54 protein-coding genes, 2 tRNA genes, 2 rRNA genes and 2 pseudogenes (2 of these 60 running past the window's edge) are annotated in these 56,724 nt (G+C 58.7%); 34 read left to right on the plus strand and 26 right to left on the minus strand.

Annotation, left to right across the window (positions count from 1 at the left end; translation table 11 throughout):
* From ACA061_RS22225 to ACA061_RS22275, 11 genes are all read left to right on the plus strand, one after another.
* A protein-coding gene (locus tag ACA061_RS22225; RefSeq protein ID WP_497300053.1) for a YbgA family protein crosses the window boundary here: on the plus strand, positions 1-173 show its final stretch. The gene continues 790 nt to the left of window position 1, outside the view; the window shows 173 of its 963 coding nt (coding positions 791-963); its start codon lies off the left edge, out of view; its stop codon occupies positions 171-173.
* A complete protein-coding gene (locus ACA061_RS22230; protein WP_497300054.1) occupies positions 173-1,114 on the plus strand; it encodes a MerR family transcriptional regulator in 942 nt (313 codons plus the stop codon). Before ACA061_RS22225 ends, ACA061_RS22230 begins: the two co-directional genes overlap by 1 nt.
* 17 nt (positions 1,115-1,131) lie before the next feature.
* Positions 1,132-2,577 carry a deoxyribodipyrimidine photo-lyase gene (gene phrB / locus ACA061_RS22235; protein ID WP_497301982.1) on the plus strand — a complete coding sequence of 482 codons (1,446 nt, stop codon included), beginning with the start codon at positions 1,132-1,134 and terminating at the stop codon, positions 2,575-2,577.
* Entirely contained in the window at positions 2,570-2,992 is a 423-nt protein-coding gene (locus ACA061_RS22240) for a nuclear transport factor 2 family protein (protein WP_150605288.1), read from the plus strand. Before phrB ends, ACA061_RS22240 begins: the two co-directional genes overlap by 8 nt.
* On the plus strand, positions 2,989-3,771 hold the full coding sequence (locus ACA061_RS22245) for an SDR family NAD(P)-dependent oxidoreductase (RefSeq protein WP_150616373.1): 783 nt from the start codon (positions 2,989-2,991) through the stop codon (positions 3,769-3,771). The genes ACA061_RS22240 and ACA061_RS22245 overlap by 4 nt, the downstream gene beginning before the upstream one ends.
* Positions 3,768-5,015, plus strand: coding sequence for an NAD(P)/FAD-dependent oxidoreductase (locus ACA061_RS22250; protein ID WP_210702118.1), 1,248 nt, complete (start codon positions 3,768-3,770; stop codon positions 5,013-5,015). Before ACA061_RS22245 ends, ACA061_RS22250 begins: the two co-directional genes overlap by 4 nt.
* Positions 5,012-5,827, plus strand: coding sequence for a DUF1365 domain-containing protein (locus ACA061_RS22255; RefSeq protein WP_497300055.1), 816 nt, complete (start codon positions 5,012-5,014; stop codon positions 5,825-5,827). Before ACA061_RS22250 ends, ACA061_RS22255 begins: the two co-directional genes overlap by 4 nt.
* Positions 5,814-7,079 (plus strand): class I SAM-dependent methyltransferase, encoded by a 1,266-nt coding sequence (locus ACA061_RS22260; RefSeq protein WP_497300056.1) that lies wholly within the window; start codon positions 5,814-5,816, stop codon positions 7,077-7,079. The genes ACA061_RS22255 and ACA061_RS22260 overlap by 14 nt, the downstream gene beginning before the upstream one ends.
* Positions 7,072-7,563 carry a DUF2878 domain-containing protein gene (locus ACA061_RS22265; RefSeq protein ID WP_497300057.1) on the plus strand — a complete coding sequence of 164 codons (492 nt, stop codon included), beginning with the start codon at positions 7,072-7,074 and terminating at the stop codon, positions 7,561-7,563. Before ACA061_RS22260 ends, ACA061_RS22265 begins: the two co-directional genes overlap by 8 nt.
* 53 nt (positions 7,564-7,616) lie before the next feature.
* The gene (locus ACA061_RS22270; RefSeq protein ID WP_150605282.1) at positions 7,617-7,922 is read left to right on the plus strand and encodes a YkgJ family cysteine cluster protein; all 306 of its coding nucleotides are present in this window, start codon (positions 7,617-7,619) and stop codon (positions 7,920-7,922) included.
* Positions 7,923-8,346: 424 nt separating this feature from the next.
* Complete coding sequence (locus tag ACA061_RS22275) at positions 8,347-10,941, plus strand: leucine-rich repeat domain-containing protein (RefSeq protein WP_497300058.1); 2,595 nt, start codon at positions 8,347-8,349, stop codon at positions 10,939-10,941.
* Between the two features lie 226 nt (positions 10,942-11,167).
* Here the strand turns inward: ACA061_RS22275 and ACA061_RS22280 are convergent, their stop codons facing one another.
* The 6 genes from ACA061_RS22280 to hemA form a co-directional block, all read right to left on the minus strand.
* Positions 11,168-11,686, minus strand: a complete 519-nt coding sequence (locus tag ACA061_RS22280) for an acyloxyacyl hydrolase (RefSeq protein WP_497300059.1) — start codon at positions 11,684-11,686, stop codon at positions 11,168-11,170.
* 112 nt (positions 11,687-11,798) lie between these two features.
* Complete coding sequence (murI, locus tag ACA061_RS22285; RefSeq protein ID WP_210555686.1) at positions 11,799-12,590, minus strand: glutamate racemase; 792 nt, start codon at positions 12,588-12,590, stop codon at positions 11,799-11,801.
* Entirely contained in the window at positions 12,583-13,338 is a 756-nt protein-coding gene (locus tag ACA061_RS22290; RefSeq protein WP_497300060.1) for a molybdopterin-synthase adenylyltransferase MoeB, read from the minus strand. The genes murI and ACA061_RS22290 overlap by 8 nt, the downstream gene beginning before the upstream one ends.
* A complete protein-coding gene (prmC, locus tag ACA061_RS22295) occupies positions 13,332-14,162 on the minus strand; it encodes a peptide chain release factor N(5)-glutamine methyltransferase (RefSeq protein WP_150605277.1) in 831 nt (276 codons plus the stop codon). Before prmC ends, ACA061_RS22290 begins: the two co-directional genes overlap by 7 nt.
* Positions 14,163-15,245, minus strand: coding sequence for a peptide chain release factor 1 (gene prfA / locus ACA061_RS22300; protein WP_497300061.1), 1,083 nt, complete (start codon positions 15,243-15,245; stop codon positions 14,163-14,165). It abuts the gene before it with no gap.
* Positions 15,242-16,528, minus strand: a complete 1,287-nt coding sequence (hemA, locus tag ACA061_RS22305; RefSeq protein WP_150605275.1) for a glutamyl-tRNA reductase — start codon at positions 16,526-16,528, stop codon at positions 15,242-15,244. The genes prfA and hemA overlap by 4 nt, the downstream gene beginning before the upstream one ends.
* A 330-nt stretch (positions 16,529-16,858) precedes the next feature.
* Here hemA and ACA061_RS22310 point away from each other — a divergent pair, with 330 nt between their 5' ends.
* The 8 genes from ACA061_RS22310 (at position 16,859) to ychF (ending at position 23,778) form a co-directional block, all read left to right on the plus strand.
* On the plus strand, positions 16,859-18,583 hold the full coding sequence (locus ACA061_RS22310; protein WP_150616380.1) for a tetratricopeptide repeat protein: 1,725 nt from the start codon (positions 16,859-16,861) through the stop codon (positions 18,581-18,583).
* A 3-nt stretch (positions 18,584-18,586) separates the two neighbouring features.
* Positions 18,587-19,204 (plus strand): lipoprotein insertase outer membrane protein LolB, encoded by a 618-nt coding sequence (gene lolB / locus ACA061_RS22315; protein ID WP_042561055.1) that lies wholly within the window; start codon positions 18,587-18,589, stop codon positions 19,202-19,204.
* A 3-nt stretch (positions 19,205-19,207) separates the two neighbouring features.
* Positions 19,208-20,059 (plus strand): 4-(cytidine 5'-diphospho)-2-C-methyl-D-erythritol kinase, encoded by an 852-nt coding sequence (gene ispE / locus ACA061_RS22320; protein WP_210702113.1) that lies wholly within the window; start codon positions 19,208-19,210, stop codon positions 20,057-20,059.
* 37 nt (positions 20,060-20,096) lie between these two features.
* A tRNA-Gln gene (locus ACA061_RS22325) sits at positions 20,097-20,171 on the plus strand.
* 45 nt (positions 20,172-20,216) lie between these two features.
* Complete coding sequence (locus tag ACA061_RS22330; protein ID WP_003171603.1) at positions 20,217-21,158, plus strand: ribose-phosphate pyrophosphokinase; 942 nt, start codon at positions 20,217-20,219, stop codon at positions 21,156-21,158.
* A gap of 141 nt (positions 21,159-21,299) precedes the next feature.
* Positions 21,300-21,899 carry a 50S ribosomal protein L25/general stress protein Ctc gene (locus ACA061_RS22335; RefSeq protein WP_150605272.1) on the plus strand — a complete coding sequence of 200 codons (600 nt, stop codon included), beginning with the start codon at positions 21,300-21,302 and terminating at the stop codon, positions 21,897-21,899.
* Between the two features lie 171 nt (positions 21,900-22,070).
* Positions 22,071-22,655 (plus strand): aminoacyl-tRNA hydrolase, encoded by a 585-nt coding sequence (gene pth / locus ACA061_RS22340; RefSeq protein WP_003228164.1) that lies wholly within the window; start codon positions 22,071-22,073, stop codon positions 22,653-22,655.
* A 22-nt stretch (positions 22,656-22,677) separates the two neighbouring features.
* Positions 22,678-23,778: a redox-regulated ATPase YchF gene (gene ychF, locus ACA061_RS22345; RefSeq protein ID WP_150605271.1), complete on the plus strand. Its 1,101-nt coding sequence runs from the start codon at positions 22,678-22,680 to the stop codon at positions 23,776-23,778.
* A gap of 157 nt (positions 23,779-23,935) precedes the next feature.
* Here ychF and ACA061_RS22350 read toward each other — a convergent pair whose 3' ends face one another.
* Positions 23,936-25,153 (minus strand): MFS transporter, encoded by a 1,218-nt coding sequence (locus ACA061_RS22350; protein ID WP_150605270.1) that lies wholly within the window; start codon positions 25,151-25,153, stop codon positions 23,936-23,938.
* 445 nt (positions 25,154-25,598) lie between these two features.
* On the opposite strand from ACA061_RS22350, the gene ACA061_RS22355 reads away from it, so the two are divergent.
* The 3 genes from ACA061_RS22355 (at position 25,599) to ACA061_RS22365 (ending at position 28,695) form a co-directional block, all read left to right on the plus strand.
* Positions 25,599-27,656, plus strand: a complete 2,058-nt coding sequence (locus ACA061_RS22355; protein ID WP_497300062.1) for a methyl-accepting chemotaxis protein — start codon at positions 25,599-25,601, stop codon at positions 27,654-27,656.
* 114 nt (positions 27,657-27,770) lie between these two features.
* A tRNA-Met gene (locus ACA061_RS22360) sits at positions 27,771-27,847 on the plus strand.
* A 695-nt stretch (positions 27,848-28,542) separates the two neighbouring features.
* Positions 28,543-28,695, plus strand: a complete 153-nt coding sequence (locus tag ACA061_RS22365) for a helix-turn-helix transcriptional regulator (RefSeq protein WP_497301984.1) — start codon at positions 28,543-28,545, stop codon at positions 28,693-28,695.
* Positions 28,696-28,788: 93 nt separating this feature from the next.
* Here ACA061_RS22365 and ACA061_RS22370 read toward each other — a convergent pair whose 3' ends face one another.
* The 4 genes from ACA061_RS22370 to ACA061_RS22385 form a co-directional block, all read right to left on the minus strand.
* Complete coding sequence (locus tag ACA061_RS22370; protein WP_030129686.1) at positions 28,789-29,127, minus strand: helix-turn-helix domain-containing transcriptional regulator; 339 nt, start codon at positions 29,125-29,127, stop codon at positions 28,789-28,791.
* A 4-nt stretch (positions 29,128-29,131) separates the two neighbouring features.
* Positions 29,132-29,446 (minus strand): type II toxin-antitoxin system RelE/ParE family toxin, encoded by a 315-nt coding sequence (locus tag ACA061_RS22375; RefSeq protein WP_030129685.1) that lies wholly within the window; start codon positions 29,444-29,446, stop codon positions 29,132-29,134.
* 724 nt (positions 29,447-30,170) lie between these two features.
* Positions 30,171-30,395, minus strand: a complete 225-nt coding sequence (locus ACA061_RS22380; RefSeq protein WP_497300063.1) for a SymE family type I addiction module toxin — start codon at positions 30,393-30,395, stop codon at positions 30,171-30,173.
* Between the two features lie 81 nt (positions 30,396-30,476).
* On the minus strand, positions 30,477-30,872 hold the full coding sequence (locus tag ACA061_RS22385) for a helix-turn-helix domain-containing protein (RefSeq protein ID WP_497300064.1): 396 nt from the start codon (positions 30,870-30,872) through the stop codon (positions 30,477-30,479).
* 333 nt (positions 30,873-31,205) lie between these two features.
* Here ACA061_RS22385 and ACA061_RS22390 point away from each other — a divergent pair, with 333 nt between their 5' ends.
* From ACA061_RS22390 to ACA061_RS22405, 4 genes are read left to right on the plus strand one after another with little or no spacing between them, the layout of a single operon-like run.
* Complete coding sequence (locus ACA061_RS22390) at positions 31,206-32,453, plus strand: pyocin-S2/colicin E7-DNase domain-containing protein (RefSeq protein ID WP_497300065.1); 1,248 nt, start codon at positions 31,206-31,208, stop codon at positions 32,451-32,453.
* Between the two features lie 4 nt (positions 32,454-32,457).
* A complete protein-coding gene (locus ACA061_RS22395) occupies positions 32,458-32,715 on the plus strand; it encodes a bacteriocin immunity protein (protein WP_497300066.1) in 258 nt (85 codons plus the stop codon).
* 31 nt (positions 32,716-32,746) lie between these two features.
* Positions 32,747-33,007, plus strand: a complete 261-nt coding sequence (locus tag ACA061_RS22400; protein WP_497300067.1) for a bacteriocin immunity protein — start codon at positions 32,747-32,749, stop codon at positions 33,005-33,007.
* Positions 32,959-33,354 carry a bacteriocin immunity protein gene (locus ACA061_RS22405; RefSeq protein ID WP_497300068.1) on the plus strand — a complete coding sequence of 132 codons (396 nt, stop codon included), beginning with the start codon at positions 32,959-32,961 and terminating at the stop codon, positions 33,352-33,354. Before ACA061_RS22400 ends, ACA061_RS22405 begins: the two co-directional genes overlap by 49 nt.
* A 152-nt stretch (positions 33,355-33,506) precedes the next feature.
* Here ACA061_RS22405 and ACA061_RS22410 read toward each other — a convergent pair whose 3' ends face one another.
* Positions 33,507-34,619 carry a DUF2817 domain-containing protein gene (locus ACA061_RS22410; RefSeq protein WP_497300069.1) on the minus strand — a complete coding sequence of 371 codons (1,113 nt, stop codon included), beginning with the start codon at positions 34,617-34,619 and terminating at the stop codon, positions 33,507-33,509.
* Between the two features lie 269 nt (positions 34,620-34,888).
* Here ACA061_RS22410 and ggt point away from each other — a divergent pair, with 269 nt between their 5' ends.
* Positions 34,889-36,721 carry a gamma-glutamyltransferase gene (gene ggt, locus ACA061_RS22415; RefSeq protein WP_497300070.1) on the plus strand — a complete coding sequence of 611 codons (1,833 nt, stop codon included), beginning with the start codon at positions 34,889-34,891 and terminating at the stop codon, positions 36,719-36,721.
* 72 nt (positions 36,722-36,793) lie between these two features.
* Here the strand turns inward: ggt and ACA061_RS22420 are convergent, their stop codons facing one another.
* From ACA061_RS22420 to ACA061_RS22435, 4 genes and pseudogenes are all read right to left on the minus strand, one after another.
* The gene (locus ACA061_RS22420) at positions 36,794-37,393 is read right to left on the minus strand and encodes a flavin reductase family protein (RefSeq protein ID WP_150616386.1); all 600 of its coding nucleotides are present in this window, start codon (positions 37,391-37,393) and stop codon (positions 36,794-36,796) included.
* 160 nt (positions 37,394-37,553) lie between these two features.
* Positions 37,554-38,114 carry a methyl-accepting chemotaxis protein gene (locus ACA061_RS22425; RefSeq protein WP_412071369.1) on the minus strand — a complete coding sequence of 187 codons (561 nt, stop codon included), beginning with the start codon at positions 38,112-38,114 and terminating at the stop codon, positions 37,554-37,556.
* A pseudogene (locus ACA061_RS22430) lies at positions 38,094-38,918 on the minus strand (PAS domain-containing protein); the annotation flags it as partial. The pseudogene ACA061_RS22430 and the gene ACA061_RS22425, both read right to left, overlap by 21 nt.
* Positions 38,919-38,986: 68 nt before the next feature.
* Entirely contained in the window at positions 38,987-40,300 is a 1,314-nt protein-coding gene (locus tag ACA061_RS22435; RefSeq protein ID WP_150616388.1) for an MFS transporter, read from the minus strand.
* Between the two features lie 333 nt (positions 40,301-40,633).
* Between ACA061_RS22435 and ACA061_RS22440 the strand changes: the two genes are divergently transcribed.
* On the plus strand, positions 40,634-42,052 hold the full coding sequence (locus ACA061_RS22440; protein ID WP_150605262.1) for a short-chain fatty acid transporter: 1,419 nt from the start codon (positions 40,634-40,636) through the stop codon (positions 42,050-42,052).
* Between the two features lie 36 nt (positions 42,053-42,088).
* Here ACA061_RS22440 and ACA061_RS22445 read toward each other — a convergent pair.
* A pseudogene (locus ACA061_RS22445) lies at positions 42,089-42,331 on the minus strand (HepT-like ribonuclease domain-containing protein); the annotation flags it as partial.
* A gap of 98 nt (positions 42,332-42,429) precedes the next feature.
* Positions 42,430-42,720, minus strand: a complete 291-nt coding sequence (locus tag ACA061_RS22450) for a nucleotidyltransferase family protein (protein ID WP_150616390.1) — start codon at positions 42,718-42,720, stop codon at positions 42,430-42,432.
* A gap of 253 nt (positions 42,721-42,973) precedes the next feature.
* Here ACA061_RS22450 and ACA061_RS22455 point away from each other — a divergent pair, with 253 nt between their 5' ends.
* Together ACA061_RS22455 and ACA061_RS22460 are read left to right on the plus strand one after the other, a co-directional pair.
* Positions 42,974-44,146, plus strand: a complete 1,173-nt coding sequence (locus ACA061_RS22455; protein WP_150605261.1) for a hypothetical protein — start codon at positions 42,974-42,976, stop codon at positions 44,144-44,146.
* A 181-nt stretch (positions 44,147-44,327) separates the two neighbouring features.
* Positions 44,328-44,852, plus strand: a complete 525-nt coding sequence (locus ACA061_RS22460; RefSeq protein ID WP_150616392.1) for an SET domain-containing protein-lysine N-methyltransferase — start codon at positions 44,328-44,330, stop codon at positions 44,850-44,852.
* Positions 44,853-44,874: 22 nt separating this feature from the next.
* Here ACA061_RS22460 and can read toward each other — a convergent pair whose 3' ends face one another.
* Complete coding sequence (gene can / locus ACA061_RS22465; protein ID WP_042561069.1) at positions 44,875-45,519, minus strand: carbonate dehydratase; 645 nt, start codon at positions 45,517-45,519, stop codon at positions 44,875-44,877.
* A gap of 141 nt (positions 45,520-45,660) precedes the next feature.
* Between can and ACA061_RS22470 the strand changes: the two genes are divergently transcribed.
* Positions 45,661-46,065, plus strand: a complete 405-nt coding sequence (locus ACA061_RS22470; protein WP_150605259.1) for a serine kinase/phosphatase — start codon at positions 45,661-45,663, stop codon at positions 46,063-46,065.
* Positions 46,066-46,231: 166 nt separating this feature from the next.
* Here the strand turns inward: ACA061_RS22470 and rimI are convergent, their stop codons facing one another.
* On the minus strand, positions 46,232-46,684 hold the full coding sequence (rimI, locus tag ACA061_RS22475) for a ribosomal protein S18-alanine N-acetyltransferase (protein WP_042561071.1): 453 nt from the start codon (positions 46,682-46,684) through the stop codon (positions 46,232-46,234).
* A complete protein-coding gene (locus tag ACA061_RS22480; RefSeq protein WP_210555701.1) occupies positions 46,677-47,423 on the minus strand; it encodes an energy transducer TonB in 747 nt (248 codons plus the stop codon). Before ACA061_RS22480 ends, rimI begins: the two co-directional genes overlap by 8 nt.
* Positions 47,424-47,653: 230 nt before the next feature.
* On the opposite strand from ACA061_RS22480, the gene mksB reads away from it, so the two are divergent.
* From mksB to mksF, 3 genes are read left to right on the plus strand one after another with little or no spacing between them, the layout of a single operon-like run.
* Complete coding sequence (gene mksB / locus ACA061_RS22485) at positions 47,654-48,934, plus strand: Mks condensin complex protein MksB (protein ID WP_497300071.1); 1,281 nt, start codon at positions 47,654-47,656, stop codon at positions 48,932-48,934.
* Positions 48,924-49,625 (plus strand): Mks condensin complex protein MksE, encoded by a 702-nt coding sequence (gene mksE, locus ACA061_RS22490; protein WP_150605257.1) that lies wholly within the window; start codon positions 48,924-48,926, stop codon positions 49,623-49,625. Before mksB ends, mksE begins: the two co-directional genes overlap by 11 nt.
* Positions 49,622-52,462 carry an Mks condensin complex protein MksF gene (mksF, locus tag ACA061_RS22495; protein WP_150605256.1) on the plus strand — a complete coding sequence of 947 codons (2,841 nt, stop codon included), beginning with the start codon at positions 49,622-49,624 and terminating at the stop codon, positions 52,460-52,462. The genes mksE and mksF overlap by 4 nt, the downstream gene beginning before the upstream one ends.
* Before the next feature lie 232 nt (positions 52,463-52,694).
* On the opposite strand, the gene ACA061_RS22500 is transcribed toward mksF, so the two are convergent.
* The 5 genes from ACA061_RS22500 to ACA061_RS22520 form a co-directional block, all read right to left on the minus strand.
* Entirely contained in the window at positions 52,695-54,998 is a 2,304-nt protein-coding gene (locus ACA061_RS22500) for a PqiB family protein (RefSeq protein WP_210555672.1), read from the minus strand.
* The gene (locus ACA061_RS22505) at positions 54,991-55,614 is read right to left on the minus strand and encodes a paraquat-inducible protein A (protein ID WP_150616395.1); all 624 of its coding nucleotides are present in this window, start codon (positions 55,612-55,614) and stop codon (positions 54,991-54,993) included. The genes ACA061_RS22500 and ACA061_RS22505 overlap by 8 nt, the downstream gene beginning before the upstream one ends.
* A complete protein-coding gene (locus tag ACA061_RS22510) occupies positions 55,601-56,260 on the minus strand; it encodes a paraquat-inducible protein A (RefSeq protein ID WP_497300072.1) in 660 nt (219 codons plus the stop codon). The genes ACA061_RS22505 and ACA061_RS22510 overlap by 14 nt, the downstream gene beginning before the upstream one ends.
* A gap of 149 nt (positions 56,261-56,409) precedes the next feature.
* Positions 56,410-56,525, minus strand: a 5S ribosomal RNA gene (gene rrf / locus ACA061_RS22515).
* Between the two features lie 157 nt (positions 56,526-56,682).
* Positions 56,683-56,724 (minus strand): 23S ribosomal RNA (locus ACA061_RS22520) (it continues 2,852 nt past the right edge of the window).

Below are 56,724 nucleotides of genomic sequence, written 5' to 3' on the forward strand. Positions count from 1 at the left end.
ACAAGCAGGAGATGGTGCATGTGATTGGCCAATATCGTTTGGGCATCGTTCCGCTCGTGGTACCGCTGACGCTGCTCAAACACCACTTTCGCCTTCATCCGGATCCGTACATTGCGCAACAGGTTTACCTGCAACCGCACCCGGAAAATCTCAGCCTGCGAAACGCTATCTAATGAATGACAAACCCGATTCCAGCGCTCAGGAAGACCTTGGCGCCGACTTCAAGAAAGCCCTCGATGAAGGCTGGTTGCCGATCCGCGAAGTGGCGCGGCAGACCGGTGTCAATGCGATCACGCTGCGTGCGTGGGAACGACGCTATGGTCTGATTGTCCCGCAACGCACGCCCAAGGGTCATCGGCTGTATTCGGCCGAGCATGTCCAACGCATTTTGACCATCCTTACCTGGCTCAACCGGGGCGTCGCGGTCAGCCAGGTCAAGCCGCTGCTCGACACTGCGCAGGACCTCAGCGAGTCGGTGGAAAACGATTGGCAACGGTTGCGCCAGACCCTGCTCATGGCCGTCACGCAACTCAATGAACGCAGCATCGACGACAGCATCAATCAGGTCATGGCGCTGTATCCGCCGCGCACCCTGTGTGAGCAATTGCTGCTGCCGCTGCTGGCCGAACTTGAACAGCGCTGGCAGGGCCAGTTCGGCGCGCAGATGGAGCGGGTATTTTTTTATTCGTGGTTACGCAGCAAATTTGGCGCGCGCATCTACCATAACAATCGTCAATTGCACGCCGCGCCACTGTTGCTGATCAATCATTCCGACCTGTCACTGGAACCTCATCTGTGGCTGTGCGCGTGGCTGATCAGCAGCGCTGATTGCCCGGTGCAAGTGTTTGACTGGCCACTGCCGGCCGGGGAGCTGGCATTGGCCGTCGAACATCTGCAAGCCCGTGGTGTGCTGCTGTATTCCAGCAAAGCCATGCAGCATGCGCAGTTGCCGAAACTTTTTGCTGGCGTCGCTTGCCCGAAAATGATCGTCGGACCAACGGTGTGCATCCACCACGCCGAGTTGTCCGCAAGAACTTCCGAGATTGCTGATTTGTACCTGGCCGAAGATCCGCTTTCAGCACACCAGGCACTCGTTCAGCGTGGGCTGATTTAATGAACGCGACTACCGATATGCAATTGATCTGGCTGCGCAGCGACCTGCGCCAACATGACAACACCGCCCTCGCGGCTGCCGCAGCCCGCGGCCCGACGGTCGCCGTGTACCTGTTGAGCCCACAGCAATGGCAAGAACATGACGATGCGCCCTGCAAGGTCGACTTCTGGCTGCGCAATCTGCAAGGGCTGAGCAAAAGCCTCGGTCAACTGAACATTCCGTTGCTGATTCGCACGGCGGCGCATTGGGACCAGGCGCCGGCGGAACTGGGCAAACTCTGTCGCCAACTGAACATCGAAGCGGTGCACGTCAACGAAGAATATGGCGTGAACGAAAGCCGTCGTGATGCGGCGGTGGCCAAGGCATTGCAGGCCGAGGGCATCGAATTTCACAGTTATCTCGATCAATTGCTGTTCAAGCCCGGCACCGTGCTGACCAAAACCGGGACGTACTTCCAGGTGTTCAGCCAGTTTCGCAAGGTCTGCTACGAACGCCTGCATCGCTCAATGCCGGCGCTGGTGCCTGCACCCGGCAAACAGTCGCCGCAGGACATCGACAGCGATCCGGTTCCGGCATCCGTCAGCGGGTTCGCCACACCGACCGAAACCCTGCGCGATCTGTGGCCTGCCGGTGAGAAAGAAGCCCGGCGTCGTCTCGATACCTTCGCCGACGCCCAAATCGATTACTACAAAAGCGAACGCGACTTCCCGGCCAAGCCCGGCACCAGTCAGCTTTCAGCGTATCTGGCCGCTGGCGTCGTTTCGCCACGCCAATGCCTGCACGCCGCTCTGCAAAGCAATCAGGGTGAATTCGAAAGCGGCAAGGTCGGCGCTGTCACCTGGATCAATGAGCTGCTGTGGCGCGAGTTCTACAAACACATTCTGGTCGGTTATCCACGGGTTTCGCGCCACCGCGCGTTCCGTCCGGAGACCGAAGCCCTGGCCTGGCGCGACGCCCCGGACGAACTCGCGGCGTGGCAAGAGGCGCGCACCGGGCTGCCGATCATCGATGCGGCGATGCGCCAACTGCTCGAAACCGGCTGGATGCACAATCGCCTGCGCATGGTCGTGGCGATGTTCCTGACCAAAAACCTGCTGATCGACTGGCGCGAAGGCGAGCGGTTTTTCATGCGCCATTTGATCGATGGTGATCTGGCGGCGAACAACGGCGGCTGGCAATGGAGCTCCTCCACAGGTACCGATTCGGCGCCGTACTTCCGCATTTTCAACCCGTTGAGCCAGTCGGAAAAATTCGACAGCGAGGGCCTGTTCATCAAGCACTGGCTACCGGAACTGGCCGACCTCGACAAAAAACAGGTGCATAACCCGGCCAGTGCCGGCGGCTTGTTCGGCGTTGCGGATTACCCAACGCCGATCGTCAACCTGAGTGCATCGCGCGAACGCGCGCTGACGGCGTTCAAGAACCTGCCTTCCCGCCAACCAGTCGGGGTCGATCATGAGTGAATTCCTGCGCAGCTTCGCCCGGCAATTTTCAGCGTTGAACAAAGACAACCTGCAACGCCTTGGCGAGCTGTACAGCGATGACATTCACTTCACCGACCCGTTGCACGAAGTTCAGGGGCTGGCGCAGTTGCGCGATTACTTCGGTGAGCTGTACGCCAACGTCAGCGAGCTGCGTTTCGATTTTCACGGCTACGACCAGATTGGCGAGGGTGAAGGCTACCTGCGCTGGGTCATGAGTTATCGCCACCCGCGTCTGGCCAATGGTCGGGAGATCCGCGTCGGCGGCTGCTCGCACTTGCTGTGGCGCGACAAGGTTTATCGCCACCGGGATTATTTCGATGCCGGGGCGCTGCTGTATGAACACTTGCCAATATTGGGCCGGGTGATCGCCTGGCTGAAAAGGAGAATGGGATGAGTCGTACACCTCCACGGCGTTACTGGTTGACGGGTGCCAGCAGTGGCATTGGCGCCGCATTGGCGCAAAGCATCCTCGCCACCGGCGCGCACCTGGCTGTCAGCTCGCGCCAGGTCGCCCCACTCAAAGTGCTGTCGCAACGCTATCCGGGACAAGTGCTGGTGGTGCCGGGCGATCTGACCAACAGCCAGACCGTGCGTGAAATCGGTGAGCAGATCGCTGAGGACTGGGGGTCGCTGGACACAGTGATCCTCAATGCCGGCACCTGTGAATATGTCGATGCCCGGCAATTCGACTCCTCGATCGTCGAGCACGTGGTGCGTACCAATCTGCTCGCCAGCGCCTACTGCATCGAAGCCGCCCTGCCGCTACTGCGCAAAGGCACCGCGCCGCATCTGGTCGGGATGGCCAGCTCGGTCACTTACTTGCCGCTGCCTCGGGCAGAAGCCTATGGCGCATCGAAGGCCGGGCTGCGCTATCTGTTCGAGTCGTTGCGCATCGACCTGGCGGATGAGGGCATCGAAGTCACGGTAATCAGCCCAGGCTTTGTCGAAACTCCGCTGACCGCCAAGAACGATTTCCCGATGCCGCTCAGTTGGCCTGTGGATAAAGCTGCGCGGCATATCTTCGCCAAACTCAATGATCGGCCACTGGAAATCGCCTTCCCGGCGCTGTTCATGGCCGCGCTGTGGCCCTTGTCGAAACTGCCGACGGGCCTGCAATTGGCCATCGGCAAACGCATGGTGCGCAAACCGCCGCCGCTGCGAGACCCAGCATGAAAATCGCCATTATCGGCAGCGGCATCGCAGGACTCACCTGCGCGCACCTGCTCAATCGCCGACATGACGTCACGGTGTTCGAGGCCGGCGACTGGGTCGGTGGCCACACGCACACGGTGCAGGTCGACGTCGAAGGTCGCCAATATGCCGTGGACACCGGTTTCATTGTGTTCAACGACTGGACCTACCCGAATTTCATCCGCTTGCTCGGCCAGCTCGGCGTGGGCTTCAAGCCGACCGAAATGAGCTTCTCGGTCAACGATCCGGACAGCGGCCTGGAATACAACGGCAACAACCTCAACAGCCTGTTTGCCCAGCGGCGCAATCTGCTGTCGCCGGGTTTCTGGGGCATGCTGCGCGACATTCTGCGATTCAATAAAGAAGCCCAGCGCGACCTCATCGAGCTGCGCATCGATGCCGACATGACCCTGGATGATTACCTCAAGGCCGGCGGCTACGGCGAGCGGTTCATCCTGCATTACATCGTGCCGATGGGCGCTGCGATCTGGTCGATGCCGATGGCCGAGATGCTCAATTTTCCGCTGCAGTTCTTTGTGCGCTTCTTCAAGAATCATGGCTTGTTGTCAGTCAGTGATCGGCCGCAATGGCAAGTGGTCGAGGGCGGTTCCAGCGCTTACATCGCGCCACTGACCGCCGCGTTCAAGGACAGGATTCGTCTGAACTGCCCGGTGAAGCGAGTGGATCGCGACGAACACGGCGTGGTTATCCACAGCCCCGCGGGGATCGAGCACTTCGACAAAGTGGTGTTCGCCTGTCACAGCGATCAGGCCCTGCAAATTCTGGCCAGCCCGAGCGAGGCCGAACGCGCGATCCTCGGTGCCCTGCCCTATGCCGACAACGAAGTGGTGCTGCACACCGACACGCAACTGTTGCCCACGCGCAAACTGGCGTGGGCCAGCTGGAACTATCGCCTGAGCGGTACCGGTCACACTCACGCGGCCGTCACCTACGACATGAACATTCTCCAGGGCATCGAGAGCGACACCACGTTCTGCGTCAGCCTCAACCAGAGCGCCGGCATCAACCCCGACAAAGTGCTGGCCCGCTTCACTTATGCCCATCCGCAGTTCAGCCTCGCGGCGGTGGCGGCGCAGAACCGCTGGGCCGAACTGGATGGTGCGCAACACACCCATTACTGCGGCGCTTATTGGGCCAACGGTTTTCATGAAGACGGGGTGGTCAGCGCATTGCGCGTGGCGGCCGCGTTTGGGGAAACCCTGTGAACAGCGCCCTCTACAGCGGCTGGATCGGCCATCGGCGCTTCTCCCCGCGCCGGCATGAATTTCGTTACCGGATCGGTTTGCTGTACCTCGATCTGGCCGAACAGGACGCGTTGTTTGGTCTGTCGGCGCTGGCCAGCCGCAGTCGCTTTGCGCCGTTTTCATTTCGCGAGAGCGACTACCTCAAGGCCTTCACCGGCACCGGCATGCGTTTGATCGATGCCGTGCGCCAGCAGGTCGGCATCGCCATCGGACATGAACCGCAAGGCTCGGTGTGCCTGCTTACGCAACCGCGCAGCTGGGGACTGGCGTTCAATCCGGTGAGTTTCTTTTATTGCCATGAGGCCGACGGGCAACTGGCGGCGATTGTCTGCGAAGTCACCAACACACCGTGGCGCGAGCGCTATCACTATGTGTTGCCAGCGCGCGCGCCAATCAATCCGCAGAGCGCTCATCAGCATTTTGCGGTGGCCAAGGCCTTTCATGTTTCGCCGTTTCTGCCGCGTGATCTCGAATACCGCATGAGCTTCAGCCCCGCCGCGCAAACCCTCGGCGTACACATGGCCGACTGGCAGGGCGAGCACAAACTGTTCGACGCCACGCTCAACCTGCAACGCGAAACGCTCGACCGCCACAGCCTGCACCGCTACTTGCGTCGCTTCCCGTGGATGACCGCGAAAACCGCGCTGGCGATTTATTGGCAGGCCGTACGACTGCTGTTCAAGCGCGCACCGATCTTTGCTCATCAGGCTGCCGATGGCAGCTTTCAAACCGCTACCGTGCCTCCCAAGGAACACCGCCATGAAATCCTCTAGTCTGTCGGTCAGTCGGCTCAGCACCAATGGCTTGACCGGTTCGCTGCTGCGTCGTGGCGTGTTGCGGCAAATGGCCCGGCTCAAACACGGCCAGCTTGTGGTGGTCGAGGATGGCGAACGGATGCTGTTCGGCGCACCCGGCAGTGCCTTGGTAGGCGAAATCCACATACTCGACGCCGCAGTCTGGGGCCTGGTCGCCAGCAACGGCTCGATCGGCGCAGGCGAGGCGTTTATCCACGGCTACTGGAGCTCGCCGGACTTGACCGCCGTGGTGCGAGTGTTCGTCAGCAACCTCGAAGTTCTTGATGCGATGGAAGGTGGTTTGGCGCGCCTCGGCCGACCCATGGTGCAAGGCCTGCACTGGCTCAATCGCAACACGCGCAAAGGCTCGCAGAAAAACATCGCCGCGCATTACGACCTCGGCAACGACCTGTTCGAACAGTTTCTCGACCCGACCATGATGTACTCGGCGGCGCAGTTTCTGACCCCCGAAGACAACCTGGAACAGGCGCAACTGAACAAACTGGAGCGCATCTGCCAGAAACTCGCGCTCAAACCCAGCGATCACCTGCTGGAAATCGGCACCGGCTGGGGCAGCATGGCGCTTTACGCGGCGCAAAATTACGGCTGTCGCGTGACCACCACCACGCTGTCGAAAGAGCAGTACGCGTTTACCGCAAAACGCATCGAACAACTGGGCCTGCAGGATCAAGTGACGTTGTTGCTCAAGGATTACCGTGACCTCACCGGCGAGTACGACAAACTGGTGTCGATCGAGATGATCGAAGCGGTCGGCCACCGCTTCCTGCCGACCTACTTCAAACAATGCGCGCAGTTGCTCAAGAGCAACGGCCTGATGCTGCTACAGGCGATCACCATCCGCGAGCAGCGTTATGAGCAAGCCAAGCGCGGCGTGGACTTCATCCAGCGCTACATCTTCCCCGGCGGCGCCCTGCCCTGCGTGCAGAAGATGCTCGAAATCGTCAGCCGCGACACCGACATGAACCTGCTGCACATGGAAGATTTCGGCTTGCACTACGCCAAAACCCTGCGCCTGTGGCACGAGAATTTTCGCCGCGCCCACGGCCGCTTGAGCGAACTGGGCTACGACGATTATTTCCTCAGGCTGTGGGAGTTTTACCTGTGCTACTGCGAGGGTGGCTTCCTGGAGCGCACCATCGGCACCGCGCAATTGTTGCTGGCCAAACCGGCCGCCATGCCCGCGCCGCTGCTCGGACGCTTCGATGCTTGAGCGGATCGCCAATGCCGTGCTGTTCCAGATCGGCTGGCTGGCCTGTGTGCTCGGCGGCAACAGTTTGTGGCTGTTGCTGGCGTTGGCGGTGCTGGTGATTCATCTGCGCTGGGTCAGCAGTTGGGCTGCGGAGGGACGTTTGATCCTCAGCGTGGTGATTGTCGGTACGGCGGTGGACAGCGCTTTGCGCGGCCTCGGTGTGTTCGCGTTTGAGGATTCGTCGCCGCTGATTCCGCTGTGGCTGATGTTGCTGTGGGCATTACTGGCGACTACGTTGCGGCACTGCCTGCAATGGACCGCCCGGCCATGGTGGCTGGCCAGCGTGCTGGGGGCCGTCGGTGGTGCGCTGTCGTATTACGGCGGCGGACGCTTGGCCGGCGTGCAATTTCCCTACGGCGAATTACCCAGCCTGATCGGCATCGGCCTGCTCTGGGCGTTGCTGTTTCCGCTGCTGCATCTGATGGCTCGACGCCTGGCTCATTGAGCGTCTGTCAGAGCGTTCACACACGCGGCATCCACTGCCTTACACTGCCGCCCATGAAGACCATCCCCCACCAACAAATCGCTGAACCGGCGGTCACCTGTTCGACCTGCGCAGCCTGCTGCTGCCAGCTCGAAGTGATGCTGATCACCGACACCGGCGTGCCTGATCGCTTTATCGATACCGATGAATGGGGCGGCGAAGTGATGCTGCGTCTGGACGACGGCTGGTGTGCGGCGCTGGATCGCGACACGATGATGTGCACGATCTATGAGAAGCGTCCGTTGATCTGCCGCGAGTTCGAAATGGGCGCGCCGGAGTGCATTGAAGAACGACAGGGCATCGCCACGGTGTATCGCTGATCGTTCGAACAAGCGCGGTTAGCATCGCGCCAGCAGCTGCTTCGGCCGATGACCGCTGGTGGCTGGAGATCCGTTTGCAAACGGCCCGAGCACAAACAAACCCTCCGTGGTGTATGCGCTCCTACGCGCCTTGACGTCATTTCCTGCTGCGGCAGTCTGCCTTTCTGATCTCATTCAGCTTCGCCAGACGATATCGTTCAGCTCTTGGTTCGACGGGGTTGACCCCATGAACTATCCAACAGGCGACGCCAATATTCGATGGATTCATCCCGGCCTCGGGATGCACTGGCCGGTCGAATGCGTGTGCCTTTGCGGGGCGAAATGATCGACAGTGGAATAGCTCGCGCAACTTGTAAATCGGCAGGATGCCGACCCACCGACCCTCGGGTGAATGCCGAGGGGAAACGTTCAAGGATGAAGAAATATGGCAGCAAAACCACCTCGCGGTGGCAGCACCCAAGTAGATGTCCACGTCACTGCGAACCGCCAACCGGAAGTGGACTCATCGCGGCCAGAAACTGTCGGCCACAAGAGCCTCGAGTCCAGGATTCCCGGCGCAAATGCGACCACGCGAGTCAAGCCGCCTGGCAATCCAGACCTTGATGCAATCCTGCCGGCCCAGACTATCACTGTGAGCCAGGTTCCCGACGCCACTGAAGTCCGCGCCGTCATGCCGCCGACGCTCGAGAATTACCGCATCACTGTGGCGCCACCGTTACCGGCTGCCGACAGCGAAGGCTTCAGGGTGCACAACCAACGCCGGTATGTCGACTTGACCGGTGGCGGCATCGCTCTTGTCGCCGTCGACCAGAATACAGGCCTGTATAGAGCCCGACGTTCAAGCGAGTTGAATCCCTCCGGCCCGGTATTGCTGCGCAGTCCCGATACCGGTCTTTGGCATCCGCACAATGACCTCGCCCCAGCCACCGCGCCATTGACCGAAACACGCCTGCAGGCATTTCGCACCGAGCTGGATTTCAGCGCTGTCGAACCCGGTAGCGACGGTTTGTATCGCCACAACGGCAAGCTTTACGCCGTGATCTTCAACCACGCGTATCAGGCCCTGCATGATCTTGATGCGTCCACCCCCACCCACAAGGTGTGGCGCATTGTTAACCCCAAGGATCCCGTGGCCAGCGACATTGCCAACGTCTATCGCGCCAGTCGTAGCGGCGAAAGCCTGGCCATCACTCGCAACGAGGAGAACGCCTGGATTTCCATCTTCGTGGGGTTGAGGGGCGGCATGAACCGCAATGAGCCCGCGCCGGCCGGCCTTTTCCGTCCTTGGCTCAGCAATACAGCCGGCCCGTCAGGACGGCCGCCGCCGGCCGTCGCCACTCGAGCGCAGGTCAAACGCTATTTTCCGGAAGCGACTGATCAACATGCGGATGATTTCATCGCCCGATTTGGCGATGCCGCGGCTGCAGAGGTGGAGCTTGATCGGCTTCGCCTTGGACTGCCTAAATTGAATCAAGAGCTCAGCGTCTGGGAAGGTTTTTACAGAGGCGATGATATCGACGAACGCGCTCGACGGCTGGCGATTTGTGACACGCTACAGCGACTGTACAAATGGCAGGGTGACCCATCGGAACGGGTCTATCGCGACGGTCATCTGGTGGGCTTCAGGCTGGAACTGGACTTGGGCAATCGCGTAAATCTAAAGCCGCCGACCCTTTCGACTCGAATCGACTCCATCGTTTCTATGAGTTTGAGCGGATATGCTGTCCAGAAATTGGATGATCTGTTTTCGACTTTTTCTCATATTGAAACACTCGAAGTGCGGAACCTGGGTGGGACCGGCAAAGAGCTTCTAGGCGCAATGAAAAAACTCACAAAGTTGCGGGTACTGGAGATTCACAACACCAGCATCGCGCCGGAGCCTTTGGGCTATACGAGCTTCTCCGGATTGCCCCGCTTGCGAGAGTTGATTCTGAAAAACTGTATTTTTTACCAGCATATGTCAGTGACGGGCTTGACCGAATTACAGGTATTGAGGGTCCGGCAGAGCTACTTGCAGTGGCCACCTTCGGGACTTACCGAGACACGGGGACCTTCTCGCTTACAGGTGCTTGATCTGAGCAACAATAAAGATTTGGCAACTCTGCCTGACCTTGCCAACCTGCCGTTTTTGCGGGAGTTGAATCTGTCATCTACCAGAATTGGAGAACAACTTGCCGGATTGGATGTAGCTCCCTGGGGGGCGCGGCTTGAGGTATTAAACCTCGAAAATACTTCGGTGCCGGATGGGATCTCGCTCAGAGGAATGACAGTCTTGCGTGAGTTGAATCTGGCAGGTACCGGAATAACCCAGTTGCCTCCCTCAATAGGTATGCAGAACGAGCCGCTGCGTCTGGAGATACTGAAACTCGCAAGAAATCCGCTCGAGAACGCGCCGTCGCTCAGGGGGATGACAGCCTTACGGGAAGTCGATCTTAGCTCAACGCTTATCAGAAATTTTCCGGAAGGAGTCACGCTCGAAAACCCCAAAACATCATTGAATCTTGCCGACAACAATATTTCGGTCATTCCTGAATCGCTCGAGCTCAGAACTGGTTTTGATCTGACTGGAAACCCGATTTCCAATCCGGCTTCCCTACGACGGTTAATTGCCGCGCGTCGACAGACAGGCACCGATATCTGGCTGGGACAACTGGATCCTGACACGTCAGCGAATCTATGGTTGCACAATGTGCCAGAGGCAGACGCTCGCGAAAAACGGGAGCTTTGGGACAGATCAAAAGAACGTCAAAGCTCGCACGTGTCCATGGCAATTCGTCGACTGAGTATGACGCCGGAGTTCCGAATCGAGCGCCAGCAGTTGCAGCACCGCTTGTGGGCGTTTCTTAAAACCTACGAGAACGCAGACCCCATCGAGCGCAGCCAGCTGATATCGATTCTGGAAAATGAGCGCAGTCCCGGACAAATGCTCGACAGGCTGGAAGAGGTAATGAAGAAATTTGACCCTACATGGCAAAACCAGCCCCCGCATCACTTACCCAAACCGCGGGGTTTTGACTAGTCGAGGGAACGGTTACAAGGTCTGAATGGGGAAGCCCTGATCTGCCAGGGTGCCGAAACGGATGGCGAATCGAATCATCTGCCAGGTTCAAAGCACAGACGGCTAACTGTATGCGGGCTTGCTCGCGAATGCGGTGTGTCAGCCAACAACAATATTGACTGATCATCCGCTTTCGCGAGCAGGCTCGCTCCCACAGGGTTTTATGCAGGCTGTTGAAACGTAGTTCTTACAACGGCATCGTGTAATGCAGTGCGTAACTTTCTACACCGTCGTTGTCGCTGGAAAGGCCCGCGTTGGAATAGTGCGTCGCACGAATCCCGACTTCATGCCCGCCATTGAAACGCAGGCCAAAACCCAAACGGTCTTCGAACTGGAAAGAACCGCCGAGGTTGTTGGATTCGTACTTGGTATTAGAGAACGCTGCCACACCAATCCCCGCTTCAACGTAAGGCTTCACCGACTCACCGGCAAATTCGTAAACGAACACTGGCGAGAACGACAAGCTGTTGTTGCTGGAGGTCTTGTCACCGTCCCAATAGGTATAAGCACCGCTCCAGTAACCGGTCAGGCGACCGACGTCGCTCTGCAGCCAGCTCTTGTCCCAGTCGAAATTCATCCCCAGGCGATACGTCATGGTCGAATCGCTGGTAGCGCCAACGGCGAATTCAACGCCGGCAGCTTGTGCGGAAATACTTTGCCCCATCAATGCGGCCGCAATCGCGGCCAAGCAGAATAGTCGCTTCACTTTGAAACTTCCTTTTACGGAACGATCGTTCGGTTTTCTGGATAACTCATCGCTATAGAAGCTAGCGCTCACTCAGAAGTTCAGCTGATTTTTCTGTTATTTCACATTTTTTTTACAAACTGAATTTTTGCACGTCACCCGGCGTTTGCCCCAACAGGGGCAGGATGTTGCGCAAGTGCTGCGGCTCGGCGGTCGTCCAGAATCTGACCGATCGGTCCGGTCCCGCAGCGAGCAGATCGCGCTCTGCGAGAAGGCGCTGAAGTTGCCGCGCCACGGCGGCGCCGGTATCGATCAGGCTGATGTTCTGGGGGATCATCGAGCTGAGCATCGGCTTGAGGAAGGGATAGTGGGTGCAGCCGAGGATGATCGTGTCGCAACCGTTGGCCAGCAGCGGATCGACATAACTTTGCAGCAAGGTGCGCAACTCGGCACTGTGCAGATCGCCGCTTTCAATCAAGTCAACCAGACCGGGGCACGGTTGGGTGATCACGCGCACATCCGTGGCGAAGCGGTCGAGCAAGGCTGCGAACTTGGCACTCTGCAAGGTGCCAGTAGTGGCAAGTACACCGACCACACCGCTGCGGGTAGCGGCAGCGGCCGGTTTGACCGCAGGCTCCATGCCGACAATCGGCCAGTCGGGAAAGTCGCGGCGCAGATCGGCAACAGCCGCCACCGTTGCGGTATTGCAAGCGACCACCAACGCCTTGGCGCCCTGCTCGCGGAAAAAACCGGCCATCACATTGCAACGCTGACGGATGAATTCCGGGGTTTTCTCGCCATACGGAATGTGCCCGCAATCGGCGAAGTACAGCAACGACTCATTGGGCAACAAGCGCTGAATTTCAGCCAGTACCGACAAACCGCCGACACCGGAATCGAACACGCCGATCGGCGCCTCACGCATGCTGTGACCCACAGACGCTGCACCCCGGATCGCGTTTGACGCGCAATTCACGAAAGCGCGAACCCAGCGCATCGATCAACAGCAAGCGGCCCACCAGCGGTTCACCAAAACCGACCAGCACCTTCAATGCCTCAAGCGCCTGAAGACTGCCGACCAAGCCCACCAGCGGCCCGACCACGCCCGCCTCGCTGCAAGTCAGTTCGGCTTCGCTACCGTGCCCGTATAAACAGTGGTAGCACGGGCTCTCGGCGCGACGCGGGTCGAACACGGAAAGTTGCCCTTCGAGGCGAATCGCCGCGCCGCTGACCAACGGTTTGCGCGCCGCCACACACGCGGCGTTGACGGCTTCACGAGTAGAAAAATTATCCGAACAGTCGAGCACCAGGTCCACCGCAGAAACGGCTGCGGCGAGGGAATCCTCGTCCAGCGCCTGACGATGGGCGATCAGTTGAATCTCAGGATTGATCGCGCCCAGACGCTTGAGCGCCGAGTCGACTTTGCTCATGCCGACGCTGTCGGTGTCGTGGATGATCTGGCGCTGCAGGTTGGTCAGATCGACCGTGTCGAAGTCCACCAGATGCAGTTCACCGACACCCGCCGCTGCCAGATACAAGGCAACCGGTGCGCCGAGACCACCGAGGCCGACAATCAGGACGCGACTGTCCTTGAGCTTCAACTGGCCGTCGATGTCGATGTGTTGCAGCAGAATCTGCCGGCTGTAGCGCAGCAATTCCTGATCGTTCAGCACGGCAGGCGCCCCAGGCTGATGCGTTGATGGCCGCCCAGATCGGTGCGGCTGTGGACTTCTTCGAAACCGCGACCGAGCAGCAAATCGCGCACGGCTTCGGCTTGATCATAGCCGTGTTCGAGCATCAGCCAGCCACCGGCCTCCAGATGCGCCGGGGCCTGGGCGACGATCAGCCGCAGATCGTCGAGCCCGTCCTCACCGGCCACCAAGGCACTGGCGGGTTCGAAGCGCACATCGCCTTCGATCAGATGCGGATCGGTCGCGGCAATGTACGGCGGGTTGCTGATGATCAGCTGAAAACGCTGACCTTCAAGAGCACTGAACCAATGACTGCTCAGCACCTTGGCATTGTTCAAATGCAGGCGTTGGCGATTACGCTCGGCCAGCGCCACGGCTTCGAGTACGCGATCCACAGCAGTGACCTGCCACGCCGGACGCTCGCTGGCCAGGGCCAAGGCAATCGCGCCGCTGCCAGTGCCGAGGTCGAGGACTTTGGCCGGAGTCGCCGGCAGCAATTCCAGCGCTGCCTCCACCAACAACTCAGTGTCCGGGCGCGGAATCAGCGTGTGCGGTGCGACTTCCAGATCAAGTTTCCAGAAACCCTGCTGGCCGAGAATGTAGGCCACCGGCTCGCCCCCGCGGCGGCGTTGCAGATACTCGGCAAACTTCAGCGCGGCGTCAGTCGGCACGATGCGCTCGGGCCAGGTGTGGAGAAAGCTGCGCGATTTGCCCAGAGCCGCGGCCAGAAGCAATTCGGCGTCCAGACGTGCGGTCGGTGAATCCGGCAAGTCGGCGGCGCGCAACAGGCTGGCAATGATGGTCATTTATTCACCTATCGCCGCGAGTTGGTCGGCCTGGTATTCGGCCAGCAGCGGCTCGATTACCGCCTCTACGCCACCGGCGAGAATTTCATCGAGCGAATACAGAGTCAGGTTGACGCGATGGTCGGTCACCCGGCCCTGAGCAAAGTTGTAGGTGCGAATGCGCTCGGAACGATCACCGGAACCGACGAGCAATTTACGCTCGCTGGCGATTGCATTGGCCGCCGCGGCGGTTTGCTGATCGTTGAGTTTGGCCGACAACCACGCCATCGCCCGTGCACGGTTCTTGTGCTGGGAACGCTCTTCCTGACACTCGACGACGGTGCCGGTCGGAATGTGCGTGATGCGGATCGCCGAGTCGGTGGTGTTGACGTGCTGACCACCGGCCCCGGAGGAGCGGAACGTGTCGACGCGCAAATCCGCCGGGTTGATCTCGATGGCTTCGCGCTCGTCCGGCTCGGGCAACACCGCCACGGTGCAGGCCGAGGTGTGGATACGACCCTGGGATTCGGTGGCGGGCACGCGCTGTACGCGGTGCGCGCCGGACTCGAATTTCAGCTTGCCGTAAACGTTGTCGCCTTCAATGCGCGCGATGACTTCTTTATAGCCACCGTGTTCGCCTTCGTTTTCCGACAGGATCTCCACACGCCAGCCACGTCGCTCGGCGTAACGCGAGTACATGCGGAACAAATCGCCGGAGAAGATCGCCGCCTCGTCGCCGCCGGTGCCGGCGCGAATTTCGAGGAACACGTTACGCCCGTCGTTGGGATCCTTGGGCAGCAACATGCGTTGCAGATCGCCTTCCAGCGTGATCAGCATTTCTTTGGCTTCGCGGACTTCTTCCACAGCCATTTCACGCATGTCCGGGTCGCTGTCCTTGAGCAGCGCCTGCGCGCCTTCAAGATCGCCTTGTACGCTGAGCAGTTTTTTATAGGCGTGTACGACCGGCTCAAGTTCGGCGTATTCCTTGGAATAGGCGCGGAATTTAGTCTGATCGGAAATGACTTCGCCGTCGCCGAGCAGCGCGGTCAGTTCCTCGAAACGGTCCTGGAGGATGTCCAGCTTATTGAGCAGTGACGCTTTCATTGCGGTTTTTTATCCGAAAAGCTATCCGGTGAGCCCTCGAGGGCAAAGAGTTCCTGAGCCATGGCCAGCGCATCGAGGCGGCCTTCGGCAGAAAGCTTTTTCAGTTGCACGCTGGGCGCGTGCAACAGTTTATTGGTCAGGCCACGGGCCAGTTGCCCCAGCACATCTTCGGCGTTGCCGCCGTTGGCCAGCAGACGCAGGGCTTTTTGCAGCTCCTCGTCGCGCAGACGTTCGCTCTGTTGACGATAAGCCTTGAGCACATCGACCGCCGCCAGCTCACGCAGGCGCACCATGAAATCGTCGGCACCGACCGAGACCATCTCTTCGGCCGCTTGTGCTGCACCTTGGCGGCTCTTGAGGTTTTCGGCGACCACTTCGTGCAGATCGTCGACGCTATAGAGGTAAACGTCGTCCAGTTCGCCGACTTCCGGTTCGATGTCCCGGGGAACGGCAATGTCGACCATGAAGATCGGTTTGTGCTTGCGCAGCTTCAATGCGCTCTCGACCGCGCCTTTACCGAGAATCGGCAACTGACTGGCGGTCGAACTGATGACGATATCGCTGCGCACCAGCTCCGCCGGGATGTCCGACAGCAACACCGCGTGGGCACCGAACTGCTCAGCCAGAAGGCTTGCGCGCTCCAGCGTACGGTTGGCGACAACGATGCGCTTGACCCCCAGCTCATGCAAATGGCGGGCGACCAGGGTGATGGTCTCGCCGGCGCCGATCAGCAAAGCCTGGCTGCGTTGCAGGTCACTGAAAATCTGTTTCGCCAGACTGACCGCGGCAAACGCCACAGACACCGGGTTTTCCCCGATGGCGGTGTCGGTACGCACCTGTTTGGCGGCATTGAAGGTTGCCTGGAACAAACGCCCGAGCAGCGGCCCGATGGTGCCAGCCTCGCGGGCCACGGCGTAGGCCGATTTCATCTGGCCTAGAATCTGCGGCTCGCCCAGCACAAGCGAATCGAGCCCGGAGGCGACGCGCATCATGTGACGAACTGCCGCATCATCTTCATGCACATAAGCACTCGCGCGCAGCTCTTCGAGGCTTAAATGGTGATAGTCGGCCAGCCAGCGCAGCACGATATCCGCCGACAGCTGATCCTGTTCTATATAGAGCTCACTCCGATTGCAGGTGGAGAGGATCGCAGCTTCGCGGCTGTCGGTAAGTCGGCAGAGCTGCTGCAACGCCTCAACCAGCTGCTCAGGGGTAAAGGCCACGCGCTCGCGGACGTCTACTGAAGCAGTCTTGTGGTTGATACCGAGTGCAAGGAAGGCCATTCAAGGTCGCTGATAGTGACGTGAAGCCGGCAATTGTCCACCTTCGTCAGATTCAGAACAACTATTGGATATCTATTGACCTGATCAGTGAGTCAACAACTGAGAGCCGTTCTCGTTCACACAACACCGCGCCCTTGCAGGAGCTGCCGAAGGCTGCGATCTTCTGATCCTGTTTTTTTACAATCCAAAGATCGAAGCCTTCGGCAGCTCCTACATTGGTACGTAGACACATTGGGGTATGGGCATCAGCGTAAATTGCCTCACCGGTTATGTTTGGCTGAAGGCTTGTGTCATGATGATCCGACCGCAGGTTAGTCGTCCTCTTCCTATATGAATAGATCCTCCGCGTTGCTCCTCGCTTTTGTCTTCCTCAGCGGCTGCCAGGCCTTGGCCCCCGTGTCGCCGGACGGTACGCCGCCGGTTGAAGACACCACCCCTGCGCCTGAAAAACCCAAGGTTTACAGTTCGTTCAGTGAAGAAACCGTGTTCAGCCTGCTGAGCGCCGAGCTCGCCGGCCAGCGCAATCGTTTCGACATTGCCCTGGACAACTACGTGACTCAGGCCATCAACACCCAGGATCCGGGCGTCTCCGAGCGCGCGTTCCGCATCGCCGAATACCTCGGTGCGGATCAGCCTGCGCTGGATACCGCGTTGATCTGGGCGAAAAACGCCCCGGACGATCTCGAAGCGCAACGCGCCGCCGCCGTGCAACTGGCGCGTGCCGGGCGTTATGACGACTCGATGGTCTATATGGAGAAAGTCCTGCAAGGCAAGGGCGACACCCATTTCGACTTCCTCGCGCTGTCGGCGGCGGATACCGATCAGGAAACCCGCAACGGTCTGATGAAAAGTTTTGACCGCTTGTTGCAGCGTCACCCGAACAACAGTCAGCTGATTTTCGGCAAGGCCCTGCTCCTGCAACAGGATGGCGACAACAAAGCGGCACTGGCACTGCTCGAAGACAATCCGCCGGAAGACGGCGAAATCGCCCCGATTCTGCTGCGCGCCCGTCTGCTCCAGCTATTGAACCGTGGCGACGAAGCCCTGCCACTGCTGCAAAAAAGCATCAAGAAATATCCGGACGACAAACGTCTGCGCCTGACGTACGCGCGGATGCTGGTCGAGCAGGATCGGATGGACGACGCCAAGGCCGAGTTCTCCAGCCTCGTTCAGCAATACCCGGAGGACGACGAACTGCGTTATTCGCTGGCGCTGGTCTGCCTTGAAGCCAAAGCCTGGGATGAGGCCAAAGGTTATCTGGAAGACCTTATCGCTCGGGAAAGCCATGTCGATTCGGCGCACCTGAACCTGGGGCGCATCGCCGAAGAACGCAACGACCCGCAGGGCGCATTGATCGAGTACGCCCAGGTCGGCCCGGGCAACGACTATCTGCCGGCACAGCTGCGTCAGGCCGATATCCTGATGAACAACGGCAAGACCGCCGAAGCCCAAAGCAAACTGGCGGCCGAACGCGATGAACAACCGGATTACGCGATTCAGCTGTACCTGATCGAGTCGGAAACCCTGTCGGCCAACAAGCAGGACGACAAGGCCTGGAAGGTATTGCAAAACGCCTTGCTGCAATATCCAGACGATCTGAATCTGCTGTACACCCGCGCCATGCTCGCGGAAAAACGCAACGATCTGGCGCAGATGGAAAAAGACCTGCGCCTGATCATCAAGCGCGACCCGGACAACGCCATGGCGCTGAACGCTTTGGGCTACACCCTGTCTGATCGCACGACCCGTTACGCTGAAGCCAAGACGCTGATTGAGCAGGCACACCAGATCAACCCGGAAGACCCGGCGGTACTCGACAGCCTCGGCTGGGTGAATTTCCGCCTGGGCAATCTGGACGACGCCGAGAAATATCTGCGTCAGGCGCTGGAGCGTTTCCCTGACCACGAAGTCGCCGCACACCTGGGCGAAGTATTGTGGGTCAAGGGCAACCAGCGTGAAGCCAAACAAGTCTGGGGCAAATTCCTCAAGGATCAGCCCGACAGCACCATTCTGCGCAGCACCATCAAGCGCCTGACCGGATCCGAGACTCTTTAACTCATGTTTTTGCGCCACGTTATTGTTTTCAGCTTCATCGCCCTGCTCGCCGGTTGCGCGGGTTTCGGTGCTCGCGAATCGGTCGAGGGCCACGGCAGTCCGGCCCAATGGGCGGCGAACAAACAACAGCTGACCGGCCTCGACGGCTGGCAGATCGACGGCAAGATCGGCATCCGCGCACCAAAAGATTCCGGTAGCGGCACGCTGTTCTGGCTGCAGCGTCAGGATTACTACGACATTCGCCTGTCCGGCCCGCTGGGTCGTGGCGCGGCACGCCTGACCGGGCGTCCGGGCAAAGTTTCGCTGGAAGTCGCCAATCAGGGCCGCTACGAATCGCAATCGCCGGAAACCTTGCTCGAAGAGCAGTTGGGCTGGAAATTGCCGGTGTCGAATCTGGCCTGGTGGGTCCGTGGCCTGCCCGCGCCGAACAGCAAAAGCCGCCTGAATCTGGATGCCAACAGCCGTCTGGCCAACCTTGAACAGGATGGCTGGAAAGTCGAATACACCGCTTACACCGAACAAAACGGTTACTGGCTGCCCGAGCGCATCAAGCTGCACGGCACCGACCTCGATGTGACGCTGGTGATCAAGACCTGGCAACCGCGCAAGTTGGGGCAATAACGCATGACCGCTGCACGCCTGACCCTGCCCTCGCCGGCCAAACTCAATCTGATGCTGCACATTCTGGGTCGCCGTGAAGACGGCTATCACGAGTTGCAGACATTGTTTCAGTTTGTCGATTACGGCGATGAAATCACTTTTGCCGTGCGCGATGACGGCGTGATTCAACTGCATACCGAATTTGCCGGCGTGCCGCATGACAGCAATCTGATCGTGCGTGCGGCGAAAATGCTTCAGCAACAGTCCGGCTGTGCGCTGGGCATCGACATCTGGATCGACAAGGTTCTACCCATGGGCGGCGGCATTGGTGGCGGCAGCTCAAATGCGGCAACCACTTTGTTGGGTCTCAATCATCTGTGGCAACTGGGCTGGGATGAAAATCGGCTCGCGACACTAGGCTTGTCGCTTGGCGCCGATGTTCCGGTTTTCGTCCGTGGTCACGCGGCGTTTGCCGAGGGTGTGGGCGAGAAACTGACCCCCGTCGACCCTGAAGAACCGTGGTATCTGGTGCTCGTGCCGCAAGTCTCTGTAAGTACGGCAGAAATTTTTTCCGATCCTTTGTTGACACGTAACACGCCGCCCATTAAAGTGCGCCCCGTTCCCGAGGGAAACAGTCGAAATGACTGCTTGCCGGTGGTTGCAAGGCGTTATCCAGAAGTACGTAACGCATTGGATTTGTTAGGTAAATTTACCGAAGCAAAGCTCACCGGAACTGGAAGTTGTGTGTTTGGGGGCTTCCCAAGCAAAGCTGAAGCTGATAAAGTCTCGGCCCTTCTGACAGAGACCCTTACAGGGTTTGTAGCGAAAGGAAGCAACATTTCGATGTTGCATCGCAAGCTGCAAAGTCTGCTCTAAAAGGAACCAGGTGCTCGGCACTTGATGCAACAGATACAGGGGCGTCGCCAAGCGGTAAGGCAGCAGGTTTTGATCCTGCCATGCGTTGGTTCGAATCCAGCCGCCCCTGCCATTTTCCATACTCATCCAGGTTACCCTCAGCCTCTAGGTACTGCGCGTGTCCAAGATGATGGTCTTTACGGGGAACGCTAACCCCGATCTGGCTCGGCGTGTTGTACGTCAGCTGCATATCCCTCTCGGTGACATCTCTGTCGGCAAATTTTCCGACGGCGAAATTACTGCCGAGATCAATGAAAATGTTCGTGGTAAAGACGTTTTCATTATTCAGCCGACTTGCGCTCCGACCAACGATAACCTGATGGAACTGGTAGTGATGGCTGACGCCTTCCGCCGCTCCTCGGCTACTCGTATCACTGCTGTTATTCCTTATTTTGGTTATGCCCGTCAGGATCGCCGTCCGCGTTCCGCACGTGTGGCTATCAGCGCGAAAGTCGTCGCTGACATGCTTACCGTAGTCGGCATCGACCGTGTTCTCACGGTTGATCTGCATGCTGACCAGATTCAGGGTTTCTTCGATATTCCGGTAGATAACATCTACGGCTCCCCGGTTCTGGTGGATGACATTGAAGATCAGCGCTTCGAAAACCTGATGATTGTTTCCCCGGACATTGGTGGCGTCGTGCGTGCACGTGCTGTTGCCAAGTCGCTGGGTGTGGATCTCGGGATCATCGACAAACGCCGTGAGAAAGCCAATCACTCTGAAGTGATGCATATCATCGGTGATGTCGAAGGGCGTACCTGTATTCTGGTCGATGACATGGTCGATACCGCCGGCACTCTGTGCCACGCGGCCAAGGCCCTGAAAGAGCATGGCGCAGCCAAGGTCTTTGCCTACTGCACACACCCTGTGCTGTCGGGTCGGGCCATCGAGAATATCGAAAATTCCGTGCTGGACGAGCTGGTGGTGACTAACACCATCCCGCTGTCCGCTGCAGCACAAGCCTGTGCACGTATCCGTCAACTGGATATTGCACCGGTAGTTGCCGAAGCGGTTCGCCGCATCAGCAATGAAGAATCGATCAGCGCGATGTTCCGCTAAGGGCCCTGCCCTTCTCGAAATGTCTCGTTGACGAAAAGCGCCCCGCCCCGGCATTCCTGTCGGGGCGGGGCTTTTTTGCCCATACCGTGTTAGGCGCTGGTCGCAAACGCCGCTCGGTCATGGCTATTTTGGAGATACAAAATGAACGATTTTACTCTGAATGCTGAAGTGCGTTCCGACCTGGGGAAAGGTGCGAGCCGCCGCCTGCGTCGTCTCGCCGCTCTGGTTCCAGCTGTTGTTTACGGTGGCGAAAAAGCCCCTGAATCCATCAGCATGCTGGCCAAAGAAGTTGCCAAACTGCTCGAAAACGAAGCGGCTTACAGCCACATCATCGAGCTGAACGTTGGTGGCACCAAGCAGAACGTCATCATCAAAGCTCTGCAACGTCACCCGTCGAAAGGCCACGTTCTGCACGCTGACTTCGTACGCGTTGTAGCAGGTCAGAAACTGACCGCTATCGTGCCTGTGCACTTTGTTGGTGAAGAAGCTCCGATCAAGAAAGGCGGCGAAGTTTCGCACGTTGTTTCGGAAATCGAAGTGACTTGCCTGCCGAAAGATCTGCCTGAGTTCATCGAAGTCGACCTGTCGGCTCTGGAAATCGGCGCAATCGTTCACCTGTCCGACCTCAAAGCCCCTAAAGGCGTTGAGTTCGTTGCACTGGCTCACGGTGACGACAAAGCTGTTGCAAACGTACACGCTCCACGCGTTGCTCCAGAAGCTGAAGAAGGCGCTGCAGAGTAATTCACTCTGTGACGCCGGAGTGATCAAGTAACATCGCGGACTGGAACGTAGCGAGAAAGCGGGCGAGAACGCGGAGTTTACATCTATGGTAAATGAGCTTTTTTCGTCCACTTTCGCCGCTCTCCCTGATTGCGGCGATGTTATCCACCACTCCAAGGAAGGGCCCCTATCGTGACTGCCATCAAACTGATCGTTGGCCTGGGAAATCCAGGCGCTGAATACGAACAGACCCGGCATAACGCAGGGGCCCTTTTTGTTGAGCGCATCGCAGCCGCACAAGGTGTGAACCTTGTCGCCGATCGCAAATATTTCGGCCTGACCGGGCGCTACTCGCATCAGGGTCAGGATGTTCGTCTGCTGATTCCCACCACCTACATGAACCGCAGCGGCCAGGCCGTGGCGGCACTCGCCGGTTTCTTTCGCATCAAGCCTGAAGAAATCCTGGTGGCGCACGACGAACTCGACCTGCCTCCGGGCGTCGCCAAGCTCAAGCAGGGCGGCGGCCATGGCGGTCACAACGGGTTGCGCGACATCATCGCGCAACTGGGCAATCAGAATACTTTCTACCGTCTGCGGCTTGGCATCGGCCACCCGGGCGTCGCCAGTATGGTTTCAAATTTCGTCCTGGGTCGTGCGCCACGCGCCGAACAGGAAAAACTCGATGCCAGCATCGACTTTGCCCTCGGCGTGCTGCCGGATATCCTCGCCGGAGAATGGAACCGTGCGATGAAAAACCTGCACAGCCAGAAGGCCTGACTCTTATCCGAGGGGAAACACCATGGGATTCAATTGCGGCATCGTCGGCCTGCCTAACGTCGGCAAGTCCACCCTGTTCAACGCGCTGACCAAATCCGGTATCGCGGCCGAGAACTTCCCCTTCTGCACGATCGAGCCGAACAGCGGCATCGTGCCGATGCCCGATGCACGTCTGGACGCACTGGCGGCCATCGTCAATCCCAAGCGCATCCTGCCGACCACCATGGAATTCGTCGACATCGCAGGCCTCGTTGCCGGCGCCTCGAAAGGTGAAGGCCTGGGCAACAAGTTCCTCGCCAACATTCGCGAAACCGACGCCATCGCTCACGTGGTGCGCTGCTTCGAAGACGAAAACGTGATCCACGTTTCCAACAGCGTCGACCCGAAACGCGACATCGAAATCATCGACCTGGAACTGATCTTCGCCGACCTCGACAGCTGCGAGAAGCAACTGCAGAAAGTCGCGCGCAATGCCAAGGGCGGTGACAAGGACGCGGTCGTTCAGAAGGCTCTGCTGGAGCAACTGATCGCTCACTTCACCGAAGCCAAGCCTGCACGCAGCCTGATGAAGTCCATGAGCGCTGACGAAAAAGCAGTGATCAAAGGCTTCCACCTGCTGACCACCAAGCCGGTCATGTACATCGCCAACGTCGCTGAAGACGGTTTCGAGAACAACCCGCACCTGGACGTGGTTCGCGCCATCGCCGAAGAAGAAGGCGCCATCGTCGTGCCGGTCTGCAACAAGATCGAAGCGGAAATCGCCGAACTCGATGACGGTGAAGAGAAGGACATGTTCCTCGAGGCCCTGGGTCTGGAAGAGCCGGGCCTGAACCGCGTAATTCGCGCCGGTTACGAAATGCTGCACTTGCAGACCTACTTCACCGCCGGCGTCGAAGAAGTTCGTGCCTGGACCGTCAAAGTCGGCGCCACCGCACCTCAGGCTGCTGGCGTGATCCACACCGACTTCGAAAAAGGCTTCATCCGCGCCGAAGTGATCGCCTACAACGACTTCATCCAGTACAAGGGCGAAGCCGGCACCAAAGAGGCTGGTAAATGGCGTCTGGAAGGCAAGGACTACATCGTCAAGGACGGCGACGTGATGCATTTCCGTTTCAACGTATAAAATCTGCACCCACGAAAAAGCCGCGTTCTAGACGCGGCTTTTTTGTGCCTGACAGATTGTTAAAAGATCGTCCGATCGCGGCCCGAGCCTTCGGCAGCTCCTGCAGGTTTACATCCATCCCATGTAGGAGCTGCCGCAGGCTGCGATCTTTTGATCTTCAGGCCTTTTTGGTCCTCGGCAAAAAGATCGCCAACACCCCAAACAACGGCAAGAACGAACACAGGAAATACACGTACTCAATCCCGTGCACATCCGCCAGATGCCCAAGCAGCGCCGCACCTATCCCGCCAAAACCGAACATCAGACCGAAAAAGATCCCGGCAATCATCCCGACATTCCCCGGCACCAGCTCCTGCGCGTACACCACAATCGCCGAGAACGCCGAGGCGAGGATGAAGCCGATTATCACGCTGAGCACACTGGTCCAGAACAGATCGACGTGAGGCATCAGCAGCGTAAACGGCGCCACTCCAAGAATCGAAAACCAGATCACAGCCTTACGTCCGATCTTGTCGCCAATCGGCCCGCCGAAGAACGTGCCCGCCGCCACTGCACCAAGAAACAGGAACAGGTGCAACTGCGAGCTGGCCACCGACAGGTCGAACTTCTCGATCAGGTAGAACGTGAAATAGCTGGTGAGGCTGGCCATGTAGAAATACTTGGAGAACACCAGCAATCCGAGCACCACCAACGCACTGGTCACCCTGCCCTTCGACAGCCCGTGAGTCGCCGCCTGGCCCGCCTTGAGTTTGAACAGGTTCAAGTGATGGGCGTACCAGCGACTGATGCGGTACAGCACGAACAGCGCAAACACCGCGAACAAACCGAACCACGCCACATTGCCCTGACCGAACGGAATGATGATCGCTGCCGCCAGCAATGGCCCGAACGCGGAACCGGCGTTACCGCCAACCTGGAAGGTCGACTGCGCCAGACCAAAGCGCCCACCCGAGGCCAGTCGCGCGATCCGTGATGCCTCGGGGTGAAAGGTCGAGGAGCCGATGCCGATCAGCGCCGCCGCCAGCAGAATCATTGGAAAACTGCCGACTACTGACATCATCACAATGCCGATCAGCGTGCAAATTGAGCCCGCCGGCAACAGCCATGGTTTTGGATGCCGATCGGTGTGATACCCGACCCAGGGCTGCAACAGCGAAGCGGTCAGCTGGAAGGTCAGAGTGATCAGGCCGATCTGGGTGAAGGTCAGGCCGTAGCTGGCCTTCAGCATCGGGTAGATCGACGGCAAAACCGACTGGATCAGATCATTGATCAGATGCGCCAGCGCCACCGCGCCGATGATGCGCATCACCAGTGGGCTGCTTTGGGGTGGAGCGGACGCCGAAACAGCGGCGGTCGGAGCGTTGCTGATAGCCATGGAAAATTCCGGACAGCAGATAGGTGCACGTAGGCAGGTGCGTCAATGTGCCATTTTTCAGTGCGCGAGCGCTATCCCCTTAGCCAGCTAACTAACTTACCAACTGATCGCCTGATCAAACTTGTAGGAGCTGCCGTAGGCTGCGATCTTTTGATCTTGTATTTGAGAAGACAGGATCAAAAGATCGCAGCCTTCGGCAGCTCCTACACGGGGACGGGTGATTGATCGGGTGATAGCGCAACGCCATGGTCTGAATCTTGCCTTGCTTCTCCGCTTGAACGCGGTCGCCTTACAAAGGTGATCGACAATGGGAAGTTTCGCTACAAAGTTTGCCCACAGAGCGAACGAGGGTGAACTTTCGAGGCCTTTTAGCAGGGCACAACATCAACGTCGACCGACCGCGATGCACGCCATTGGTGCGTGGTGTCCAGAGGAGTCATGGGGCATGCAGGCTTTCCTATCACCGGGGATCAAATTGCTGGGGCGGTTTGGCTTCGCACGTAAATTCCAGTTGTTGTTTCTGCTATTCATTCTGCCGTTGGCCGGCAGCCTGTTGATGATCGGCCAGGACTATCGCGACAAGCTCAATCTGATTTCCGGTGAACGCGCCGGCGTACGTCAGTTGCTCGCGCTGGATGCGCTCGATAACTTGCTCGCCGCCCAGCGCGACCGCGCCGCCCGTTGGCGAGCAACGGAAACCAATCGTCAGCCGACGCCCGCGACGCTCGCCGCCATGGCTGCGTTCGATGCTGTGCAGCCGGCTGTCCAGCAAGCCACCACTGACTTGGGCAATGCCCTGAATAACGAGGGCGCCGAAGGCGAAACCCTCACCCGCTATCAGGCGCTGCAAACCGCGCTCGCTGGCCTCGACTCGAAAAGCCTCAGCGGCGTCGGCTGGTGGCCGGACGGTTACGACCGTTTCACCAACGCCCTCAGCGCCCTGCAAGCGCTGCGCGAGCAAATCGTCATGGACAACCGCCTGACCCTCGCGCCATGGCTGGAAACCTATCTGCTCACGCAGATTTCCACGCAGCACGCACCGGACCTGATCGAGCGGGTCGGGCGCCTCGCGGCGGTCGGTCAGGCTTCGGTGGTGTCCGGCCAGTTCACTTTGCAAAGTCGCTTGCAGTTGCGCGATCTGCGCAGCCGTATCGGCGATGCCCGTGAGCAGTTGGTCAAAACCGCAGGCCTGCTGGAAGCGCGCCTGCCCCCAGGCCTGCAATCCTGGGCCAGCCAATACCACGACAGCCTCAAACACCTGGACAGCGGCCTCAAAGTGCTGGACGACGGCGTGTTCGGTGGCAGCATCAATCTCAAACCGGAAGACTTCGAACGCAGCCTTGACGGGTTGCTGACCGACCTCGCCGCCCTGCGCCAGCAATCACTGATGTCGCTGGATCAGCGCCTCGAAGACCATCACGGCTCGGCGGTTCGCCAGCTGATCATCGTCGCGGCGGTATTCGGCTGTCTGCTGCTGGCGGCGCTGTACCTGTTCATCTGCCTGCAAGCCTCGATCCGCCGCAGCGCCAGCGGCATCACCGTTCTTGCCGAAGCCCTGCGCGACGGCAATCTGAGCCTACAAGTACCGGTCGTGGGACACGACGAACTGGCGGCGATCAGCACCGCCCTCAACGTCGCCGTGGTGCAATTGCGCACCAGCATGATCGGCGTCGATCACGAGACTTCACAACTGAGCAACGCGGTTCGCAGCCTCAACGATCATTCAAGTGGCGCCCTCAACGAAGTCGAAGCACAGCAGTTGCAGATCAGCCAGATCGCCGCTGCGGCCACGCAACTGGCGGCGACCTCCCAAGGCGTGGCACAGAGCTGCGAACAGGCCTCTGGCAGCGCCCAGCACACTCGGCGCATCGCCGCCGACAGCAGCCGCGACAGCCAGCGCACCACAGCGAGCATTCAACAGCTCAACCAACGCTTGAACGACACCGCTGCGGCGCTGGGTCGGGTCAGCGAGCAAGGGCAGCAGATTCAATTGGTGGTCGACACCATTCGCGGCGTGGCCGAGCAGACCAACCTGCTCGCGCTCAACGCAGCCATCGAAGCCGCGCGCGCCGGGGAACAGGGTCGCGGTTTCGCGGTGGTCGCCGATGAGGTGCGCAGCCTGTCGCAACGTACGCAATCGTCCACCGCGCAGATCGCCGGCACGGTCGACAGCCTGCGCGCCACGGTCAACGAAGCAGTGAGCCTGATGGAAGCCGCCTGCGGCCAGGCACAAACGGACGCCGAAGCAGTGACCGGGCTGGGCGAACGCCTGGGCGAAATTGCCAGCGCCGTGCAAAGCGTCACCGACACCCTGGCGCAGATCGCCACAGCGGTTGAAGAGCAAGCGACTACAGCCGACGAGGTCAGCAGCAATATCCAGCAAGTCGATCAGGCAGCGGTGCGATTGCTCGAAGGCGCGCGCGCGGTGAATCTGGCGGCGGACACCTTGAGTCAGGGCAGTCATGCCTTGAGCGCCAACACCGCGAGATTTCAGCTGCGTTGATGCCCTGCCCGGCACGATTTTCGGGGCCGGAGGATAAGCGGTTGAAAATAAGAAGAAATATTTTAAATTTACGCTTGACGCTTTTTCATTTCAGGGGAATAATGCGCGCCACTTGGCTACATAGCTCAGTTGGTTAGAGCATAGCATTCATAATGCTGGGGTCCGGGGTTCAAGTCCCTGTGTAGCCACCAAGTACTGATTCACAGATGTCTCTAGATGTCTCTGAATCAAAACAAGAAGCCCGCCTAGTGCGGGTTTTCTTGTTTCTGGCTATCCCTCCTTGTATCCCCCTATACCTTCCCTCTGTGTATCCTCGGCAAATAATTGAACCGAAGGGATACAGGTCAGATGAAGCGTTCAGAGATAAAGCGCCGCCCCTCTCCGATACCGCATTGGCCGGGCTACCGGCACCTCCTCACGCTTCCTAAGCCGGCTATACGCAACCCCTGGGCATCGCTTAAACAAAGGCTATACACAACCCCCCAGGCATCGAGCATTTCCAGAGACTCGGAGCGCTCGTCGGCGAATGAGCAGTAAGCAGTTTGTTTCATGCCCCGATCAAAGCAGCGCTGCTACGCTTTCATTTTCTCGAATGGAGTCGAGCGATGCCTTTGGACGATGACTGCGAAGTGGTATTTGTCGCCGGCCTGGGCAAGATGCTGGGATGCACCGAGGCGGCGGTCAGCCAGGGGATGACTCGGGGCGTAGGCTGGTTACCAAAGAGTTTCAGAATGGGCACCAGACACTGCTGGCTGAAGGCGGATGTTCGGGAGTTCCTGCGTGCCTGCCGAGACGGCGAGAACAAGGCACCGAAGGTCGGTAGACCGCGAAAGGCACCGCCAAAACTGAGAGATATTAGGAGATGACAGAGAGCATTGATCGTTTCATGCGCCTCGACGAGGTGCTTCACATCACCGGTCTCAGTTGCGCCACGGTTTATCGTCGAATGAAGAAAGGCACCTTCCCAAGACAGATCCGGATAGGCCCAACTCGGTGGCCTGACGTCGGTCAGCAATCGTTAAATGGATGTTCGATCTAAACCCAGTCGGAGATTGAAGTGCTGGAGGGCGGGACACATAGACCAGAATCGAAAAGCCCGGCGCTGGGCCGGGCTTCTGTTTGCAATTGCTGATCAGGCTGCTGCGTGTTCTTGATCATCCTGGCTATGAGTTACCACTTTCGACAGTCCAAGCCCTACAGCGGACAATACCTTCAGTAGCGTAGACAGGCCTGGGTTTCCATCTGCTGAAAATTGTCTATAGAGATTCCCTCTATTCAGTCCGGTTGTGTTGGAAACAGCGGCAAACCCGCCTCTCGCCTCTACTACACGGCGTACCGCGGTAAGAAAAACAGACTCACCGCCCTCTTCGTCAATTTCCTCTAGTGCTGCAACGAGATACTCAAGAGCAAAGTCCTCGTCTGTGCGCAGCATTTCGAGAACACTGTCCTCGTGATTGCTTACGCTTTTCATTTTGCTACCCCTTCAGCGCCTTCCAAATTTCTATTGATTGATCGATGTCGTTTTGCTGTCTTTGCTTCGTTCCGCCGCCCAGCAAGAGTAAAACCAACGTGCCGGAAATGACGTAATACACCCGATAACCGGGACCGTAATCGATGCGCAACTCGTAGACTGAATCGCCTACGGGGGCGTGATCACCAAAATTACCTAGGGCGGCCCGCTCCACTCTAGTGGTGATGCGCGCTTTTGCCCTGGAGTCTCGAAGTGAGTCAAGCCAGCACTGGTACAGATCGACATCGTTGTCAGTGTGGGCGTGCTTCACTTCATACATGCAGTGTACCTTTAAAGGGACAAATTACTAATTGATAAAGTTCATCGAGTGGATTGGGTCGATGGGTGTCCATTTGTACAGTGAAAAACGCCTTCCACCTGGGCCTCGAGCTCTCAGGATCAAGTGGCGCGCCATTCACGCTTGCGGTGAGCCGAAATGTAGACGATCAAGCTGAGGAATGCGAAAAATGCGCTATGTGACTGTCAGAAAGTTTTCCAGCGACTCTGGGTACACTGAGGCAGCGATTCGAGCAAAGATCGCTGACGGCACTTGGGGTAAAGATCACGTTTGGCGAAAGGCACCTGACGGGCGAGTGCTGATCGACGTCGATGGTTACGAAGCTTGGGTGGAGATGGGCAAACCATCAACGGCGAATCGAGAAGATAAGTTCCGGTCAGCGCAGAGCCCCGGGGCGCTGACGAGCAAAGGGCCAAAACTCGGAAGTCCACAGCCGTTAGTGTGATACAGCTCGTCGGAGCGAACATGCTTTCCGAATGGTGGCTTTCGGGCCCCTTCTGGCGGAAAGAAAAAATGCCAAAAAGTACCTAGCAGCGAGCGCCATGTATCCCCAGATGTATCCGTCACGCAAACAGAAAGACAAATATTCAATAAATACATATGGTTAGGCGCTCAGTTCAAATGCCTGTGTAACACCAAGTATTAAAAACGGCTTACCGAAAGGTAGGCCGTTTTTTTATGCCTGTAGAAAAGTCTCGGTAATCCGTTACTCCGCGGTAATCACCAAGCACCCTTTCATCACGCGGACTTTAACGTTCTCGTTCACCTCGAATCCCGCCTGTCGCAACCACATTCCGCGTAGCCTGATCCAGGGTACGGGTTTGCCGGGACTGTAGGCTTTGTCCTTTGTGTGGACCGGGTAAAAATCAGCGGCGATTTTCAACCGGCGTTCAGTGATGGGGGTTGATGACGTATGATCGGCCTTAGCCATGGTTCAGCTCCTTTATCAGCTGCTTTTGGTTAGCGGGGCCAAGGTGTTGTCGCACCTTGGTTCCGCGTTCTTTGGTTTACATCAAACTTCTCTTTCTTCGTCGCTTGTTTTGGTCGCTGCCTGTGCGATCAAGGCGTCGAGCATCTGCGCAATGACCTTCTGTTGGACCTTCGAAAGCTCATTGATGGACTGCAGCCGTCGATACCACGTCGAGGTCAAGCTGCGTCTGGGCGTCTCCGTGTACGAGGGAACCCCGAGCAGATCTTCAACAGGAACGCGAAGCGCAAATGCCATCTTCACCAGTGTCGTTACCGGCATGCTGCGGGTGCCCTCCTCGTAGCCCTGAAAGGTCTGCCGGGAAAGACCTAAAGCCCGTGCAAACCGAGTCTGGGTGATCTCGTGCACTGTGCGTAAGTGAGCAATGCGACTGCCCATCGCCACCAGAAAATCTCGGTCTTTTTCATTAGAGATGCTCAACGGACTTATCCTTTTATAAAGACCCATCCCGGGAACCGTCAAAACATCCTCATGCAGCACCGCGTAGGCTGTCGACCTGATTATGCTGTAGGAGAAATGTGGATTTACACGCCATCCAAACAGAAAGACTACAAACGCGAAATGCCCTTGATTCACCTGAATCAATCGCCAATGAACGGACCGAGATAGCGCTGTAGGAAACGAGTTCGATCCAGGTACGAATTGGATTTTTCGTAAATCCAGGCGCGTGAAACTCAACCCATCGGTTTGCCCGAATTCCCCATTGACCGACAAGCTTCCCTGGCTCGATTCAAAGCCATACAGGGAGTTGTCATGGCTCGATTCAAATCCCTCTTCGACGAAGACTGGCCCTGGAAGCATCCGCACGGCGGCGGCTCATGGGCTGCTTGGAATCCGCCCCCCGCGCCAGAGCCGATGTACATCGAAAAGGATGAATGGCCAACGCCCAAGCCCCGTGAAGATCTGGTGTTCGCCAAGTCCTGCACGGCGGGTAACTGGTGTCGAACGGACGCGGGCACTGCACTGGAACCCGCCTCGAACTTCGGCAGGATCATGGTCGCGGGCGCCATGCTCTTCCCCTCTGCCAGCACCACGATTGCGACGGCGATAGGCGCCGATCTCGCCTTGGGCCGTTTGGCCGGTGGCGGAATTCTGCAGCAGCGCCTCAATTGGGCAATACGTGGCGCAGGCGGGCCGGCCAGCATTTTCATCCTCGGGATGCTCCCGACCAGGATGGGCGACGGCACGCTGTACAACGATCAACAGCTGCGCGACATGAGCCGCGCCACCACGCGCGTGCGTTTTCAATTCCGGCGTGACGCCGAAGGGGTCATGCAGATTTACGGCATCCACACCGGCGCCTCGGGCGATGATTCGGTGCGTACCGTCAAAGTCGAGTGGAACCGCGACAAGACTGCGATGGAGGCCAAGCTCAACGGCATTACGATTCTATGGACGCCGCAACGCGGGCCACTCGGTTCAATGCCGCCGCTGGTCTATCCGGAACACGGCGAGCAACTGAACACGATCCTTGTTCATCCAATCGCGGAGAACACCGACAGCAAGATAGAAGGCCTGCCCGGCGAGGACATGACTGCCGAGGATTGTATTCTGGTGTTCCCGGCGGACACTGGGCTGAAGTCGCTGTATGTGGTGTTTTCGAGGCCGGCCAGACTGACGCCGGGTACGGTGACAGGGATTGGAGAGGATGTTTCGGGGATATGGCTTGCTGGGGCGGGAACGGGGATAGGCGTGCCGATTCCGACACGGATTGCGGATAGGCTCAAGGGGCGGGAGTTTTCGAGCTTCGATGCCTTCAGAAAGGCGTTTTGGACTGAGGTTGTGAATGATCCAGGACTGGCTGAGCAATTTAAACCGCAGAATATTGCGCTTATGCGCAGTGCCAGCGCGCCTCATGCCCGGTATCAAGATGCTGCGGGTAAAAGAAAAACTTACGAACTGCATCACGTTGTAAGGGTATCGGACGGTGGTGCTGTGTATGGCATCGAGAACTTAAGGGTCAGCACGCCAAAAAACCATATAGATATTCACCGGAAATAACCTCATGGCAAATAAAATTACTGATTACACCGAAGTGCAATTCATTAGCTTATTGCAGGAAATATTCACTTCTAATGGGGATGGCACGCCAGAGATGGTGTTGGCGGATCTATTGGATAAATTCTGTGAGCTCGCCGAGCATCCCGCGGGTACTGACCTGATTTATTGGCCGGAGGATGACGCTGATTGCACCCCTGAAGGCATCACCGAAACCGTAAAAAAATGGCGCGCCTGCAAGGGGCTGCCCGGATTCAAACAGTAATTCAATCCAATCCATTCAAACCGAGTACTACATGACAAAAATATCGGACTACACAGAAGCCGAGTTTATAAGTCTTATCGAAAAAGTACGGACCGCCAATAAGAGCGGCTCAGACGCACAGCTTGGTGAGTTGCTGGCACAATTCAGGACGCTTTGCGGCCACCCGGATGGAACCGATTTGATTTTTTATCCAGAGCCAACAGCAGACAGTTCTGCCGAGGGCATCACCAAGACTGTAAAGCAATGGCGAGCCGCGCAGGGTTTACCAGGGTTCAGCGGTGGAAACACCTGAATGCAGTCAAGCTGACAGTGGATTATGCACAAAGGCCGGGGGCTCACCCTATCCAGAGTCAAGGACAAGGTGACAGCCTGAACGATCCATTTATCAAAAGCAGCTTCTCGGACTACACCGAACAAGGCTTCGCTAAATTCATAGACGCAATCCGAAAGGAAGATAAGGCGCCAACGGATGAGCGTGCGGATGTTCTGGTGAGGCACTTCAACGAGGTTGTTGGCCACCCAAGCGGGATGGACCTCATTTATTACCCTGAACCCGGAGCTGACACATCGTCCGCTGGTATAACCCGTACAGTTGCAACATGGCGTGCTGCTAATGGACTGCCCGGGTTTAAGCAATAAGCGCTTTTTATACCTTGAGACAACACCGAACCTGTGGCGAGGGGATTTATCGCCGGTGGGGTGCGAAGCGCCCCCCGCCTCTTCATTAAATGAATGGGACTGCTGCGCAGTCCATCGGGGATAAATCCCCTCGCCACAGAGTTCCGCCTGACCTATTCGGGACTCTCTGCCGAAAGGGCTGCCAACCCCCTCCCCCAAATCTGCCGAGTCCGCAACCCCACCATCGCCCGCCAATCCGGATCCGCCGGATAAAACTGCTCCAGCAGATTCAGTTTGATCACCCTCCCCGTCGCATCCAGTGGATCACCATGCAGATGCAGCCAATGATCATCGCGCAGATGCCGATGCACAACCGGCCCCGGATACGTCCCGCACTCAATAACAAATGGCATCAGTTGCACGTCCGGCAATGCATTGAGCAACGCCTGTGAGGTGTAGCCAGTAGCCGTCGCCGCAACACCTGTTTCGCTCAGGGTGTCGGCGCCGGTGTGCAGGGTGTAGAGCCATGGGCCGTAGATCGCCTGGGCCTGCGCGAGTGCCGGGTAAGGCGCTTGGGTGATAGTGAGCAACATCGGATGGCCGTACTCACCGGCGCCGGTGTGCAGGTCGAAGCACATCAGCGTTTCAGCGCCAGCCAGATGCGCTTCGATGATTTGATGCAACGTGCGATTCGACCAGCTCGGCGCGCGGCCACCGTAAAACAGGCCGTCGGGATGACTGTGCTGACCGCCCTCGACGATCGACATCACTGCCGGCCAGCCCTGCTCTTCGATCTGCGCAGCCAGCAAGGCATCGGCACGTTGTCGCTCGGGGCCGTTCAGGTCGCGGCAGGCGTAGATTTCATGCAGTGCGGCGTATGCGCGGTTATCCGGTAGCGGCCCGGTGAAATCCAGGTGATTGCGATTGAGGTCGATGTTGTCTTCGTTGACCCGGCGCAACCACGCCGTGCCCCAGGGATTGATCAGGTGAACCATCACCACGGCAACATCCTTGGGCAGCGAACCCGGCACGAACGTTTTCAGCCAGTCGATCTGACAGTCAGAGCCGTAATAACCCTCCACCCCGTGCGTACCGCTCAATATCACCAGACGCCGCTTCGCCTGCGGATCGCCGAGCACGGCAACGTCGGTGCTCAATGGCTCGCCAAACGGCCCGCTACGTGGATGCGCATAAGAGGTCAGGGTCGCGCCAGCAGCGGTCGCGGCGGCAAGAAACTGTTCGCGCTGATGGCGGTAACAGGACTCGGTGGGAAACTCGCTGTGCATTATTGGCCTCTTGTGATTTTTTTGCCTTTATCTGTAGGAGTGAGCCTGCTCGCGATAGCGGTGGTTCAGTCAACACTGATGTTGGCCGTAATGACGCTATCGCGAGCAGGCTCACTCCTACAGGGGGATGTTGGTGCTCCATAAATTTGAGCTTGACCCTAGCGAACATCCGCCCTGAAAAGAAAGACAAAAATGCCCACCGGTTTGCGTCGCGCCCGAGCGGCCGATAAAGTCCCACAGACTTTTTCCCCCACGGACGGAGAGCCCGCGTGTTTTCAGCCTTGCCCTTGAGCCGCTTTCGCCTGCCTGCCCTGACGCTGATCATCAGCGCCCTGACCCTCGCCGCGTGCAACGCCCCGCCCTCCTCGACTTTGCCACTGGCACCGGAAGCCGCCTCCGGTTATCGCACCGACCTGCAAACCCGTCACGCCAGCAAACACATGGCCGCTGCGGCCAATCCACTTGCCGCTGAAGCGGGTCGGGAGATCCTGCGTCAAGGCGGCTCAGCGATTGATGCCGCGATTGCGATGCAAGCGGTGCTGACATTGGTTGAGCCGCAATCCTCCGGGATCGGTGGCGGCGCGATGATCGTGCTGTGGGACGGCAAACAGGTGCGCACCTATGACGGTCGCGAAACCGCACCGGCCGGTGCCACCGAGAAGCTGTTCCTGCAAGCGGACGGTAAACCGATGCCATTCCCGCAGGCGCAGATTGGCGGCCGGTCGGTCGGCACGCCGGGCGTGTTGCGTGCGCTTGAGATGGCGCATAAAGAACACGGCCGTCTGCCGTGGGCGAAGCTGTTCGAACCGGCAATCAAACTGGCCGAACAGGGTTTTGCGATTTCCCCGCGCCTGTATTCGTTGCTGGCGTCCGATCCGGTGATCCGCCGCTCGCCAGACATGGCCGCGTATTTTCTCAATGGCGATGGCAGCGTGAAAGCCGTCGGCACTCGCCTGCAGAATCCAGCCTTGGCCGCCGTGCTCAAACGCATTGCCAGCGAAGGTGCCGACGCGCTGTACACAGGCCCGATCGCCGAGGAGATCGTCGCCAAGGTGCAGGGCCACGCCAATCCCGGCAGCCTGTCGTTGAATGATCTCCAAGGTTACAAAGCCAAAGAGCGCGCGCCTTTGTGCACTGACTATAAACGCTGGCAGGTTTGCGGCATGCCGCCACCGTCGTCGGGCGGGATCGCCGTGGCGCAGATTCTCGGCACCTTGCAGGCACTGGAAACCCGCGATCCGCGCCTTTCGCTGACCCCGCTGAAACCCCACAAGACTGACAAACCGGCCGGCCTCGAACCCGATCCACAAGCCGTGCATCTGATCGCCGAGGCTGAACGCCTGGCCTATGCCGACCGCGCGCAATACGTCGCCGATACTGACTTCGTGCCGGTGCCGGTCAAAGGCCTGGTCGACCCAGGCTATCTCGCCAGCCGCGCCAGCCTGATCGGCGAACGCAGCATGGGCAGCGCCAAACCGGGAACACCGCCGGGCGTGCAAGTGGCTTACGCGCCGGATCGCTCACCGCTGCGCATCTCCACCTCGCAAGTGGTCGCGGTGGATGACCTCGGCGGCGCCGTGTCGATGACCACCACCATCGAAGCCGCGTTCGGCTCGCACCTGATGGTTCAGGGCTTTTTGCTGAACAACCAGATGACCGACTTCTCGTTCATCCCTGAAGAGAACGGCCAGAAAGTCGCCAACCGCGTCGAACCCGGCAAACGTCCGCGCTCATCCATGGCACCCACGCTGATCTTCGACCGCAACAGCAGCGAATTCCTCGCCAGCGTCGGCTCGCCGGGCGGCTCGCAGATAATCGAATACGTCGCCAAAACCACCGTCGGCCTGCTCGACTGGAACCTCGACCCGCAAAGCGCCATCAGCCTCCCCAACTTCGGCAGCCGCAACGGCCCCACTGAACTTGAACAAGGCCAGTTCAGCCCGGCGCTGGTTCAGGCATTGAAAGACAAAGGCCACACCGTTAACGAAATCGATATGACCAGCGGCACCCAGGCCATCGTGCGGGTAAAGGATGCACAGGGAAATGCATCGCTGGAAGGTGGCGCGGATCCTCGGCGTGAAGGAGAGGCGCTGGGGGACTGAGGATTACGCAGTGAACGGAAAAGGCTTACCGGGAGGTAGGCCTTTGCGCTGGGCGTTTGCCATCAACGAAATTCAAATCGCCAGCGTCTTGCCATCTACCGCGTCACCAATCGTCAGGAAATGCCCACCCGCCACATGGTGCAGCGTGCGCAAACCATCATGCCCTTCGAAATGCCAGCGCCCTTCGCTGAACACACGTTCATCAGCGTGGGCGGCGATGACTTCGGCGAGGAACAAATCGTACTGTTCGTGATTGCGCGGCTCGGGCAACAATCGACATTCGAGCCAGGCAACGCACCCTTCGAGCAGCGGCGCTTCAACTTTCTCGCCGCTAAAGGTCTGCAAGCCATAGGCCTGAAACTTGTCCTGCCCTTGGCTTTGAGTGATTTCCAGACCTGAAGTCGAACCGACGGTTTGCACGACATCGGCCTGATTGACGCAAGGAACGTTGAGTACGAAGGTGCCGGACGCCTCGAGCAATTGCCGCGTCCAGGTGGATTTATCCAGCACGACGGCGACTTTCGGCGGTTCGAAATCCAGTGGCATCGCCCACGCGGCGGCCATGATGTTGCGCTGTCCGTCATGGGCGGCGCTGACCAGTACGGTCGGGCCGTGATTGAGCAAACGGTAGGCTTTGTTCAGGGCAACCGGGCGGCGGTGGGAATCGCTCATGGGGATCTGCTCCGGGTAAAAGGAACAGATTGTAGCGCCAGAACTGCTGACGAAAACCCCTGTAGGAGCTGCGGCACGCTGCGATCTTTTGATCCTGATTCTGAGACTTGAAATCAAAAGATCAAAAGATCGCAGCGTGCCGCAGCTCCTACGGGGAGCATCAGTTAGACAGTTGGTTGGCGAACTGGCCGACCGCGTTCACGACTTTCTGCGCGCCGTCCTGAATCTCGACGATCACCGTGCCCGCCTCGGCCGCCAGCGCCAGACCTTGTTCGGCCTGGAGCTTGCCGTCGGTCATCAGTGCCACGGCGTTGCGTGCCATTTCCTGGTTTTGCCTTACCACCAAGACAATTTCATCGGTTGCCTGGCTGGTGCGCGACGCCAGTTGCCGCACTTCGTCGGCGACCACGGCAAAACCACGGCCCTGCTCACCGGCACGGGCCGCTTCGATCGCGGCGTTGAGCGCCAGCAGGTTGGTCTGTTCAGCGATGCCGCTGATGGTTTTGACGATCGTGCCAATCACCAGCGACTGCTCGTTGAGCGCTTCTATGCCTTCACCTGCGGCCTGCATGTGCCGCGACAAATCGCGCATCACGTTGACCGCTTCGGTCACCACGGTAGTGCCGCGCTGCGCAGTGCTGTCGGTTTGTTGCGAAGTGCTGTAGGCAATGCTGGCCGCATCCGCAACGGCTTGTTCGCGGTTGACCTGATCGGTGATCACCGTGGCGAACTTCACCACTTTGTACAGTTTGTTGTTGGCATCGACCACCGGGTTGTAGGACGCCTCCAGCCAGACTGTACGACCATGGCTGTCGACACGTTTGAAGCGGTCAGCCACAAACTCGCCGTTGTTCAAGCGACGCCAGAAATTCTGATACTCGGCACTGTTGTACTCTTCGGGCGTGCAGAACATGCGGTGATGTTTGCCCTTGATCTGCGCCAGGCTGTAACCCATGCCGCTGAGGAAGCGCTCGTTGGCGTTCAGCACGTTACCGTTCAAATCGAACTCGATCACAGCGGTGGAACGCACCAGTGCACCGATCAGGTTTTCATGCTCGCGGGAGGCTTCGATCGTGCGGGTCAGGTCGCTGGAGAAGATCGAGATGTGCTTGATCCGCCCATCCGAAGAACGTACCGGCTGCACGATCGAGCGCAACCAGGCCTCGTCACCGTTGCCACGCAGCAGTCGCACGGCACCGGCGAAATGCTCGCCGCGAGTCATGGCGTTCTTGAAGCGCTGATGGAATTCGTCGGATTTCACATGGGCCGGGACGATGTCATCGATGGCCCGGCCAATCAGATCCTGGCTCTTGTAAAACATCTCGCTGAGGAAGTTCTGGTTGACCGACTGAACCCGTCCGTCCGGCTCGAGGGTCAGCACCATCATCTCGCTTTCCAGGCTTTCCTTCACTTGCACAAGGCTGGAGAGTTCTTCACGAAGAGCAGCCAGCTCTTGCTTCAAGCGTTTATTGAACATGGGAGAGCACCGATGGGCAGGGTGGAAAGCGGGATACAGCCTAACCATCGGCTTTGGACAGCTTTTCTGAAGAGCGATTGAGACTCGTCAGTCAAAAATAGTTCGGGCTCGGCGAGTCAGGCAGTTCCGGCAACCTGACATGGCCCCGTACGCGGCATCCGCGAGCCAAAATACGCCGCACTCAGCACACCCACTGTGCCCATCACCGCGCAGAAGATTACGCAGATCCACGGGCTCCATGGCATCAGACCGATCAGCAACAACGGCGTGATACTCGCCCAGGCGGCGTAGGCAATGTTGTAGGTGAAGGAAATGCCTGACACGCGAATACGCGCCGGGAACAACCCGACCATCACCGACGGCACTGCACCGACAACGCCGCAGGCAAGACCGGCTACGGCGTACGCCAGACCAAGCCAACTGCCGCCCATGATCAAGCAGCTGTAAAGCACGCCAATGCCAAGCGGCAGCAACACGCTATACAGCATCACCGTGCGCCAGGCACCGATGCGATCCACCAGCAACCCGGCGATCACGCAACCGATGTTGAGGAAGACGATGCCCAGGGCGCTGAGCGCAAAAGTGTGGCTGGCGGTCATGCCGAAGGTTTTCTGCATCATGGTCGGGGTGATGACCACGAACACCACCACCGCCGACGTCAGCACGCAGGTCAGCAACATGGCTGGCAGCATCGCCAGTCGATGTTCACGCAGCACTGTACGCAGCGGCAGTTCGACCCGCGCTTCGCGCTGCGCTTGCATCGCCATGAACACCGGGGTTTCGCTCAACCAGCGGCGCAGGTAGACACCGATCACGCCGAACACGCCGCCCAGCAGGAAAGGATAGCGCCAGGCGTAATCAAGAATTTCCGCCGGGGTGAAGACTTGTGCCAGGAACGTCGCGGTCAGCGCGCCGATCAGATACCCGAAGGTCAAACCGGCCTGCAAGAAGCCCAAGGCATAACCGCGATGCCCGGTCGGAGCGTGCTCGGCGACGAATACCCAGGCACTCGGCACTTCACCGCCAACCGCCGCGCCTTGCAAGATGCGCAGCGCCAACAACAGCAGCGGTGCGAAATAACCGATCTGGGCGTAAGTCGGCATGATCCCGATCAGCAGGCACGGCAGCGCCATCATCAGGATGCTCAGGCTGAAGACTTTTTTGCGGCCCATCCGGTCGGCGAAATGCGCCATCAGAATCCCGCCCAGCGGCCGCGCCAGATAACCGGTGACGAAAATCCCGAAGCTTTGCAGCAGTCGCAGCCACTCGGGCATTTCCGGCGGGAAGAACAACTGACTGAGGGTCAGGGCGAAGAATACGAAGATGATGAAATCGTAGATTTCCAGCGCCCCGCCGAGGGCCGCAAGGCCCAGGGTCTTGTAGTCGGAGCGGCTGAACGGCACCGGTTTGGCCGTGTTTTGGGCAGTCATGGCAAAGAACTCTGGCAGGCAAAAAACCAAGGCGCACATGGTCTACGCAAATGCGCCAATGGACAACCCGTTAGACCATAGTCCCGGTTTTGCAAAACCTGCTCACAAAGAAACGGCAGTTGATTTACTGTAAATGCCCGTCCTGCAGGGCGAACTCCACTGTCGGCGAGTCGAGCCGATACCTTGTAGGAGTGAGCCTGCTCGCGATGGCGTCGTCTCAGTCGATACACATGTTGAATGTAAAGACGCCATCGCGAGCAGGCTCACTCCTACAGGGGCTGTGCGATTCATCCCCTGGACCAAAAATAACCATAAAAAATCCGAGGTATTCCCGTGGCCGTTGATATCGAAGATAGCCGCTCTGCGCGCTTCGCCCTGCGCTGTTCAAGCTTTGCCGAACGCTGGTTTCCCGATTCGTGGGTATTCGCAGCGTTAGCCGTCATCATCGTTGCACTGGCCACATTGGCCATGGGCGCCAAACCCACTGCCGCCGCCATGGCATTCGGCGACGGGTTCTGGAGCCTGATCCCGTTCACCATGCAAATGGCCTTTGTGGTAATCGGCGGCTACGTGGTCGCCAGTTCCCCACCCGCCGTGAAACTGATTGATCGCTTGGCGCGCATCCCGAAAAACGGCCGCTCTGCCGTGGCCTGGGTCGCGTTGATCTCGATGGTTGCCTCGTTGCTGAACTGGGGCCTGTCGCTGGTGTTCGGCGGTTTGCTGGTCCGCGCCCTCGCCCGCCGCACCGATCTGAAAATGGATTACCGTGCTGCTGGCGCCGCCGCGTATCTGGGGCTTGGCGCGGTGTGGGCGCTGGGTCTGTCATCGTCGGCGGCGCAGTTGCAGGCCAACCCCGGCAGCCTGCCGCCGTCGATTCTGTCGATCACTGGCGTTATCCCGTTCACCGAAACCATATTCCTCTGGCAGTCCGGCGTGATGTTGCTGGCGCTGATCGTGGTTTCGATCATCATTGCCTACGCCACCGCCCCCGGCCCGAACTCTGCGCGCAGCGCCGAGGCCTGCGGGATTGACCCGGCCTTCAACCTGCCACCGCTGCAACCGCGCACGCGCCCCGGCGAATGGCTGGAACACAGCCCGCTGCTGATCATCGTTTTGGTGCTGCTGGCGGCAGGATGGCTGTTCCATGAATTCTCGACGAAACCTGCGATCACCGCGATTTCCGGGCTCAACACCTACAACTTCCTGTTCATCATGCTCGGCGCACTGCTGCACTGGCGCCCGCGCAGCTTCCTTGATGCCGTCGCCCGCGCGGTGCCGACCACCACCGGCGTGCTGATCCAGTTTCCGCTGTACGGCTCGATCGCCGCGCTGATGACCACCGTCAAAGGCGCTGATGCGCAAACCCTGGCCCATCACATCTCGACGTTCTTCGTCAGCATCGCCTCGCACGATACCTATGCGCTGCTGATGGGCGTTTACTCGGCAATTCTCGGTTTCTTCATCCCGTCCGGCGGCGGCAAGTGGATCATCGAAGCGCCGTATGTGATGCAAGTCGCCAACGATCTGCAATACCACCTCGGCTGGGCGGTGCAGATCTACAACGCGGCGGAGGCACTACCGAACCTGATCAATCCGTTCTACATGCTGCCGCTATTGGGCGTGCTCGGCTTGAAGGCGCGGGACCTGATCGGTTTCTCGTTCGTGCAATTGCTGGTGCATACACCGCTGGTGCTGCTGTTGCTGTGGGCGCTGGGGACGACACTGGCGTATACGCCGCCGGTGATGCCGTAACCTGACGCAATTGCACCTGCCTCGCGGCAGGTGCAATCAGTTTTGAATGGTGGGGAGGACTTTCAAGAGTTCAGGCAACGCAACCATGACGGTTTCCCACACCACGTCCAGATTGATATCGAAGTACCCGTGCGCAATCCGGTTGCGCATTCCGCGCATCGCACGCCATGGAACCTGGGAATTCAGAGCGGTGAACTCAGGATAACGATCCATCACCTTGGTAGCTGCCTCGCCAATGATGATCAAGCTCATGATGACCGCTTGTTGCGTACGCTTGTCGTCGACGAACTCTTACTTGCTGAGGCCTTCGACAAAGATCAGCGCATCACTCGCGGCAAGGCGCATGTGCTCAAGATAATCGCCGAGCCGATTCTCAGTCATACGGGACGTGCCTGATCAAGCACCTGCTGTCGAAACTTCAGTGGCAGGTCTCCTGGCGTGAGCAGATCAACAGTCACGCCGAGCAAGTCTTCCAGTTCAACCTGAAGCCCGCCGAGATCAAACAAAGTGGCGCCGGGCAGCGGGTCGACCAACAGATCCAGATCACTTCCTTCAATATCAGTCCCCAATACCGCCGAACCAAATACGCGGGGGTTGGCCACACGGAATCGGCCAACGACTTCTCGGATGGCGGATCGTTGCAGCTCAAGTGCAGTGGAAGGCTTCATTCTTCACCAACGCAAGATTCGATATGCCAGCAGTCTAGCTGAAAGTGCTACGCGAAGGCCCGCCATGGAAACATGGCAGCGATCACTTGAAGCCGGTAACGCCATGGGAGGCATTGACCAATGCCCGCACCTACAACTGATCCTGGCCTTTGTTCACCGTAGAATTTGCCAGTTAACACTTCTCCGAACAACAGCGCTGATCCAATATGAAGCACCCCAAAATCGGGGGAACCACGCTGAAAAGGATCTGAGCATGTTCAAACTCGCAGGACTTACCCTCGCCGCGCTGACACTGAGCGCCGCCGCCCACGCCGATGTCGACCTGAAGCTGGGCAGCACCGAGCGCGTCACTCGTCTGTTCGCCTACCCCAACAACTGCAGCGTGATTTGCTTCCGCAACTGGACGCTGGAGCAGACCGTCGCGCACTACCTGACCCAGAGCGTGCAACGCGACGGCTATGCCAATGCGAAGGTTCTGGTGAAAACCGATAACGACCAGATCCATGCCGAAATCAGCGGCGTGCCGCAGGGCTACGACAAGCCGCTGTCGGCGCTGCTGGACGCGGGAGATCTGGCCTACACCGGCGCCAGCAAGCTCAACGCCGATGGCAAATGGGCGTATAGCTGGTATCTGTTCCTGCCGTTGGGCATGGCCCTGGAAAATCGCAAAAGCGTCGAATTGCTGCACTTTCCGCCGGATTACTCGCTGACCCAGGCTCAGGATTATCTTCGCTCCAATACCACCGACCGCTGGGCAACGCTGCTGACGGTCAATGGCATCCCCGCCGATCAGACCCCGGCCTATCAGACGATTATCGACATCGCCCCGATCGCCGCGCCGTCCAACGCCGGCAGTGATCTGGAGGGTGTCTATGACTACTTCAAGGATTACCAGACCACGCTGGTCAAGCAGTTCAGCCAGACCGTCAGCGGCACGACACTGCCGATGGTGGCTTTCGGTGCACCGGTTCGCAACTGGATCAAGCAGCAATACGGGCCGACCGTGAACGTCCTCGGCCTGGCGACCATCAGCCCGAGCGCAGGCGTGAACGTGCCGGTGTTAGGGTCCAACCATCCGAGTTATATCTGGTACGCCGCCGACGCCAAAAGCTACACCGGCGACGATGCGCAAGCCAAGGCTGACGCGGCAGGCCTGAGGGTAATGGGGCAGGACTTGAGCGCCGCCTGCTGGCAGGCCGATATGGGCAGTAAACCGGGCAGCGATGCGCAGAGCACTCTCAGTCAGTGCACGCAGACCTGGCAAGTCACCCAAAAGGTCAAAACCTGCGAGTTGTTCTACACCTCGATTCGCGATCTGACCCCGGAGCAAGCCGCCACCCAGTGCGCCACCCCACCCGTCAAAGCTCAACTGCAACAGCTCAAAGCGCCTTTGCCAGCCACTGCCGTCCCTGCCCCACACCTGTAACCGTGCCGAAGATTTCCCGTGTCAGCCATGACTGACACGGGAAAGCGTCTATTTCGCCTGTCAGATCTGACAGTAGACCGTCTATACCTATTACGACTAGATTGGATCCAAAGAATGGTTCCGCCGTGCTGACAGGACGTCAGTTGAAGGAAGTCGTGCCCTCCTTGCGACAAGGACTGTTATGAGTACCCATGCGATTGCTGGATCGGTTCCACGCGATACCGAAGGCATCTACCCCTTCGCCGGCCTGCCGGTGCGCCTCGGGTTTCCGTCCAGCGCCGACTTCGAAGTCTTCCACGATGAGCATGGCACCCCGACAGGCGTCGCAGCGCGTCGGGAGTTTCAGCGCACCAGCCGAATGTGCCGGGTGTCTGGACAGTTGTTGCCCTATCGCTGTCGACAGACCCGGCAGCTATTGAACGGTATCCACGTCTACGATCCGCGCTTTTGCGGAGCGCTCGAACACGCCTGCGACCCGAACGTGTTTCTCGACATGAGCGAATTGTGGCTGTGGGCGTTGAAAGATATCCACAGGGGTGAGCGGCTGACCATGGATTACGCCGCCACCGAGGACAAACTGCTGCATCAGTTTGCCTGCGGTTGCGGTTCTGCACGGTGCCGCGGGTGGATCACCGGTTACAACGAACCACCGAGCATCGAGGGCCAGCACTTTTTACAGCGCTGGCGACGGCAAGGCTCACGCTGATCCGCGCGGGCAACCTTCGGGGCTACGGCGCCCCGACAGGACGCAAGCGATATTGCGGCGGCAGTTGCTCGAAACCGCTGATGGTCGCGTTCAGGCTTTTCCAGCGGCCATCCTTGATGCCGTAGATGCAACCGTGGATCGACAGGCTCTGCCCGCGATGCCAGGCGTTTTGCACAATGCTGGTGTGGCCGACGTTGGCCACTTGCTGGATCACGTTGAGCTCGCACATGCGATCGACCCGCTCTTCTTCGGTCGGCAGCTTGGCCAGTTCGTCACGCTTGTCGTAATAGAGGTCACGGATCGAGCGCAGCCAGCCGTCGATCAGACCGAGCTGACGATCCTGCATCGACGCCCGCACTCCGCCACAGCCGTAGTGGCCAGTGACCAGAATGTGTTTGACCTTGAGCACATCGACCGCGTACTGGATCACCGACAGGCAATTGAGGTCGGTGTGCAGCACCACGTTGGCGACATTGCGGTGTACGAACAAATCGCCCGGCAACATGCCGACGATTTCGTTGGCCGGCACCCGTGCATCGGAACAGCCGATCCACAGATATTCAGGGGTTTGCTGACGCGCCAGCTTGGCGAAGAAATCCGGGTCTTCCTTGGTGATCGCGTCAGCCCAACGCTCGTTGTTATCAATCAGGTCTTGTAAGTCATGCATGCTGTAAGGCCTCAAGAAAGATGCGCTGCTTTGACAGACGACCGTCGGTCGGGGTCACGAAAGGATCGCAAGTGTTTTTGTTGGAATTCTCGTGTGCCCGGTGAGTCCACCTTAGTAAGGCCCACACTATGAGGATTTGCCATGACTGATTCACGACGCCCTTACGATGCGGTGCAACCGGAACCCATCGATGATAACGAAGATCGCATGGGTTCGATGCACGAGCTGGACTTCGACGACGAACAGCCCAGCGCGAAGATCGGCGACGAACTGCCGGAACAGGAGCGCGAGCAACTGATGCCAGAGGAGCGCGTGCGTGAAGCGGGTCTCACTGGCGCGTCGACTGCCGACCATGAGCCGACCGACGATGACATGAGCCCGGAAACGCTGATTCGTGAGGATGGCGCCAGAGATGCCAGCGAATCCGGTGAAGACAATCCGGCGGACTGGGATTTGAGCGTGGTCGATGAAGACGACATCGGCGGCGGCAATGGCCTGGATGAAGCAGAGCTGGCACGGCGCAAACCGCTGGATGGCAATCGCTGATTATCAGCAGTAACGCCATCCCTGCTGATTACCTGCATTAACGCAATCCCTGTAGGAGCTGCCGAAGGCTGCGATCTTTTGATCTTGTTGTTCAACATCCAAAGCAAGATCAACAGATCGCAGCCTTCGGCCTCTCCTACAGAGGCTCAGCTATACATCAGTGGGATCAGTCAACCAAGGTGCAGGCCATGACCACCGCATCTTCACGCCCACCCACCGCCGGATAATAATCCCGACGCCGGCCAATCTCATTGAAGCCATAACGCTCATACAAACGGAATGCCGACTGGTTGCTGTCACGCACCTCCAGAAAACACTCGCGCGCCTGGGCGGCATACGCCCGCGACATCAGATGCTCCAGCAACGTCAGCCCTAGCCCACGCCCCTGATTCTCCGGTTTGACCGTGATGTTGAGCAGGTGCGCCTCATCCAGAATGATTTGCACCACGCCGTGACCGACCTGCTGCTGACCTTCAAACATCAACCAGATCTGGTATTTGCCCAGGCCGTCGAGAAAAATCCCACGGGTCCACGGGTGACTGTACGCGGCGAATTCAATCTTCAGCACAGCGTCCAGGTCCGCCTCGGTCATCGGGCGGAACGTTACAGCGTCACTCATTCGATTCTTTCCAGCGCGCCATCAGCCGACGCATGGCTTGCCACACAGCGGCTTTGCGCTGTGGCTCTTCCATTAACAATTCCAGACCGGGAACGGCCCAGGCAGCGCCCAGACCTTCGATCTGCAATTCACGATTGAACGCTTCGGCGTCCGCCTCACCGGCAAAACGCACCGCAGGCAGGCCGATCAGCCACAGGCAGGCGCAGGGCGCCGCTTCCATTTGTACCGAGAGAAAACCTTGCACGAAGTCGCGCGCCGCTTCCGGGCCCTGATCCATCGTGCCGCGATTCAACCACGGCCAGCGCACCGGCTCGCCAACGATCTGCGGCGCATCCGGCAGACCGGCAGCACGCAACATGTCCTTGAGCAAGAGATACGCCGGATCGCGGCTCTGGAAGGATTCACCTGTGGGTAACTCCACCAGCAGCAGGCAACGCCCGGCGCGCAGCAATTGCAGGGCGAAACGCGGAGGGGGCACTGGCGCAGGTTTGGCGACCACTGGCGTGTCGTCGGTCTCCTCGACCGGTTTTGTGCTGGCCCGAGTACTCGGCGACGAAGGCCGCGGCACTTCGATCTTCTGTCGCTCGGCTGGGCGTACGGCAGGCTGCACCGGGGTTTCGGCCTGTGGCGCAGCCACAATCGGCGCCTCGATTTCGGGCTCGGGCATGTCCAGCAGCTCGGGCCGCGAAGGGGCGGCGAAGGGCAATTCGGTGCGCGGCAGCCAATTGACCACCTGCATGGCGTTCAAATAGGCGCGGCGGCGGGACTCGATAAGCAAAGGTCGGCCACTTGTGGATAACTGAAGTGCGCCGATTCTACCGCCCTTCGCTCAAGATCGCTTGCTGTTGATCGATAGTCTTGAGCCACGCTCTACCTTAGAAAAAGCGACAGCCCGTCCCGAGAGTGAATCGCATCCTTCGTGATGCAGTACAATCGCGGCTTTTAATCGCCAACCAGCCGGCCATTCCGATGATCGAACCCAAGCGCGTCTTGCGCGCCCTCGCTGAACACTGGGCACTTCTGGAGCCACTGTGCGAGCACTTCGACCAAGGCACACTGAGCCTCAACGAACTGCGCACGCAACTGGCCGCCCAACAACTGGACAGCACGCCGCAGGACATCACCAGCCTGCTCGACGTGTGGATTCGCCTCGACATTCTGGTGCCCGTGGCGAAAAGCCCGAACCGTTTCGAGCTCAATGCGCAGATTCACGACTTCCTCGCCTACCTGCGCCGTGAGCACCGTTTGGGCCTGTGCCTGGAAATCGAGGCCTATCTGCGGCATCTCGAGCGCCTGGCCGGTTACATTCAGGACGCGTTCGATATCCGCGATGGCCACGACCTGGCCCGTCAACTGCGCTTGCTCGACATGCGCGTACGCGACGTGTTGAAGAAGCTCGACAACGACGAGCAGGCGCTGGTGGCCGTGGCTGAACGCGCGAAGACCAGCGACCGGCAGATTCCGCTGCGTCAGCGTTACGCCGAAGTGCTGGCGACCTGGGACGAATACGTCGAGCCAATGATCGATCTGGTCAACGCCGACGGCGCCTTCGAGCAAGGCGTGCGCAAGGTCGAAACCGTGCTGCTGAAGATGCTCAGCGAACAGCAACGCCTCGGCCATCTGGTCGATGACGACATGCTGCTGCGCACCCACGCGCGCATCCTCGAAATGCAGACCAGCGCCCAACTGACCCTGCGTCATGCCCGTGAACTGCTGCTGCCGCTGCGTGAAGAAGCACGCCGCCATAACGCCGTGACCCGTGGCGCCGCATTGGCGCTGGCCGCGATCCGCCGCAAAGGGATCGATGCCGTGCCGCAAGCCGCGATGCCGCTGTTCACCCGGCCACAAAGCACCTTCCTCGGCAGCGCCAGTCAGGTCGAAGCCTACGTGTATGCATTGGCGCGTTTCGAGCCGAAGCCGGCGCGTTTCCCCAAGGCCCACAAAACCCAGAAAGGTGGCGAAGCTCCACGTGCGCCGCGCACCGTGCGCGAAATGCTCGAGCGCTGCAAAGATGCCCTGCCGATGCCTGACCTGATGGTCTGGCTGCTGGAGCAGGAACCGGACGGCGCTACCGACGAATTGCTTTACTGGTTCTCGCGCCTGTCGCGGGAAAAACGCTTCAAGCGCGAGCGTCTGGAACGCCGCGAATACCACACTCACGAGCACCAGGTCAGCCTGCGCTCCTTCGCCCTGCTCTCGGCCCGCGACCCCGCCGCCGAGGATTCTGCGAGCATCCCAAATGCATCTTGATCTCTCCGAACTGTCCCAACTCGCGCCGATCTTCCGCGAACTGTTCAAGGGCTACCACGTCAGCCGCCGTGATCCGGAGCTGTACGCGCAACTGTCGAACTTCCAGGATCAGTACCGCACGCTGTTCAAGGCCCTGGGCTTTGAACTGGTCTGCGACACCCGTGGTTTCTACTACTTCGTGCCGGATCTGGCGGCTGCGGCGGTGAACAAGACTGCCCAGCGTCTGGCCCTGTTTACCTTCATCCTCGTCGAGCATCTGGCCGATCAGGGCCGCGACCCGATCGCTGTGCTTGATGGTGGCAGCCTCGGCCGCGAAGAGCTGCCGTCGTTGCTGGAGAAGTACCGCGATCTGTTTATTCAGGCCGAAGTACAGACCGTTGAAGAGCTGGAAGAAAAGATCATGCGCCGCATGACCCAGCTCGGTTTCGCTGGTGAGGAAAACGGCGTGTACCGTTTCCTGCCGCCGATGCACCGATTCCTCGATGTGTGCCTGTCGGTTCAGCAAGACCGCGATCTGGCCGCCAGTGTGCACAGCGTTCTGCCGCTGCCAGCGCCAGTGTTGATCGACGAAGCCGCCGAAGCCAAATTCCTCGAAACCGACGATCCGCTCGATCTCTCGGAATTTGAAGAAGAGAGCGAAGAAGACGCACTGGCCCGCGCCATTGCTGAAGAACAGGAGACCGACGCATGAGCCAGGAACGCTACGGCATCCGCCGCTTTGCCCTTTTGAACACCGCCGGTTACAGCCTCGGCCTGTTCCCGCTGGAAGAACCGCTGTCGGTTTATGGCGCGAACAACCTCGGTAAATCGGCGTCGATCAACGCCTTGCAGTTCCCGATTCTGGCGCGCATGTCGGACATGAGCTTCGGCAAGTACAGTCTGGAACAATCGCGGCGCTTCTACTTCGCTACCGACACCAGTTACATCCTTGTCGAAGTCAACCTGCCCCACGGCCCGCACGTTATCGGCGTGGTCGGTCGCGGCCCGGGCGGTGGTTTCGGTCACCAGTTTTTCGCCTACGCCGGCAAACTCGACCTGGCCCATTACCAGAAAAACGACACTTGCCTGCGCCAGAAAGAGCTGTTCAGCAACCTTGAGAAAGAAGGCCTGAAAGCCTACGAACTCAAGCCTGACGAACTGCGTCGCTTGCTGGTGGGCGGTCACACGTCGATCCCGCTGGACCTGACCCTGATCCCGCTGCGCTCCACCAGCGAGCAGAGTCTGAAGACGTTCCGCGCACTGTTCATCAACCTGCTGCACATGCGCGAAATCACCGCGGCCAAGCTCAAGCAACTGTTCCTCGATGCGTTCGAGCACAGCTTGCGTTCGGGCAGCGTCGATTACATCGCCGCGTGCGAAGAAGCGTTCCGCGACGTACGCCGCATGGAACAGGACTACAACTCGCTGGTCGCCGCTGGTCCATTGGTCGAAGCCTTGGCCAACGGCGTGAAACAGCGTGACGTGCTGCGCGGCAAACTGCATCGCCTGTCACCGCTGCTCGACTCCTTGCTCGGCACCTGGTCGGATTACGCCGGTGCGCGCAAGGAAGAGCTGACGATTCAGGCCGATCACTACCGCGGCGAGCAAGACGCACTGCAAAACAATCAGCGTGGCGGTACGCAAGAGCTGATGCGTCTGGAGCGGGAAATTTCCGGCATCCAGCGCTGGCTCGGCGAATTGTCGGTGTTGAAGAATCGTTTCGCGCTGGTCGATGACGTCAAAGTGCTGGAACAACAGTTGCTCGCGGCCAAAGACGCTCACGACGAGTTGGCCGGAGCCTTGGCGCAATCGCGTCAGTTCAGCGCCGAAGATCTGGAAGAGCGTCTGCGCGATCTGGAAAAACGCCTGAAGTCGGTGAAACAGCAACTCGATCACGCCGACAACAACAGCTACGCCCGTCTGCGTGAAGAATTCTCGCAGCCTGACGTCGAGCGTTTGATGCGTCTGTTCAACAGCGCGCTGTTCAGCTTGCCGCTGGGCGAACACGGCATCACCCTCGACGACAATGGCGAGTGGGTCAAATCGGTTGAGCTGATTCTCGATGGATTCAAAGGCGAGCGCTTCGAGGTGCCGGGCCTGTCGATCGACCTCTCGCACATCGAGCCGCCGGCCCTGCAAGCCTTGGCCGACCGTGCCGCGCTGCGTGATCAGAAAGAGCGTCTGGACAAAGAGCTCAAGCAACTGAAAACCCAACAGGCTGTAGCCGCCGACCGCTCCGCGAGCAAGACCCAGACCGAAGCGCTTTATCAGCAGGTGCTGGATGCGCAAAAGGCGCTGGAAGACTTCCGCCGCAGCCAGACCCTGAGCGCCGAAGAAGGCGACAAGCTTGAGCAACTGGCGCAGATGGAAGGCGCGCAAGACGAACTCAAACGCTCCAGCGATGCGTTCACCGAACGCGTCCAGCAACTGTCGGCCAAGCTGCAACTGGTTGGCCGGCAGATCGCCGACATGGAAGCCAAGCAACGCACCCTCGACGACGCCCTGCGCCGCCGTCAGTTGCTGCCGGCGGACCTGCCGTTCGGCACGCCGTTCATGGATCCGGTCGACGATTCGATGGACAACCTGCTGCCGCTGCTCAACGACTATCAGGACAGTTGGCAGGGGCTGCTGCGCGCCGATGGCCAGATCGAAGCGCTTTACGCGCAGGTGCGCCTCAAAGGCGTGGCCAAGTTCGACAGCGAGGACGACATGGAGCGCCGCCTGTCACTGCTGATCAACGCTTACGCGCACCGTACCGACGAGGCGCTGACCCTCGGCAAGGCGCGTCGTGCGGCAGTCACCGACATCGCCCGGACCCTGCGCAACATTCGTAGCGACTACGACAGCCTCGAGCACCAACTGGCGCTGTTCAACCGCGAGATCAACAAGCGTCAGGTGTCCAACCTGCAGAGCTTCCGTATCGTCCTCGCGCCGAACAAGGAAGCGCTCAAGCACATCGATCAGATCATCCACAGCGCCGGTCAGTACGAAGAAGGCGAAACCCTGTCGGTGTTCGACCTTAGCCAGAGCGCCGAGCAGGACAACAAGAACGAAGAGGCCAAGGAATACCTGGCGCGGTTGGTGGCGGCAAACCACAACCAGCTCGGCCTCAAGGACTTGTTCGAACTGGCGTTCGAGATCACCAAGGTCAACGGCCAACCGGTTATCCACACCGACATCGACGGCGCGGCGTCCAACGGCACCACCATGACCATCAAGGCGCTGACCAACATGTACTTGTTGCTGCACTTGATGGACCGCGATCAGGCCGGTCGCGTACGCCTGCCGTACTACCTCGATGAGGCAGCGGACATCGACGAAAAGAACCAGGCAGCCTTGCTGGAAACCAGCCTGCAACTGGGCTTCGTACCGATTCTGGCGAGCGTGAAGCCGCAGGTCTGCGCCAGTGTCGCCATCGACCTGGAAGGCGGCAGCGGCCCGGCAGGGATCTACATCGACGAGGCGGACTGGAAGTACATCCGTCGCCATGATGTGGTCAAAGCCACGGTAAATGTTGAAGCGGATGAGCCGGAGCTGGATGCGGTTTGATCGGCGTTAACTGAAGGCAATAAAAAGGGCCGCGATCTGATTGGATCGCGGCCCTTTTTTATGGCCTGGGGTTTTGTTGTGGGTTTTAAGGCCGCATCGCTGGCAAGTCGAATCGTCGCACCGCAGCTCCCACAGGTTTGGCGTCGAACACGGATTGTATGAGCACCGCCGACCCCTGTGGGAGCTGGCTTGCCAGCGAAGGCGTCCTCCCAGACACCTCATAATTCCCGGATTACTTACCGAGCTGGATTTTCGGCGCCCACGTCAGCCACTCATCCTCGAACTTGTCGAACAGCGGGAACGTCTGCTCTGCCCGAGCGGGATTGCCCATGCGCTCGCCATCCGGCGTGGCAAACGCGATACCACCCTGAATCGCCGTTTCAAGCGATTCCGTGCGTACCGTCAAGCCGTTGAACAAGCCGATATCGAAACCCACGCCACTGGTGTTCCAGAAGCGGCTGCCACTGCGCACCAACGGCGCATATTTCGGCTCGATCAGAATGTGCACCAACACGCGATCAGCGGTCTGGCCCAGTTCATAACCGGTGACTTTGCCCACGGTAATTTCACGGTAGGTCACTGGCACACCCGGTTTCAGCGAACCACGACGAGCGGCGCTCAATACCAGACTCAAACCCGCCTCTTGCTTGGCGACTTCCGGCGCATTGGCCAGTGCGACGAAGTTCTTCTGTGGGCCGAGGTTCTTCGCCGCTGGTTGCACTTCGATATATTGCCCGGTGACGAGAGTTTCCAGATTGGATGTCTTGATCAACCCCAACTCCGGTTTGACCACCCAGAACTGACTGCCGACCCGGGCAATTTTCTCTGGTACTTCAGTGATGCGTGCGGTGAGGATGACCGATTGCAGATCGTCGGTCAGATCGACACTTTCGATCTTGCCGACATCCAGCCCCTTGAATCGAACTGGCGTACCGCTGCGCAAACCATCGGCGCGATCAACCTTGATCGTCACGACATCGCCCTTTTGATTGGCGTCGTCATGGCTGGCAAACAGGCGGAAACGCGGAATACGTTTCTGCAATGGCGCCTTGGCCTGTGGCGTTTCGAAAGCAATACCGCCGGCCATCAGCGTCTGCAGTGATTCACTCTTCACTTGAATGCCGCCCGTCAGGCCACCGGTCAGCGTAATACCGCTGACATTCCAGAAACGGGTCGAGGCGTTAACCAGGTTCTCGTATTCCTTCTCGATGTGAACACCGATAACCACTTGCTTTCTGGTCCTGGAAAACTGGTAGCTCTGTACCGAACCGACCTTGACCTGTTTGTAAAGAATCGGACTGCCGACTTCAATCGAACCCAGGGCATCGGTGAACAACACCAGGTGCAGGCCCGGCGAACGCAGATCCAGAGGCGGCGCCTTTGGCCTGGCCTCGAATTCACGTTTCGGGGCAGCCCCTTTGTCACCCGGTCGCACGGCGATGTAGTTACCTTTGACCAGGGCTTCCAGCCCAGTGATACCGGCAAGAGAGATCGACGGTTTGACCACCCAGAATTGCGTGCCATCGACCAGATAGTCTTCGGCCAATGGATCAAGGGTGAGTTCGGCAGTGGCGCTGTTGAGATCCGGATCGACCTTCAGCGCTTTCAGATTGCCGACCTGAATGCCTTTGTACATCACCGGCGTACGACCGGCCTGCAGACCTTCGAAGTCACTGAGTTTGACCTTCACGCGGATTCCGGCAGCGGCGGCGTCGAAATCTTCATAGAGGCGGAACGGCAGGCTTGGATCAGTCGCAGGACTGTCCTTGCGATTCTCTGGCGTGGCGAAGGCGATACCGCCGGCGACGATACTCGCCAGCGATTCGCTGCGCACTTTTACCCCAGACAGGTTGGCGTCGATGCTGATGCCGCTGGCGTTCCAGAAACGTGTGTGTTTACGCACCAGTTTGGCGTAGGTCGGCTCGATAAAAACTTTGAGCTCGACAGTACTCTGGTCTTCCGAAAGCAGATAGCTTTTGACCTGACCGACCTTGATCTGCTTGTAGAACACCGGGCTGCCGCGGCTCAGCGAGCCGAGACGATCAGCTTTGATGGTCAGGTGCAGACCAGGCTTGGCATCAGACAGCGGCGGCTCTTCAGCCAGCGCCTTGAACTTGCGCAAAGGCTCGCCTTCGCCGGGACTGATGGCGACGTAGTTACCGGAGACCAGTGTTTCCAGTCCTGTAATACCGGCCAGCGTCACACTGGGCTTGATCAGCCAAAAGCGGGTGCTGGTCTTGAGGTATGGCTCGACGTCTTTATTCATCTCGACCGTGGCGATCACTCCTTTGGAGTTGCCTTCATCGTCGAGCTTGAGCGTCTTGACCTTGCCGACCGACATACCTTTGTACATGACCTCGGTCTTGTTGGCCTGGATGCCTTCGCCGCTCTCGAAACGAATCTGGATCTCGATACCGGTTTCGGAGTAAGCACGCCAGCCGAGCCAGCCACCGATGATCAGCGCGATCAAAGGCAGTACCCAAATGGCAGACCAGTTCGAGGCCGGTCGGGTTTTCGCTACAGGCAAATCAGTCATGGTCGTCATCCGACTCCGTGTTATCCCAAATCAGTCGGGGATCGAAAGTTACTGCGGCAAGCATCGTCAGAATCACCACAGTGGCGAAGGCGATGGCGCCAAGATTGGCTTCGACACTGGCAAGCCGGCCGAAGTTGACGACCGCCACCAGGATGGCGATCACAAAAATATCAAGCATCGACCAGCGGCCAATGAATTCGATGAAACGGTACATCCAGATGCGCTGACGCGCGGACAACGGCTGACGTCGCTGTACCGAAAACAGCAACAGCGCGATTCCCACCAGTTTGAAAGTCGGCACCAGAATACTGGCAATGAAAACGACCGCAGCAATTGGGATCATGCCGTGCTGCACCAACTGGATCACCCCGGACATGATGGTGCTCGGATCACCCTGCCCCAAAGAACTGACAGTCATGATCGGCAGCACGTTGGCCGGAATATAGATAATCGCTGCGGTGATCAGCAGTGCCCAGGTTCTGGTCAAGCTGTTCGGACGGCGCGGGTGAACAAGAGCCCCGCAGCGCGTGCAGGTCTGCTCGTCGGTGTCCGCTTCTTGCCTGTTCAACTCGTGGCATTCGGTACAAGTCAGAATGCCCGCATCAATCGCCCGCATGAGCATCCTCTCCAGATAACGCCTGCCAGATCTGATGCGGCGACATCACCACTTCCAGCCAGACCTGAATCAACAACAAGCCGATGAAACACGCCAGCCCGAGGCCGACGGTGATGGCTGCCATGTCCGCCAGTTTAACGATCGCCACCAGTACGCCCATGAGGTAGACCTCGAGCATTCCCCAGTCTTTGAGGTGGTGGTAAATGCGGTAGAGCAGCAGGCCGTAGCTGCGCCCAAGGTTCAAGCGGATCGTCAGCAGTACCGCTAATTGACACAGCAACTTGATTAACGGAATGGCCATGCTGCACAGGAATACGACGATCGAAACACCTTGCATGCCGGTGTTGAACAACCCTACAACGCCGCTCCAGACAGTGTCGTGCGACGACTGCCCGAGTAGATTGAGCTGCATGATGGGTAAAAAGTTCGCTGGCACGTAGAGCAAGAGTGCCGCGATGACCAAGGCAAGGCTGCGCTGCACCACATTATCGCGGTGGGCGTACAACTCGTAACCGCAGCGCGGGCACAGGGCTTTTTCGCCGTGGGCAAGTTTCGGCTTGCGCATCAGCAGGTCGCACTCGTGACAGGCCACCAGGTCTTCCAGCGGTAAATCTGACAGCCCTGAGGCGTCAACCGGATCTGACATAAAGGCTCTGGCTCCGAAAAAGTTGGGGCTATTCTAGTGTTCTGCTTCGAAAATAACTGTGCAAATTTGTTCACTGGCACAAAACAAAAACTTTCCTGCGGACAAAACAAAACCCCAACTGCTTTCGCAATTGGGGTTTCGGAATTTAATCTTGACGATGACCTACTCTCACATGGGGAAACCCCACACTACCATCGGCGATGCATCGTTTCACTGCTGAGTTCGGGATGGGATCAGGTGGTTCCAACGCTCTATGGTCGTCAAGAAATTCGGGTACTGAGTCGTGACCAGTTGGCCTCGCTTCAGCAAATTGGGTATGTGATAGCTTTCGGTGTTTTGTGAACATCGAACTTTCGGTTCGTTTCGTCTTCACACACCGCAATCTGATGCTCTTTCGAGTAGTCAAATTGCTTGGGTGTTATATGGTCAAGCCTCACGGGCAATTAGTATTGGTTAGCTCAACG

This window comes from Pseudomonas sp. LBUM1668, assembly GCF_059695715.1.

Excerpts from the sequence above, each read along its gene's own strand:
- ACA061_RS22230 (WP_497300054.1), top strand. The coding sequence starts at position 173 with ATGAATGACAAACCCGATTCCAGCGCTCAGGAAGACCTTGGCGCCGAC.
- phrB (WP_497301982.1), top strand. The coding sequence starts at position 1,132 with ATGCAATTGATCTGGCTGCGCAGCGACCTGCGCCAACATGACAACACC.
- ACA061_RS22240 (WP_150605288.1), top strand. The coding sequence starts at position 2,570 with ATGAGTGAATTCCTGCGCAGCTTCGCCCGGCAATTTTCAGCGTTGAAC.
- ACA061_RS22245 (WP_150616373.1), top strand. The coding sequence starts at position 2,989 with ATGAGTCGTACACCTCCACGGCGTTACTGGTTGACGGGTGCCAGCAGT.
- ACA061_RS22250 (WP_210702118.1), top strand. The coding sequence starts at position 3,768 with ATGAAAATCGCCATTATCGGCAGCGGCATCGCAGGACTCACCTGCGCG.
- ACA061_RS22260 (WP_497300056.1), top strand. The coding sequence starts at position 5,814 with ATGAAATCCTCTAGTCTGTCGGTCAGTCGGCTCAGCACCAATGGCTTG.
- ACA061_RS22265 (WP_497300057.1), top strand. The coding sequence starts at position 7,072 with ATGCTTGAGCGGATCGCCAATGCCGTGCTGTTCCAGATCGGCTGGCTG.
- ACA061_RS22270 (WP_150605282.1), top strand. The coding sequence starts at position 7,617 with ATGAAGACCATCCCCCACCAACAAATCGCTGAACCGGCGGTCACCTGT.
- ACA061_RS22275 (WP_497300058.1), top strand. The coding sequence starts at position 8,347 with ATGGCAGCAAAACCACCTCGCGGTGGCAGCACCCAAGTAGATGTCCAC.
- murI (WP_210555686.1), bottom strand. The coding sequence starts at position 12,590 with ATGCGTGAGGCGCCGATCGGCGTGTTCGATTCCGGTGTCGGCGGTTTG.
- prmC (WP_150605277.1), bottom strand. The coding sequence starts at position 14,162 with ATGACCATCATTGCCAGCCTGTTGCGCGCCGCCGACTTGCCGGATTCA.
- prfA (WP_497300061.1), bottom strand. The coding sequence starts at position 15,245 with ATGAAAGCGTCACTGCTCAATAAGCTGGACATCCTCCAGGACCGTTTC.
- hemA (WP_150605275.1), bottom strand. The coding sequence starts at position 16,528 with ATGGCCTTCCTTGCACTCGGTATCAACCACAAGACTGCTTCAGTAGAC.
- ACA061_RS22310 (WP_150616380.1), top strand. The coding sequence starts at position 16,859 with ATGAATAGATCCTCCGCGTTGCTCCTCGCTTTTGTCTTCCTCAGCGGC.
- lolB (WP_042561055.1), top strand. The coding sequence starts at position 18,587 with ATGTTTTTGCGCCACGTTATTGTTTTCAGCTTCATCGCCCTGCTCGCC.
- ispE (WP_210702113.1), top strand. The coding sequence starts at position 19,208 with ATGACCGCTGCACGCCTGACCCTGCCCTCGCCGGCCAAACTCAATCTG.
- ACA061_RS22335 (WP_150605272.1), top strand. The coding sequence starts at position 21,300 with ATGAACGATTTTACTCTGAATGCTGAAGTGCGTTCCGACCTGGGGAAA.
- ychF (WP_150605271.1), top strand. The coding sequence starts at position 22,678 with ATGGGATTCAATTGCGGCATCGTCGGCCTGCCTAACGTCGGCAAGTCC.
- ACA061_RS22350 (WP_150605270.1), bottom strand. The coding sequence starts at position 25,153 with ATGGCTATCAGCAACGCTCCGACCGCCGCTGTTTCGGCGTCCGCTCCA.
- ACA061_RS22355 (WP_497300062.1), top strand. The coding sequence starts at position 25,599 with ATGCAGGCTTTCCTATCACCGGGGATCAAATTGCTGGGGCGGTTTGGC.
- ACA061_RS22365 (WP_497301984.1), top strand. The coding sequence starts at position 28,543 with ATGCGCCTCGACGAGGTGCTTCACATCACCGGTCTCAGTTGCGCCACG.
- ACA061_RS22370 (WP_030129686.1), bottom strand. The coding sequence starts at position 29,127 with ATGAAAAGCGTAAGCAATCACGAGGACAGTGTTCTCGAAATGCTGCGC.
- ACA061_RS22375 (WP_030129685.1), bottom strand. The coding sequence starts at position 29,446 with ATGTATGAAGTGAAGCACGCCCACACTGACAACGATGTCGATCTGTAC.
- ACA061_RS22380 (WP_497300063.1), bottom strand. The coding sequence starts at position 30,395 with ATGGCTAAGGCCGATCATACGTCATCAACCCCCATCACTGAACGCCGG.
- ACA061_RS22390 (WP_497300065.1), top strand. The coding sequence starts at position 31,206 with ATGGCTCGATTCAAATCCCTCTTCGACGAAGACTGGCCCTGGAAGCAT.
- ACA061_RS22395 (WP_497300066.1), top strand. The coding sequence starts at position 32,458 with ATGGCAAATAAAATTACTGATTACACCGAAGTGCAATTCATTAGCTTA.
- ACA061_RS22400 (WP_497300067.1), top strand. The coding sequence starts at position 32,747 with ATGACAAAAATATCGGACTACACAGAAGCCGAGTTTATAAGTCTTATC.
- ACA061_RS22405 (WP_497300068.1), top strand. The coding sequence starts at position 32,959 with ATGGCGAGCCGCGCAGGGTTTACCAGGGTTCAGCGGTGGAAACACCTG.
- ACA061_RS22410 (WP_497300069.1), bottom strand. The coding sequence starts at position 34,619 with ATGCACAGCGAGTTTCCCACCGAGTCCTGTTACCGCCATCAGCGCGAA.
- ACA061_RS22420 (WP_150616386.1), bottom strand. The coding sequence starts at position 37,393 with ATGAGCGATTCCCACCGCCGCCCGGTTGCCCTGAACAAAGCCTACCGT.
- ACA061_RS22435 (WP_150616388.1), bottom strand. The coding sequence starts at position 40,300 with ATGACTGCCCAAAACACGGCCAAACCGGTGCCGTTCAGCCGCTCCGAC.
- ACA061_RS22450 (WP_150616390.1), bottom strand. The coding sequence starts at position 42,720 with ATGAAGCCTTCCACTGCACTTGAGCTGCAACGATCCGCCATCCGAGAA.
- ACA061_RS22455 (WP_150605261.1), top strand. The coding sequence starts at position 42,974 with ATGTTCAAACTCGCAGGACTTACCCTCGCCGCGCTGACACTGAGCGCC.
- ACA061_RS22460 (WP_150616392.1), top strand. The coding sequence starts at position 44,328 with ATGAGTACCCATGCGATTGCTGGATCGGTTCCACGCGATACCGAAGGC.
- can (WP_042561069.1), bottom strand. The coding sequence starts at position 45,519 with ATGCATGACTTACAAGACCTGATTGATAACAACGAGCGTTGGGCTGAC.
- ACA061_RS22470 (WP_150605259.1), top strand. The coding sequence starts at position 45,661 with ATGACTGATTCACGACGCCCTTACGATGCGGTGCAACCGGAACCCATC.
- rimI (WP_042561071.1), bottom strand. The coding sequence starts at position 46,684 with ATGAGTGACGCTGTAACGTTCCGCCCGATGACCGAGGCGGACCTGGAC.
- ACA061_RS22480 (WP_210555701.1), bottom strand. The coding sequence starts at position 47,423 with ATGCAGGTGGTCAATTGGCTGCCGCGCACCGAATTGCCCTTCGCCGCC.
- mksB (WP_497300071.1), top strand. The coding sequence starts at position 47,654 with ATGATCGAACCCAAGCGCGTCTTGCGCGCCCTCGCTGAACACTGGGCA.
- mksE (WP_150605257.1), top strand. The coding sequence starts at position 48,924 with ATGCATCTTGATCTCTCCGAACTGTCCCAACTCGCGCCGATCTTCCGC.
- mksF (WP_150605256.1), top strand. The coding sequence starts at position 49,622 with ATGAGCCAGGAACGCTACGGCATCCGCCGCTTTGCCCTTTTGAACACC.
- ACA061_RS22500 (WP_210555672.1), bottom strand. The coding sequence starts at position 54,998 with ATGACTGATTTGCCTGTAGCGAAAACCCGACCGGCCTCGAACTGGTCT.
- ACA061_RS22505 (WP_150616395.1), bottom strand. The coding sequence starts at position 55,614 with ATGCGGGCGATTGATGCGGGCATTCTGACTTGTACCGAATGCCACGAG.
- ACA061_RS22510 (WP_497300072.1), bottom strand. The coding sequence starts at position 56,260 with ATGTCAGATCCGGTTGACGCCTCAGGGCTGTCAGATTTACCGCTGGAA.